A 56,302-nucleotide genomic window follows, 5' to 3' on the forward strand; every position below is an offset into this window, starting at 1 on the left:
TTATCGATACCCATGCAGGCATCGGCCTTTACGATCTGCGCGGCACCGAGGCAGGCAAAACCGGCGAATGGACCGGCGGTATCCGCCGCATTTTCGATGCAGTCGAAAAGGGTGAAATCCCGGATACTGCAATTGAACTGCTGCAGCCTTATCTCGATGTGGTTCGCACGGTGAATAAGGGTAAAGAGCTACGTCACTATCCCGGCTCGCCGCTTTTGACCCGTCATCTGTTACGTAAACAGGATCGCATGTCGGCGCTGGAGCTTCATCCGCAAGATGCCAAAAAGCTGGCGAAGCTGTTTGACGGTGATTATCAGGTGCGCGTCATAGAACTGGACGGCTGGCTTGCGCTCGGTGCGCACATGCCGCCGAAGGAGAAACGCGGACTGGTTCTGATCGATCCGCCATTTGAGATTGCAGGAGAATTCGACCGGTTGGTCGATGGTCTCGTGAAGGCACATAAGCGCTTTCCAGGGGGGACTTTTGCGCTCTGGTATCCCGTCAAGGATCGCAGGGAAACCGAGCGTTTTGCAAAATGTCTGCGTGAAACAGAAATTCCGAAGATCATGCGCATTGAACTTGCGATTCGTGCACCGTCTCTTGAGCCCAAGCTCGATGGAACAGGAATGATCATCGTCAATCCGCCCTATACACTCGAAAGTGAGATGCAAATCCTGCTTCCCTGCCTTACCAAGTTGCTTAGTGAAGAAAAGGGGAGCCATTTCAGCATCCAATGGATACGCAGTGAGACGGATCACACTTGACCGCTGTCCCTTGCTGAATGAAACTGCACTCAGCCAATTTAATGACGTGAGCTTCGTGCTCGAATTGTGAGACAGGATAGAGACATGCAACGCAAGTTGGATCGCATCGGACAGTTTTCTCGTGCAGCACTTCTGGCTGCATTAGCTCTTCCCCTGACGTTCACTGCCCTGCCAGCAAGCGCCGCTGATTATCTCAAATCAGCTCCAACTGCCATCGGCGACGCAGGTCTCTGCAATCAGCAAAGTGTTCTGCGCCGCGTGGTTTCTGATTTCGGATATCAAGTTCGTCATGTGCCGCACCTTCCGCAGGTCGGCATTTCAGCGATGAGCGATGTTCGCCTCACCCGTTATGAGCCCAAGAACAATCCAGCGCAGATCGAGCGCACCTACTGTCGGGCAACAGCTGTGCTCAGCAATGGGCAGTATCGCCCGGTCTGGTATATGGTTGAAGAAGGTCAAGGTTTCGCCGGCGTCGGCAGCAATGTCGAATTCTGCGTCGAAGGGTTCGACCGCTGGTATGTCTTTGACGCTAGCTGCCGCGTTCTGCGCTGATCGGACGGACAATGTTACGCAAACTGGCGGCGATTTCAGCAGCCCTTCTTGCAACTTCATTTGTAGCGCTACCCGCAACAGCGCAACACCGGGGCAGCGACCGCCCCGGTGTTTTTGATTTTTACGTGCTCTCGCTTTCATGGTCACCAAGTTACTGCGCCTTGGAAGGGCCCAGAGCAAACAGGCAACAATGCGGGACCAACCGACCTTTTGGGTTTGTCGTTCATGGCCTTTGGCCGCAGAATGAATGGGGCTATCCGGCGAATTGTCAGTTCGATGATACGCGCAGCCGTGGCAGTTTCGTGGCGCGGCAGATTGTGTCCAGCGTATCCGACATCATGCCTTCCACGGGTCTTGTCGCCCATCAATGGCGCAAGCATGGAAGCTGCTCAGGCCTTTCTCAAAGCGAATATTTCAACACAATCCGCCAAGCTTATGAGCATGTGAACATTCCGCCAAGCCTTCGCAGTCTGGCTGGAAACCGTCGTGTTGATCCGGCATTGGTGGAAAAAGCCTTTATTGCCGCCAATCCGGGGATGAAACTTGATGGAATCTCCATTTCCTGCAATCGCAATTACATGCAGGAGGTTCGTATATGCATGACGAAAGATCTAAAATTTCGACCCTGCGAACAGGTTAATAATAACGCATGCCGCAGCCACTCAGTTATGATGCCTGCGACGAGATAGTCCTAAACATCAGGAATAATCATGACTCAGATTCTTTACTCGCCCGCCTCGCCCTATAGTGCGAAGGTGCGTATGGCAGCGACCTATGCTGAAATTCCGTTCGAAAGCGTAACCGTTACCACCTCTGCTGAGCCCGAGAACCTGATCAATGCCAATCCTTTGGGAAAAATTCCGACACTGATAACTGATGATGGCAAGTCAGTGTTTGATAGCCGTGCAATCATGCAATACCTCAACCGCGTATCGGGGAATAAAGTTTTTCCACGGAATGCCGAAAAGCGTACCGATGCAGAGCGTTATGAAGCAATCGCTGACGGTCTAGCCGATGTTCTGCTTGCGCATGTTTACGAGCGTCGCACACGGCCCGAAGAAAAAATATATCAACCATGGCTGGATCTGCAATGGCGCAAGGCGGAACGGGCGCTTGACCTGTTGAATGAAGCTCCACCTCGTCTTGCCGCCAAGCTGCATGGTGGTCATATCGCTATTGCTGCAACGCTGGGTTATCTAGCCTTACGCTTTGAAGGCCAGTGGGAACGTGGCCGACCAAAGCTCAAAAAATGGATGAAGCGTTTCGAAGAGCTACATCCAGAGCTTTCAAAGCTTCTGCCACACGTTTAAAATAAAAAAACCGGGCAGAGTTTTCTGCCCGGTTTTCCTGTTCGATTACAACGTAATTAGAACTTGTAGCCAAGACCAACGCGGATGTCCTGCGTGTCCAGCTTATCACGAACAGTCGTGCCGCCGAGATCGTAGTTCTTGTTACCGAACTGAGTGTAGCGATATTCGACGCGACCAAGAATGTTCTCGGTCAGCTTAGCTTCCATACCAACGCCTGCAGTCCAGCCAACGCGGAACTTGCTTTCATCGTCGTTGTTACCCGAAAGCTTAACCTGCGAACCAGCAACACCGCCAGTGATATATGGCATAACTGGGTTCAGGTCGTAACCCAGACGGCCACGCAGCGATCCTTCAAAGCCCTGCTTAACCTGAAGACCATCACGGGACTTCTTGGCAGCCGAATAGCCAGCGTCGCCTTCAACACCATAAACAAACTGGTCCTGCTGGAAATTCCAGCCAGCGTAAGCGCCGCCCTTCCAGTCGTCAGGCTTCACAGTGATGTTGCCACCAGGAAGTTCGTTCTTCGACTTGTTCCAACCGTAGCCGAGGTAAAGACCAGTGTAACCACCAGCCCAGCTGTACTGTGGAGCCATTTCAACCGGAGCTGGAACAGGAGGCTGTTCCATGATTGCGTCAGCTGCGAAAGCGGTTGCAGAGAACGGCAGCAGCGCAGCCGAGGCGATTACGAGAGACTTAAGAGTGCGCATTGCATTCTCCTTCAATAAATTACCTTTAGCGCGGTCCCTTATCGGGTGGGCATCAATTTGGGACTGAGACGCCCATGCCGCGCTGACAGGGAAGACATATCGACGATAATTGCGGCACGATCTGCCCCCTCGTGTGGAGATAACCTGTCGAGAACATGGCAAAATTGCGATGTTGCATTCTGGCAACGCTTCGGCAGCAGCCCCATATAAGGTGCAGAGAATTGAGTCTTGAGAAAAGGAAACATGTCAGCCAAATAGAAACCACTGAATTTGCTAGCTTTTCGTCAGCATTGAATGCTTATCACTCTATTTTCTGCTGCATTTCTCCTGCAAGATGTCCTGAATCACGGCGATGAATAACGATAAGAAAGTGTTTACCCTGTTGGAAACAACACAAAACAGCCCGCTTGCTAATTGTCCCGTTCTGGTAACCGGCGGTGCACGGCGCATAGGAAAAGCGATCGTTCTCGATTTAGCGGCGCATGGCTTTCCGGTTGCTATTCACTGCAATCGCTCTGCCAAAGAAGGTGAGCAGCTCGCCGAAGAAATTAACGCTAACGGCGGAAAAGCCTGCATTGTTCAGGCTGACTTGGCTGATGAAAGTGACGTTCGTGGACTGCTGAAACAGGCTCAGGCTCAGCTTGGCCCGATCCGCCTACTTGTAAACAATGCATCGCTCTTTCAAGACGACCGTGTCGGAACCCTTGATATGCAACTCTGGGATCGCCACTTTGCTATCCATCTCAAGACACCTGTTATGCTCGCCGAAGAAATGGCCAAAGCTTTGCCCGATAATCTTGATGGGCTGGTGATCAACGTCATCGATCAGCGAGTCTGGAAGCTAAACCCGCAGTTCTTTTCTTATACGCTTTCAAAAACAGCGCTCTGGAATGCAACAAAAACCCTCGCACAGGCACTTGCGCCCCGGATTCGTGTGAATGCTATAGCACCAGGCCCGACCTTGCCGAGTGAACGGCAGAACCTGAATGACTTTGAACTACAGGTCAGCCGCCTGCCTTTACAAAGAGCTCCCGACCTAGCCGAATTTGGGCGCACTGTTCGTTATTTTTGGGAAAGCCGCTCTGTTACCGGTCAGATGATCGCTCTGGATGGCGGACAGCACATCGCATGGGAGACACCCGACATAGCAGGAATTAAAGAATGACCATGTCACGTAAATTCAATGATGATGTCTTTTCACACCTCCCATCCGATGTTGAGAGTGATGTGACAGATATTAGCATGGATGATGCGTATACGGACGACCATGATTCTATCGAACAAACGACAGCTGCCGCTTCTGTTGCTGATTCCATACAATGGGATTCTTCAGATGGCCTGCCGGATACCACAGGTCTGAGTGGCGCGGATATTATTAGTGCCTTTGTCAAACACTTGCCCAACAATCCAGGCGTCTACCGCATGTTCAACAGCGCGGGTGACGTTCTTTATGTCGGAAAAGCTCGCAGCCTGAAGAAGCGCGTCTCGAATTATGCACGTGGTATTGGTCATTCAAACCGTATCACCCGCATGATTGGCGAAACGGTTACAATGGAATTTGTTGTCACCCGCACCGAAACCGAAGCGCTGCTTTTGGAAGCGAATCTCATCAAGCGTTTAAGGCCACGCTTTAATGTTCTGCTCAGAGATGACAAATCATTCCCCTATATCCTGTTGACTGGTGACCACCGTGCACCGGGCATTTTTAAACACAGGGGCGCACGCACGCGCAAAGGCGAATTCTTCGGCCCGTTTGCGTCCGGCGGCGCGGTTACACGCACAATCAATGCACTTCAGCGCGCATTCTTGCTGCGCACTTGCACAGATTCTGTGTTCGAATCGCGTACGCGTCCCTGTTTGCTCTATCAAATCAAGCGTTGTTCCGGTCCTTGCACACACGAAGTCAGCGATCAGGATTACGCCGAATTAGTTAGCGAAGCGAAAGCCTTTCTTTCAGGGAAAAGCCAGAAGGTAAAAGATCATCTGTCAGCAGCCATGCAAGCCGCATCGGCCGATCTCGATTTTGAACACGCGGCTGTCTATCGCGACCGCCTTGCCGCACTTTCGCATGTTCAGTCACATCAAGGCATTAATCCTCAAACCGTTGAGGAAGCTGATGTATTCGCCATCCATCAGGATGGTGGCATGACATGTATTCAGGTCTTCTTCTTTCGTACAGGCCAGAACTGGGGCAATCGCGCCTATTTTCCGAAAGCAGACAGTTCCCTTGGCCCTGCTGAAGTTTTGGGAGCATTCCTGTCGCAATTCTATGATGACAAGCCCTGCCCCAAGCTCATTCTCCTTTCAGAAGGCATCGAGGATCAAGAACTGCTTGGAGATGCGCTTTCATCAAGAGCGGGACACCGCGTATATGTGAATGTGCCGCAACGCGGAGAAAAGAAAGAGCTGACTGATCATGCTTTGACCAATGCTCGTGAAGCTCTTGGACGCCGTCTGGCTGAAACATCTTCTCAAGCGCGGCTACTCAAGGGGCTAGCCGAAGCCTTTGAATTACCAACAATTCCGCGCCGTATCGAAGTGTATGACAATTCGCACATCATGGGCACAAATGCAGTGGGCGGGATGATCGTTGCGGGGCCGGAAGGCTTTGTGAAAAACCAGTATCGTAAGTTCAATATCAAATCGACGGATATCACACCCGGCGACGACTTTGGCATGATGCGCGAGGTGATCGAACGCCGCTTTTCAAGGCTTGTCAAAGAACATGGCGAACCTGAATCGACAAACGATGGTGATAACAACGATGCATTCCCCGCTTGGCCGGATCTTATTCTAATTGATGGGGGTCAGGGACAGGTTGGTGTGGTCCGGGAGATTCTGGCTGAACTGGGAATCGCTCACCTTGTAAGAGCAGTTGGCATCGCAAAAGGTGTTGATCGCGAAGCCGGTCGTGAACGTTTCTTTATAGAGGGCAAAGCACCTTTCACACTGCCGCCGCGCGACCCGGTTCTCTACTTCATTCAGCGCATGCGTGACGAGGCGCATCGATTCGCCATCGGTACACATCGTGCAAAACGAAAGAAAGATTTTGTGGCAAATCCACTTGATGAGATTTCAGGAATCGGCCCGTCGCGGAAACGTGCTTTGCTTCATCACTTTGGAACGGCGAAAGCAGTTTCCAAAGCAGCAATCGAAGACCTCATGCAAATCGAGGGCATTTCAGAAGCCATGGCAAAGACTATTCACGATCATTTTCATGACCGGTGACGCAATTTTGTCTAGGTTAGAGCTGCGAATCTTACATAGGCGTCATTACGCCCCGGTAGAACGTATCAGCAGGTGTTGATTTTCTTTGTCATCCCTGTTGATGTGCTCTCATAACGAATGCGGCGGTGCTATGCGAAAAAATCACACTCTCTCTTTGCCTAACATTCTGACTTACGGACGGATTATCGCCGTTCCGCTTGTCGTTTTGTGCTTCTTTGTAGAGGGTCGACTGCAATCCAGTGATACTTCTCGCTGGGCCGCGCTCATAATTTTTGCTATCGCCAGTATCACTGATTTCTTTGATGGTTACCTGGCTCGCATATGGCAACAGACATCGACAATCGGTCGCATGCTGGACCCGATTGCAGACAAGTTGTTGGTTTCGGCCTGCCTTCTCCTCCTTGCGGCCGATGGAACCATTGCAGGCTGGACGCTCTGGGCAGCAATTATCATTCTATGCCGCGAAATTCTGGTATCTGGGCTACGTGAATATCTTGCAGAGCTGAAGGTCAGCGTCCCGGTTTCTAGGCTGGCAAAATGGAAAACCACTGCACAGATGGTTGCATTGGCGTTCCTGCTTGCAGGCCCCGCCGGCGAAAAAGTCTTGCCCTATACGACGGAAATCGGCATCCTCCTGCTCTGGATATCTGCAATTCTTACTCTTTATACGGGTTGGGATTATTTCCGCGCCGGGCTCAAACACGTCATGGACTAAAACTATGCGCGTCAATCTTGTTTATTTCGCTTGGGTGCGTGAGAAGATTGGTAAGGGAGAAGAGACTATCGAACTTCCTTTCGAGACAATCAGTGTTGGGAAACTCATCTCTCACCTCAAAAGCCTTGGCGAAGAATACGACGCTGCTTTTGAGCATGAGACGGTTATTCGCGCGGCCATCAATCAGGAACATGCTCAACATGACGAGTTCGTCAGAGACGGTAACGAAGTAGCCCTTTTTCCACCCATGACCGGTGGTTGACATGTCTGCGCAAGCGATATGCCCGCTTTTCATAAGCGTGCGTCCCGACGATTTCGATATTGCTGAAGAAATCCGTAAGCTTGGCGAAGGGCGTAAAGATATTGGTGCAATCGTTACATTCACAGGCCTTTGCCGTGATGAAGGTGGCAAACTTTCCGCACTTGAGCTCGAACATTATCCTGGCATGGCGGAAGCAGAGATTCGTCGTATTGCAAATGAAGCAATCAGCCGATGGCCTTTATCCGGTATTTCCATTATCCATCGCTATGGTCTTGTTAAACCCGGTGCAAACATTGTTCTCGTCGTCACTGCATCAGCTCATCGAAAGGCTGCTTTTGAAGCCGCGTCATTCCTGATGGACTTCATGAAAACTGGTGCGCCATTCTGGAAACGAGAACATCTGATTGAGGGCCGTACCGGCGACTGGGTCGAATCAAAGGCTGAAGACGATCAAAGCCGCGAACGCTGGCTTAAACACTGAACGTCCTGTTGTTTTGGACAAGTTGTCGCAGATGAAGCTCTTTTGCATATGGAAAGAGTTTCGATCACGCTATTTAAGCGCGAATTAACTATTTAAGCTCCTAAAATATTGGGTATTTTGGATAGTGTGTTACCGCACCGCCACAATTTTCACATGAAGCCGGGTCTATTGTCTGCTTTATGAATATTGATGTTTGCGAGTACAGGAAGCTGAAGCAATCGCCAGATTGAAAGCCCTGCTCGAAGCAGATGGAAAGAAATGCGGGAGCGGAAGTTTCGGATTAGGCAATGCTAAAAGGACTGACGAAAACTCTTTCTATTGTGGCAGCGCTCACAGCGGGTATCGGTGTGCTTGGCGGTACAGCCATATTCTTCACGACTTCTATGCCGACGGCCAGCATTGCGGCGGACAAGACTATCAGCGGTAAGGTCGTTTATCGCGAGCGTATTGCGCTGCCGCCTGAAGCTCACCTTGTTGTTCAGCTAAATGATGTTTCTCTTGCCGATGCCCCGTCTAAGACCATCGGCGAGACACGTATAGAAGCACCTCAGGGCTCACCAATCCCTTTCGCGATCAATTTCGATATTGATAAAATCGAACCGCAACACACCTATGCTCTTCAGGCACGTATCGTTGCAGGTGACACGCTCTGGTTTGTAAGTGATGAGCGTTACGAAGTGGATCCGAAGAACCCGCGTGAACCAATCGAAATCAAGGTCGTGATGGTTCGTAAAAGCGCAGATGAATCGACAGCGATTGGTATCGAAGGCAAGGACTGGCTCGCGGAAGACATTCAGGGGGGTGGCGTGGTCGATACCGCTCAGACCACGCTTCTCGTCGGTTCTGATGGCTCTGTCAGCGGCTCGGGCGGCTGCAACCGTTTCATGAGCAAGGCTACAATCTCGGGCAGCAATATCTCATTCGCTGAAATTGGTTCTACCTATATGCAATGCCCGCCTGCGCTGATGAATCAGGAACGCAAATTCCTCGATGTGCTCGGCAAGACGCGTTCATACAAGATGGATTCCGGAAAGCTCGTCCTGATAGATGAAGGTGGCGACGAGTTGGCAAGGCTTGCACAAAGCCTTTGATCGCATCCATGCTTAAATAAAAAAGCCCGGTCAAAAAGACCGGGCTTTTTTCAATTCATCTATCAGCAATTAGCCAACGATTTCGGTGCCGGAGAACCAGTAGGCGATTTCTTCAGCAGCAGTTTCAGGAGCATCCGAACCGTGAACCGAATTTTCGCCGATCGACAGAGCGAATTCCTTGCGGATCGTACCAGCGTCTGCGTTTGCAGGGTTGGTTGCGCCCATAACTTCACGGTTCTTGGCAATTGCATTTTCGCCTTCGAGCACCTGAACGATGGTTGGGCCGGAAGACATGAATTCAGTCAGTTCGCCAAAGAAAGGGCGTTCCTTGTGAACAGCGTAGAAGCCTTCAGCTTCACGCAGGCTCATCCAGACGCGCTTGGAAGCAACAACGCGCAGACCAGCTTCTTCAAGCTTGGCGGTGATGGCACCGGTCAGGTTGCGGCGGGTCGCATCAGGCTTGATCATGGAGAAGGTACGTTCGATTGCCATTATGACACCTTGTTTGATGGAAAATTTGAAAAGTGAGGCTCTATAGCGTTGATAGCCTCAATTGCCAAGGGGTAGCCCCCTCGCCCACGCCTCTTATCGGCTTGAGACGGCAGAAAATTGACTGCATAGATGTGTAAATTCGATTCGCGTTCGGGGGGAAGATGGAACAGCACTTTCAAATGTTCGCCTATTATAATCGCTGGGCCAATGAACTGCTCTATTCCGCGGCGGCCGATCTGAGCGATGTGGACTATAGACTCGATCTCGGACTTTTCTTTGGCTCAATCCATCGCACTTTCAATCATCTTCTGGTTACAGATCGTATCTGGATGAAGCGCTTTACAGGTGAAGGTGATCACCCCAACCAGCTTGATGCCATCATCACCGACGACTTCATCAAGCTGCGGGATATGCGCAAGGCTGAAGACCAACGTATCTGCAACTATGTTGAAGGCATGAATAGTGAACAGCTTGCAGGACGCTTTACCTATATGACAGCAACCAATGTGCGCACGATCAGTCAGCGGGTCGCGCCGGCACTTGCGCACCTCTTCAACCATCAGACGCATCATCGCGGACAAATTCATTCAGCACTCACGCGTTTGAGCGCGGATGCGCCATCGCTCGATCTCATTCAGTTTCAACGCACTGAAACAGGCCGCCGCTTCGCCTGATATAGGTTCAGATGATACTTGCGGAAATTTCTCAAGCCGTGCAAAAGCCTTCTCATCATGCTTATTCTTGACGATATCTCTGTACGCATCGCCGGACGCCTTCTAATCGACCACGCCAGTGTCACACTGCCTGCGGGATCGAAAACAGGTTTTGTTGGCCGCAACGGCACTGGAAAATCGACGCTTTTCCGCGTGATTACCGGTGATCTAGCTTCTGAGACCGGTAGCATTTCTCTGCCGAAGAACACGCGCATCGGCCAGGTGGCGCAGGAAGCTCCGGGGACGGAAGATGCGCTGATTGAAATCGTCATGAAGGCGGACAAGGAACGCACAGCACTTCTCGAAGAGGCTGAGACTGCAACCGATCCGCATCGTATTGCCGAAATTCATACGCGTCTTGCCGACATCAATGCGCATTCGGCGGAATCACGCGCAGGCGCAATTCTGTCCGGTCTAGGGTTCAACACAGAAGCACAACGCCGCCCGGCCTCGGCCTTCTCCGGTGGCTGGCGTATGCGCGTGGCGCTTGCAGCAGTACTGTTTTCCGAGCCGGATTTGCTATTGCTGGACGAGCCGACCAACTATCTCGATCTTGAAGGTGTGTTGTGGCTTGTTGATTATGTGAAACGGTATCCGCACACCGTGATCATCATCAGCCATGATCGCGACTTGCTGAATTCTGCCACGTCGTCGATCATGCATCTTGATCAAAAGAAAATCAGCTTCTGGCGCGGCAATTACGATCAGTTCGAGCGGCAACGTCATGAAATGCTGGAGCTTCAGCAAAAAGCACATGTGAAACAGGAAGCACACCGTAAACATATGGAAGCTTTCGTGGAGCGCTTCCGTGCCAAGGCATCAAAGGCCAGACAGGCGCAGTCGCGTATGAAGGCTCTGGAAAAGCTCAAACCGATTGAGCTTTACGTTGAAAGCAATGTGCAACCGTTCCGCTTTCCCGATGCGGAAAAGAAAGCCGCCTCGCCGATCATTGCGCTTGACCATGCCGATGTCGGCTATGTGCCGGGCAAGCCTGTGTTGCGAAATGTCACGCTGCGCATCGACAATGATGATCGCATTGCGCTGCTCGGCTCCAACGGTAACGGCAAATCGACGCTGGCCAAGCTGATTGCCGGACGGCTGCAACCGGAAAAAGGCAATCTCACGCTTTCACCCAATCTGAAGGTAGCATTCTTCGCCCAGCATCAGATGGATGATCTGGTCCCCGAGGATAATGCGATCGAGCATGTGCGCAAGCTGATGCCGCTTGAAGCGGAGGCCAAAGTTCGCGCACGCGTTGCCCAGATGGGGCTTTCGACGGAGAAAATGCTGACACCTGCAAAGGACCTCTCCGGCGGGGAAAAGGCACGTCTTCTGATGGGGCTTGCTACTTTCCATGGCCCAAATCTGCTGATCCTCGACGAACCGACCAACCATCTTGATATTGATAGCCGAGAGGAACTGGTTCACGCGCTCAATGCTTTCAACGGCGCCGTTATTCTGATTGCGCATGATCGTCACCTTATCGAAGCGACGATGGAACGGCTGTGGCTGGTGCGTGCGGGTGGCGTGAACGCCTTTGATGGCGACCTTGATGAGTATCGCCAGATTGTTCTCGCTGATGCAAAGGGTGAGCAGGTATCAGACCGTGAAGAAGGCCCGAAGGTCAACAAAGCGGAACAGCGTAAACTTGCCGCCCAGAAGCGCGAAACTTTGGCTCCTCTGCTCAAAAAGATCAAGGAAACCGAGAGCTTGATGCAGAAACTGCAGAAACAGATTCAGGGTTTCACATCTCAGCTCGAGGACCCCGCTCTTTACGAGAAGGAGCCGCAGAAAGCGATCCGCATCAACAAAGAGATGAGCGATGCAAAAACGGCACTCGCTGATGCGGAAGACAAATGGCTGGAAATGTCTACCGAATATGAAGACGCAATGGCCGATTAGAGCGCGTTTCGATCTGATTGAATCGAATCCTCGCTTTAAATCATTGTTTTAATGCGCATCTTTATCTGATCCTAGCGGGACCATAATTCGTTCGCGTAAGCGTTTCACACTTTTCCGTGCGCGCTCTAAATTTGCGGGCGGCGAATGCGTGTCCGCATCAGCGCATAAACTCCGATAACGCCGAGGATGAGGCCAATTGTCGTGTAGGTCTCATCGGCTTCTTCAGCCCCTCGCCTCAATACGAGTTCGACCTTGGAGAGCTGCAGGCCATCCGTATTGCCCTGCACGGCGCGGAATGCATAGGTGCCAGACAGAACCGGATCAATATCGCCTGCGCTCTGACGTAACACACTGCCATCCTGCGGACGATCCGTATTGACTGAGCTGCTGCTTGGAGCAAAATCCATTCCCTGTGAGAGAACAGGAAACCCATTGCGGCTCACAGCAAGGGTAACGGCTGAACGACGTTCAGCTGGCACATAGCCTGGCAGAGGTGTCGCATCAAGAAAGATGCGAATAGGCGCATCGCTCGCGTCGAGCTTTATTTCTTGCGTGATGAAACCAGCCTGACGGCTTTCAAGGATTGGCCAGCGCCCGAGCTCATCACCCGTAAAATGGCGCATGTACCAAGGATAGCCCAAAGCAACACTGAAGCCAGTGATAATCATTGCGACGAAAAGGGCACGCATCAGGCTTTGCGCTCCCAACGACGATCGGGCGTCTGCTGCCAATAGGTCAATTCGTGGTTCTCCGTTTTGAAGGTTTTCCACTGGGCGCGAGCATGTTCGAGCTGATCCTGATCATGCCCGTCAAACATGACAACCAGTCTTTCGTAATCCGCCGCATGTTCGAGCGCCGCACCTTCAACGAGAAAACGAACCGTTGCTCCGTTGAGATTGGCTTCCGAGGTCGTCAGCAGGACTGGCTGATGTTCGGGATGGGGTTCCTTATCAGTGCCATGGGCCACGAAGGAGGTATCCGAAAAAGTCCAGAGCAGATTATCGAGTGCATCACGTCTTTCATCGCTCACCGCCTGAATCGTCACACGCCAACCACGCCCAAGGGAACGTTCTACAAGCCCCGGCAGAGCTTCATCCAGTGTCGATTCTGTCAGATGATAAAAGAGAATTTCAGCCATAGGTTCTTTTTAGGTTATTGGTTGAGGCGAAGAAAGTGATTCAATTCCCCGCCCCAACATATTGCTCCTGAATCTGATTCAGCTTTCGAAATTGTCACGGACGAGACGGTCGAGAAGGCGAACACCATAACCCGAAGCCCAAGATTGGCTATATTCGTTGGTTGGTGACCCCATAGCTGTACCGGCAACATCAAGATGCGCCCAAGGCGTATCACCCACAAAACGCTTGAGGAACTGTGCCGCGGTAATGGAGCCTGCGTAGCGGCCTGAACTGTTCTTCATATCCGCAAATTTGGAATCGATCATCTTGTCGTATTCCTTGCCAAGCGGCATACGCCACAGTTTTTCACCCGTCGCCTGACCCGCTTCATAAAGCTGATCAGCAAGCTCGTCATCGTTCGAGAATAGACCTGCATGATGCGTGCCGAGGGCCACCATGATCGCACCGGTCAGCGTCGCGAGATTGATCATGAATTTCGGCTTGAAACGATCATTGGTATAATAGAGTGCATCTGCCAGCACGAGGCGGCCTTCAGCGTCTGTGTTGATCACTTCAATGGTCTGGCCAGACATCGATGTAACGATATCGCCCGGACGCTGAGCATTGCCATCCGGCATGTTTTCAACAAGGCCGATCACGCCGATTGCGTTGACCTTTGCCTTGCGACCAGCAAGAGCGCGCATCAAACCGACAACGGCTGCAGCCCCCCCCATGTCGCCTTTCATTTCCTCCATGCCCGCTGCGGGCTTGATTGAGATGCCGCCGGTATCGAACACAACGCCCTTACCCACGAAAGCAACCGGCTTTTCCTTGGACTTGGCACCCTGCCATTCCATGATAACCAGACGCGGCGGACGAACCGAGCCCTGAGCAACGCCTAAAAGCGAGCCCATGCCCAGCTTTTTCATTTCTTTTTCGCCAAGAACTTCAACTTTTACACCAAGTTTTTCGAGCTTTTCAGCTTCTTCAGCAAATTCCACTGGGCCGAGAATATTCGCTGGTTCGTTGACAAGATCGCGCGCCTTGATCACACCGTCTGCAACAGCTTCCGCCACTTCGAGGGCTTTTTTAGCACTATGAATATCCGCGGTCTGAATATGAATTTTTGCCGCGTTTTTCGGCTCGCCGTTCTCTTCACTCTTCCGCGTTTTATAGCGATTAAAGTCATAAGAACGCAGAATCATCCCAAGGGCTACATCGCCAGCCTCATCAGCAGCAATTGTGGTTTCAGGCAAGGCAAGCGTTAACGTCGCACGGTCAGACTTGCCGATTTGTGAAAAAGCTGCGCCCCCGATCTTGATCCAGTCGTCATTACCAAGCTCACCCGGTTCACCAACGCCAACCAGAACAATCTTGTCGATACCGCCTTGAGAGGTTTCGATAGCTTCGGCAGTTTTAGCCAGGGCTCCTGAAAAGCCCGAAACCTCAATGATCTTCGCTATTTTCTCTGCACCACCAACTGCCTGTCCCGCCTCTTCCGAAAAGCTTCCGCCTTTGGCCACCAAAACAATGCTTACGCCTTTTTGTGGCGCGGAAAATTCACTGAAGCTAATTGCAGGACGTTTCGACATAACAACTCCAAACAAGTCTGATTACGGGATGACACGATTGTGTCGCGACTTTTCCTTACTCATGTGAGACGAATATGGCGAAACAGCAAGTCTATTGCGTCTTCAAAATCGGTTTTACGTTAACTCTGGTGAAAACTTGTATATCACGATTATGGAACCATCTGTCTCATGGTCAAACGACTGCGCGTCAATTATTGCATCCATAAATGAGGCTGGTGGTGGTATGCCTCAGAAATTTTTAGTAATCTGTTAACCAGATTTGTTCGGCTAATTTTAGCCAAGTGCAATTAGGCTAGATTTTAATCACGAGCATTGTTTCTGTCGGGACAGCTGCTTCAACAAAACCGGGATGTAGACTCCGCCTATGAAATTGATTGAGTTGTACATCCTTCGCCGTGTGGCGGTTATGTTTTTTGCGGTGCTTGGCGCCGCTGTAGGAATCACATGGACTGTGCAAGTACTTCAGCGCGTTGACTTTCTAACGACAAGCGGCCAGTCCATTCAAACAATCATTCAGTTCAGTTCGCTTCTTATTCCTTCGGCGATCCCATTGGTCATGCCTTTTGCCCTGATCATCGCCATTACTCAGACACTTTCTACGATGAATCAGGATTCTGAGCTCGTCGTTATCAATGCATCGGGTGCACCGCGTAGTGCTGTGATGCGTCCGATACTCATGCTCGCAGCGATTATCTCGGTCATTTCCTTTCTTGTCGCAAATTATGTCGATCCGTATGCGCGCATGAACATGCGCGCAATGATTGCAAATGCGAGCGCAGATGTGCTCAATGTGCTGATACAGGAAGGTAGCTTTCGCAAGCTTTCCGATAATCTTTATGTGCAGATTGCAGAGCAGCGGGCAGATGGTAGCATCGGGGGACTGTTCATCGCCGATTCTCGTGACCCTACGCTCGATCTGATTTACTACGCTTCAGATGGCAATGTTGCCACTACCCCTTCTGGGCCGATGCTGCTTATGAAAAATGGTGAAGTCCAGCGTCGCGACGTATCTGATGGCACAGTCTCAATCATCAAGTTCAATTCTTATGCTTTTGATCTAAGCCAGTTCACATCCTCAGGTGAAGAATTCATCATTTACGCGAAAGATCGCCCACTCACCTACCTGCTCAACCCCGATCCAAACGATCCGATCTTGCAAACACGACCGTTGCGCTACAAGGCAGAACTACACCGTCGCTTGACAGAATGGCTGTATCCGGTCGTTTTTGCGATGATCGCTTTGGCGTTTGCCGGTGATTCTCGTTCTCACCGTGAAGCGCGTGTTTCAGCTTCCTTCTCGGCAATCAGCACAGCGTTACTTATATATTGGGCTGGCTACTTCGCTGCTGACCGCGCTGACAAAGATGAGACCTATATGGTCATAATGTATTTGGTTCCGATCGGCGTTATACTGGTAGCGAGCTATACTCTGGGCACAGGCCGTCGTATTGGCCTTCCCGACAAGTGGACCGACCGTATTCTTGATAACTTCGACCACTTCAGACGCGGTCTCTCGGTATTTACAAGTCGTCTTTTGGGGCGGTCCCGCAAAAATACGGGAGGACGCGCATGATTGGCTGGACTCTCGGACGTTATTTTTTCATGCGATATGTGCAGATCACATTCTATTTTCTGCTTGGAATCTTCGCGCTCGCACTGCTTCTCGACTTCACCGAAAATGCAAGTAAGCTTGCCAATCTCCCCGGATATTCGGTTTGGGCTGCTCTTGGAATTTCAGCTATGCGCGTTCCCTTCATCATGCAGCAGATGATCCCGTTTGTGGCCTTGTTTTCTGCTATGGCAACGCTCATTTCGCTCAATCGGAAATATGAACTCGTGGTTGCGCGCTCGGTCGGTGTCTCTGCTTGGCAATTTCTGCTTCCTGCATGCTTTGGCGCCTTGCTTTTTGGCTTGGCAACAATCTTCATACTCAATCCTTTTGCAGCCTACGGTTTCTCAAAAGCTGAAGAGATCGCCTCTGTTTGGAAAAATGGAAAAACAACAGATGTCTCTGCGTTGCGTGATCCGTGGTTACGTCAAAAAACCGATGAAGGTGAAACCATCATTGGTGCAAAAAGCATTCTGGATAAGGGCACAACGCTTTCAGACGCGACATTTATCCAGTTTGACGATAAGAAAAATATCAGCACACGCTATGATGCGCGCATCGCCAAACTGACAAACGGCTATTGGGAACTCACAGACGCAACCAAGTTTGCCCGCGGCGAAAAGCCAACAAAGCTGGACACATTCAAGATACCAACGCAGTTACGACCGGAATATGTGGAAGAAAAACTGGCGTCACCAGATACAATCCCTTTTACACAGTTACGTAAAAAAGTGGAAGTGGCACGGTCGTTCGGCTATTCGGCAAACGCATTTGACATGCAATACCAGTCACTTCTGGCGCTGCCTGCACTTCTCATGGCAATGACACTTATTGCGGCAACCGTGTCATTAAAATTTGTGCGCTTTGGTCAGTCTGGAGCGATGATTCTGGGTGGCGTTGTTGCTGGCTTCATGCTTTATGTCGTTTCGGTCTTGGTAAAGGCATTCGGCAATGCTGGATTCGTTCCACCATTCGTTGCGGCCTGGGTTCCAGTTGTTATTGCAACATTTTTCGGTATCTCCTTTTTGTTGCATAAGGAGGATGGTTAGTGGGTTTGAGTAACGCCCGCATGGTTCTGCCCCATTTGTTCACGCGTCTTGCACGCGGGACAGCGTTGGTGTGCGCCCTTGCTATACCTTTTAGTTCAGTTGTAATTCTTCCTTCACAAGTTCAGGCGCAGGATGCTCTTGGTGCAAACTACCAAAGTGATCCAAACGCGCGCATGCTTTTGCAGGCGGATGAGCTTGTCTATGATCGTGATGTGAACGTCGTTACCGCTCAAGGCAAAGTCCGCATTGAGTACGATGGCAATCGTCTTGTCGCAGATAAGGTGACCTATAACCAGCAAACCCGCCGCATGACTGCGACTGGAAATGTCGAGATCCTAGAACGCGACGGCAACAGAATTTACTCGGATCATCTGGATGTCACAGATAGTTTCCGTGACGGCTTCGTCAATGGCCTGCGCGTCGAGACGACAGATAACACACGCTTTGCGGCGGAAAGCGCCGAGCGCAGCAATGGTGAAATTACTACATTCAACAATGGCGTTTACACCGCATGCCAAGCTTGTGAAAAAGACCCAGACAAGCCTGTTCTCTGGCAGATCAAAGCGCGTAAAATAATTTGGAATAGCGCGACGAAAACCGTGCGTTTCGAACGCGGTAGGTTTGAGCTATTCGGAATGCCTCTGGCATATTTCCCATCTTTTGAGATGGCAGACCCAACAGTTAAACGCAAAAGCGGCTTTCTCTTTCCGGGTTTTTCGAAGAAAGATGATCTAGGATTTGGCATCAAGAATTCGTATTTCTGGGCGCTTGCACCAAATTACGATCTGACGCTCTCGACCACAGCCTATACAAAGCAGGGCTTTCTGACACAGGCTGAATGGCGTCATCGTCTCGAAAACGGAACGTATAACCTCCAAATCGCCGGCATTCATCAAATGCAGCCGGGCGAGTTTGATGTAAATACTATCGACCGTGAAGAACGAAACCGTGGTATGGTCGCATCCAAAGGCGAATTCGACATTAATTCGCGCTGGAAATTGGGCTGGGATGTGATGGCACAGACCGACCGCAATTTCAGTCGTACTTATAGCTTAGAAGGTTATTCAGGTCAGACGCAGACTTCGAAGATTTATCTTCGTGGTGTAAAAGAGCGCAACTATTTTGATCTGAATTTTTACCGCTTTAACGTTCAGGAATCATATCTTCCGGATAATCCGAATGAAATGAATTCCAAGCAGCCTTGGGTTTTCCCGAGCTTGGATTACTCCTATACGCTTCCAGAGTCTGTTTATGGCGGTGAACTTAAGTTCGATGTTAATTCGCAGGTTCTTTATCGTAAGAATGCAAATCATACCGCTGCCCAAGTTTATGATAGTGTTCTCAAAAAGATGGTGGATCAACCATACCCGCGTATTCCTGGCTTTAGCGGAACAAATGCTCGCTTAACGACTGAGGCGGAATGGAAGCGTACCTTCATCACACCGTCAGGCCTGGTGATTACGCCACTGCTTGCTCTGCGTGCTGACGCTATTAACGTAAACACTAATTTTGACCCGGCGGTTGCGGGTTTCACGGACGCGGTTGTTAAATCGGAAGCGCTTCGGGCAATGGCAACAGCAGGACTTGAGCTGCGCTGGCCAATTCTGTTTTCAACCACAAGCTCTACCCACATTTTAGAGCCGATTGCTCAGATCTATATGCGTAATAACGAGCGGTATGCTGGACAACTTCCGAATGAAGACGCTCAGAGCTTTGTTTTCGATGCAACGAATCTGTTTTCGCGTGACAAGTTCTCTGGTTATGATCGCGTCGAAGGCGGTTCGCGTGCCAATTTTGGATTGCGTTACTCTGGAAGCTTCGACAACAGCGACTGGAACCTCTATGCTCTCGGTGGGCAATCAATTCAACTCGGCGGCGTCAACTCTTTCGGGACACGTGACTTCGTCAACGTTGGAGCAGATTCCGGGCTCGAAGATGCACGTTCTGATTATGTCGCAATGATCGGCACGTCAAATTCGACAGGTCTTGCCCTTGCAGCACGAGGCCGCTTCGACAAGGATGATCTGAATATTAAACGTGGCGAGCTGGAAATTCAGAAGAACTGGTCACGCTTAAACGTCTCAGCCCGCTATGCCTACATAGCGCCACAACCGGCATATGGTTATTCTGATTTGCGTCAAGAAGTTGGCGGATCAGCCACCGTGAAGGTAAATGCGAACTGGCGTGTATTCGGTTCCGGCACCTATGACCTTGTGTCAGACACATTGGTTCGTGCATCGTCTGGTCTCGCTTATGACGACGAGTGCTTTACCTATTCAATGGCCGTTGTTCAGACCCGCAATCCCGGCGAAGGTAAGTCGTCCCGGGGGGTTAGCTTCAACATATCATTCCGTACACTCGGTGACATCGGAAGCGGTAATCAAACTTTCTAAATAACTATAAACCGGGAGCTATAAATTGCTTCCGGTTTTATTGTTTTTAGGCCGCCCTCCAGATATCATTTTCCTATTTCTACCCATTTATAGCTAAATCGCGACCAGCTTCATCTCTAAATTGCTCCAAGGTCATTGTTTCGCCGCACTGGCTCATCTATACAATAGTCGATAATTTTAGTTTTAGACGACTTCGGCCACATTGCGGCCAAACGAACTGGAACTAATCGAGTTGGACGCCTCCGGCAAAACCATGATTTGCCGACCTGAAAGAAATCGGGAAAGATCGATGATGTTTGCAAGACCTTTTTTCGCCTCCATGATGGGTGCTGTAGTATGTTTGACAGCGCTCGGAACGGTCGCGAGTCTGAGTCCAGCACTCGCTGCGTCAAATTCAGCCGAAGCGAAAATCATTGTCTCGGGTAATGCGATTACTAACGGCGATATTCAGCGCCGTGCAAATTTCTTGAAATTGCAGCGCAAAGGTGGAAACCTCAACCAGACAGCCCGTCAGGAACTGACGGACGAGATGCTGAAGCGCATAGAGATGAAGACTCGCGGCATCAATATTTCTGATAAAGAGGTTGATGAAGCGTATGCAGGCTTTGCAACGCGTAATAATATGAGCGTCGCCCAGCTTAATCAGATTATGAACCAGGCTGGCATTACCCCGGATCATTTCAAGAAATATATCATGGTTCAGATGGGCTGGGGGCGTCTCGTTAGTGCACGTTTCCGTGCAACTGGCATGGTTAGCGAACAAGATGCCGTTCAGCGCATGTTGAAAGACGGCGGCAAGAAACCCGTTGCCACTGAATATCAACTTCAACAAGTCATTTTCGTTGTGCCGAATGCCAAGCGCTCGCCTGCCCTGCTGGCAAAGCGCCGTCAAGAAGCAAACGCTCTGCGCGGGCGTATCCAAAGCTGCGACACCACCCGCCAGCTGACCAAAGGTATGATCGATGTAACGGTTCGCGACTTGGGCCGTATTATTGAACAACAGCTACCGGGCGAATGGGCAAAGGACGTAAAATCTACCAGCGTCAATCGCGCCACGGCTCCACGTGACACGGAAAAAGGCGTCGAAATCCTTACCGTTTGCGGCACGCGGAAAGTCTCGGATGACCGTGTTGCGCAGCTGGTCTTTTCCATGGAGGGCGCCGACTCGCCCGCTGGACAGGAAAAGAAAGCAGATGAGCTGAATAAAAAATATCTCGGAGAATTGCGCGAAAAAGCGACGATTGTAAATCGCTAGGTTAGTTAGTAGAGATTTACGAGATCAAATCTTACAGTTTGATACAAGGGGGCTTTTGCCCCCTTCGTGTTATTCAGGAAAACATCTATGCTTTCGCAAAATACCCCTCCGCTGGCTGTAAGCATTGGCGATCCTTCAGGCATTGGAGCTGATGTTGCTCTTACCGCATGGTTGCAACGCAAAGAGCTTTCTCTCCCACCGTTTTTGCTCATTGCCGATCCGGCTCAGCTTTCGGCCCGCGCTCGGCATCTCAGTCTGAATGTGCCAATCGTCACCCTAAAGACCCCTGCCGAAGCTTTCGATTTCTTTGATGCAAAACTGCCCGTTTTGCCGTTGAAAAACACGCATAAAGAAAGCCCCGGCAAACCTCTGCCGGAAAACGCAGCAGGTGTTATCGAAGCAATAGAACGCGCGGTCGCGCTGACATTGAGTGGCGAAACATCAGCCGTAGTCACCTGCCCGATTGCCAAGAAGCCACTCTACGATGCGGGCTTCAAACATCCCGGCCATACGGAATTTCTCGCAGAACTTGGCAGCAAACATCTCGGGCGTGCAGTCATTCCAGTTATGATGCTGGCTGGCCCTGAACTACGCGCGGTGCCTGTCACAATTCACATCCCTCTCGCCGATGTGCCACGTTTGCTAACCAAGGATGATATTCTGGAGGTGGCTTACATCACAGCGCAGGAGCTGACTGATCGTTTCGGAATAGCGGCGCCTCGAATTGCGATTTCCGGCCTTAACCCTCATGCGGGTGAAGGTGGTGCATTGGGCAAGGAAGATGACGCGATTATTCGTCCAGCGGTCGAGGAGTTGCAGCGCGAAGGCATCAATGCCTGGGGACCATTGCCTGCTGACACCATGTTCCATGCTACCGCACGCGTGACTTATGACGTCGCGATTTGCATGTATCACGATCAGGCGCTTATTCCGGCGAAGGCTCTCGCTTTCGACGAGACGGTCAATGTTACACTCGGGCTTCCATTTATCCGGACATCCCCCGATCATGGAACAGCCTTCGACATTGCAGGAAAAGGCATAGCGCGCCCTGATAGTCTCATCGCATCCATAAGGCTGGCGCAGGAACTCGCCGAAAACGAAGCGAGGCGGAAACCATGAGCATCGACAATCTGCCGCCACTGCGTGAGGTCATCGAACGGCATGACCTGATGCCTAAAAAGTCGCTTGGACAGAACTTTCTGTTCGACCTAAACCTGACATCGAAGATCGCTCGACAGGCAGGCAATCTGCAAGATCAGCCGGTTATCGAGGTCGGTCCCGGCCCAGGTGGCCTCACACGTGCTCTGCTTGCTCAAGGCGCCTATGTCACTGCAATCGAGCGCGATGAACGCTGTCTTGGTGCTCTTGCAGAAATCGAAGCGCATTATCCGGGACGTTTGCGTATTATTTCCGGTGATGCGTTGGAGCAGGATTTCAAAGCTCTGTTTCCCGATGGCCCAAAGCCGCGCATCGTGGCTAATCTGCCGTATAATGTGGGAACACAATTGCTGCTCAACTGGCTTCTGACAGAGCCTTGGCCACCCTTCTATTCCTCAATGACCCTCATGTTCCAACGCGAAGTTGGCGAGCGCATTGTAGCCGCACCGGATACGGATCACTATGGACGCCTCGGCGTTCTCGCAGGTTGGCGCACGCATTCGAGAATTGCTTTCGATGTGCCCCCACAGGCGTTTACGCCACCGCCGAAAGTCATGTCGTCGGTCGTCCATATCACGCCGCGTGAAGAGCCACTCCCATGTCGTGCGGATGCGTTGGGCCAGATTACGCAAGCAGCCTTCGGTCAGCGCCGCAAAATGCTGCGTCAGAGCCTCAAGCCCGTCGGCGGCGCAGAACTGCTGGAAAAAACCGGAATTGACGGTACTCGGCGCGCTGAGACGCTCAGCGTCGAAGAATTTATTGCACTGGCCAACGCCTATCGGCCAGTATGATTCAATTCTTCTTTGGCGTCATTTGTCAGTGGCGCCAAGTTCATCTGCTTAAAAACCTTGTCGACGTGGTCCATTTCCGAGCGGAAGCTCGACATAGATGAACCTGTCAGCTTTTCACCAGCATTGAGCTGTGCTTTGAGCGGGTCGACATAATGATCACCGACTTTAAGTTCGTAATATAAATGCGGTCCGGTCGAATAGCCGGTTGATCCCACATAAGCGATTACTTCACCCTGCTTCACATGCTGGCCGACTTTCAGCCCCTTCGCTTCGCCGGAGAGGTGAGCATAGGTGGTGCTATAGCCGCCCTGATGGCGGATACGCACATATTTGCCATAGCCCTTTTGCGACGAAATCAGCTCAACCGTTCCGTCCCCCGCAGCGAAAATCGGCGAGCCGATCGGCGCATCGTAATCCACGCCGTTATGATGTTTGCGAACGTGCAAAACCGGGTGCACCCGCCAGCCAAAACCATCATTCAGGCGACCATTTGGTAGCGGTTTGTGCATGAGATATTTGGTCATTGAGGAACCGTCTTCGTTGAAGTAGTCCGCGTTTCCCTCGACTTCATGTCTGTAAAGGCGCTTGGCTTGCCCGTTTGTGGTAAATTCCACAAAGACCAGTTCAGGATCGGCATCCACACTCTCACGGAACAGGAGGTCAATTTTATCGACCCGGTTGGCCCCCTTCTGCAGAGATACATTGTTCTCAGCTGCGAGCTTCTTTACATCATCCGCGACTTCGCGCGGTGCGCCCGCTGCAATAAGCCGGGATTGAACGGATCCATCAGTTCGCATTCTTGTAGGCTGACGCGATGCCGACAGCATAGCATCATGGGAAAGACGAGCAAAAAGCCTTTGATTATCATTAGCGCGGAAAACACCATCGTCTGTCCGTCCATAAACGGAATCTAATGCATCACCATGTCTGAACCGTGCCATGGTTATATGCGCTGGCTTGCCCGGCGACTGATCGAGAAGCAGAGCCAAATTATCACCGGGAACAAGGTCTTTTCGACCAAGTGCCTGTTCCAGATTCGCTGCATCTTCAGCGGAAACATCGGCGGCCTGCATGAGTACGCCAACCTTCTCGCGCGATTGTGGAGCGAGAACAATTTCGTGCGCCTTTTTATGAGGCGTATCCGCTGGCTTGGCAAAGCTTACATTCAGTGGCACACCTTTTTGATTGGCGAGTGCTGATATTTCATCTGGCTGATTAGAGGTATTTTTCCCTGTCCCTTTACCTCGTACCGATACCAGATCGAGTAGACCCTGCCCGCTTCCTTCATTCTTCAAATCAAGGATCACATGCTGATAGGTAAACAGCGTGGCTTCTCCATCGTTGGTGCCTTCTGCTATATCAATGCGCTTGGCGATACGTCGATTCTCGTCAACTTCGTTCTGAGGAACGAGCCTACCTTCTTTCTTGGCCGCATGACTATGAACTAGCGTGGTAGGATCAACCATCACAGGCTGCGAAGCATGTCCATGTCGAACCAAATTTCCCGTTACCAAAGCCATTGCACCACCCGCCAGAAGCGTGGCTGAGACCAGCGCAATACAGGCACGCCGATGTGTATGAATGGAAAAGCGTACACGTTGTAATGGCTTGAGAGCACGCTGCGAAAGCGGAGGCATTTTCTTATGCTCGGCCAAAACAGCCATATGCGCGACATCAGACCGGAGCATAAAATCCGGTGATACGACAACATGAATCTGTTTAGCCCTGCGGGCAGCACGAAACAGCATGCAGTGAGCGACTCCAAATCTCATCTGAAATGACAAATGGAACAGAAGGCCAGAGCACGGCTAAATTATGACTCCAGTGGCGACAATCCACCGGAGATACAAGGCGAATGCTCAAGGTAAATTCATCAGGCGCTGGCACGTGCCTTGCGATGCGCTGACAAAGACGACCATGTGTAAATGATCAGGCCCGTCCAGATCAGAACAAAAGCCACGAGCTGGGCATGGGAAAATGGCTCATGAAAAATGAAGATTGCGAAGATAAAAAGCAACGTCGGCGTCAGATACTGCATAAGCCCCAGCGTCGTATATCGCAGCAACTTTGCTCCACCAGCATAGAGGATCAATGGAATTGCCGTGAACGGGCCTGCAAGCAGCAACAGCGAAACATCTGACGCTGTACCGGAGAAGAAGTGATCCTGACCATTGGCCAACAGCCAGATGATGTAGCCGATAGCCGGGACAGAAAGAATAACAACTTCAAGCGTAAAACCTTGCAATGGCGGCATTGGCAGCGACTTGCGGAAGAACCCATAAAGTCCGAATGTCACCGGCAGAACCAGCGAAATCCATGGAAGACCACCCGCATTGAATGTGAGTACGAGAACCGCCGTAAATGCGAACCCGACAGCAATATATTGAACTCTCGTCAGGCGCTCACCGAGGAAAAGTCCACCCAGCACCACATTGAACAGGGGATTAATGTAATAGCCGAGAGCTGCACCTATGATCTGATCGTGAGCAACCGCCCAAACATAAACCGACCAATTGATCGTAATGAGTGCCGCAGTCAGTGCCGCCATTGCCAGCATGCGCGGCGTGCGCAATGCCTCAAGGATTGTGCGGAACTGTCCGATGAAAACCAGCAGAATAGCCGCCACAGGCACTGACCATATCACGCGATGCGCAACAATTTCGAGAGCAGGGAGATGCGATAAAGCCTTGAGATAGAACGGCAAAACAGCCCAAAGACCATAAGCCCCCAAAGCCATCATGAAGCCACGACTTCCGTCTGAAAGCTGGCCTCCGGATAAGGTCTGCTCGGTCATTTTTATCTCCGAATTGAATTTAGTCTCGAAAAAGCAGTCAGCTATTTCAAGCCAGCCAGTTTGCTATGCGCCCATCAATCCATAAAATCTATTCAATTAAACTGATCAAAGCATCAATCTTCGTGAAAGAAGCGGCTCATTCAGCCGCCACCATACCAGCCAAAGAACGGTTCTTCATCAACTTGTAATTGACCGAATCCATCAATGCCTGAAACGATGCATCTATGATATTGTCGGAAACGCCGACTGTACGCCAACGAGCACCCGTTCCATCACCGGATTCAATCAAAACGCGGGTGATAGCTGCTGTGCCGCCATTAAGGATACGCACCTTGAAATCCACCAGTTCCAGATCTTCAATCTCATCCTGATAGCGACCAAGATCCTTGCGCAACGCAATATCAAGAGCATTAACCGGGCCATGACCTTCGGCAACCGACATATGCATCTCGCCATCAACTTCGACTTTCACCACGGCTTCCGAAACAGTTTTCAATGAACCATTGGCATCAAATCGCCGTTCAACAAGACAGCGGAAGGAATCGACCTTAAAGAATTCCGGCTGCGGGTTGAGCATGGCTCTCGCCAAAAGCTCGAAACTCGCATCGGCGCCTTCATAGGCATAGCCCTCTGCCTCTCGTTCTTTGACCAGTGCAATCAGCGAATCTAGCCGTACATCGTCCTTGGCAACGCGAATGCCACGGCGTTCCAACTCAGCGATAAAGTTTGACTTGCCCCCCTGATCCGAAACCATGACGCGTCGGCGATTTCCAACGGTTTCGGGCGGAACGTGCTCGTAAGTCTGTGGGTCTTTGAGTAGCGCAGAGGCATGAATGCCGGCCTTTGTCGCAAAGGCCGACGTGCCTGTGTAAGGCGCCTGTTCTATTGGCGCACGATTCAGAATATCATCAAAGGCGCGTGAAATGCGGGTGATGGCTTTCAGCGCATCAGGCTTGACACCAAGCTCAAAGCGATCTGACCAGTAAGGTTTTAACGCCAGTGTCGGTATCAGGGAGATAAGATTGGCATTGCCGCAACGCTCGCCAATCCCATTCAGGGTTCCCTGCACATGACGTACACCTGCATCAATGGCGGCAAGCGAAACGGCAACAGCCTGCTCGGTATCGTTGTGTGCATGAATACCAAGGCTTTCACCCGGAACAACACTCTTCACCGCATTGATGATTTCAGCCACTTCCGACGGCTGTGTTCCGCCATTAGTGTCGCAAAGCACAACCCAACGTGCACCTGCCTCATAGGCAGCTTTCGCACAACACAATGCATAGTCCGGGTTGGCCTTGTAACCGTCGAAAAAATGCTCGCAATCAACCAGCGCTTCACGGCCCGCCATACGAACAGCAGTCACCGAGGCGGTAATCGATTCCAGATTTTCTTCATTGGTGCAGCCGAGCGCAACCCGCACATGATAATCCCAGCTTTTGGCAACAAAACAGACCGCATCGCTTGAAGCCTGCAGAAGTGCTGTCAGCCCCGGATCATTTGACGCAGAGACGCCGGCACGTTTGGTCATACCGAAAGCTGCAAACTTGGCATTTGAGGTCTGCCGTTTTTTGAAGAAAGTCGTATCCGTGGGATTGGCCCCAGGATAGCCGCCTTCCACATAATCAACTCCCAGTTCTTCAAGCAGAGTGACAATCGCTTTTTTGTCTTCGACAGAGAAATCAACGCCGGGAGTCTGCTGTCCGTCCCGCAAGGTCGTGTCGTAGATATAGATGCGTTCGCGTGCCATTTTGCCTGCCTGTCGGTGGGTATATGCCGTTATAACTTATGGCTTTTCAGTTTTCAGTGTCATGATCTGGGTGCTGGTAAGACACCATGGTTCTTACAAACTCGATACTTTCCGGATCTCGCTCGGTTTCGAAACCAGGTAGTTTTGCGAGGTCATCAACATAAGGAAGCCTTACCTCGACGCCCCATTGCACTGTCGGCTCAATCTCTTCCGGTGCATCGAATGCACCTATAGAAAGCGCCACACCATCCGGTGCTTCATAGGTAAGCGGGGTTCCGCATTGAGGACAGAACCCACGCTTGACGTGATTGGATGATTGAAAGCGCTTTGGCTCGTCACGGGTCCAGATGAGCTTTGCTTCCCCCACAGAAACCAGTGGTGCATAGAAATTGCCAAACGCCTTCTGGCACATGCGGCAATGACAGATCGAGGCGGAGCCGAGTGCGCCTTCAACCCGAAAGCGCACTGCCCCACACTGGCATCCCCCGCTATAGAGCGGCTTGTTATCAAGCGTCATGGTGTCCTCCCCCATTCCACAAACCGATTAGTTTACCACATCCCAAGTCGTGATGCGTTCGCCGGTGACAGGATCTTTGCCATCCTTCAATTGCACGCCCTCAGCCAAGAGTTCATCACGGATGCGATCAGCTTCCGCCCAGTTCTTGTCGGCAATCACCCGCAGCCGCTCGGCAATGCGTGCTTCGATTTGAGCCGTATCAACATCGGTTTTGGCAAAAACCGGCACTTCGCTTGTCACCACAAAATAAGGGTCGAACAGTCCAAGCAGTGCCATGCCCTCACCCAAAGCCGAAACGTCTTTGGCCTTGAACGCCTTGCGCAATACAGTGATCGCAATCCATGTATTGAGATCATCCGACAGTGCTTCCACCGCTTCAGATGCATTCAAAAGCGAGGAAGATGGTGCAAAATCTGCAACGCGTAACAAATCATACCAGCGATGCAGTTCTTCAGCAGATTCTGTCAGACGCTGAGCTGTCCAGTTGATCGGCTCACGGTAATGCGTTTGCAACATCGAAAGACGAGCGGCCAGACCGACCCAGCGATCGCGAGCATCCTTGTTATCCCAGACACCAAGCTGCGGTAGACCATTATTCAGCACATCGCGAATGGTTATGAAATTGCCAAGCGACTTCGACATCTTCTGCCCTTCGACCTGAAGAAAGCCGTTATGCATCCAGATATTTGCCATGCGCTCAGTACCGAAAGCGCAGCATGACTGTGCAAGTTCGTTTTCATGATGCGGGAACACCAGATCAATGCCGCCGCCATGAATATCGAACTTGTTTTTGTACGGGTCATCGCACTTTAAACCACCACCAAAGGGTGCGAGCAGCTTGGCCATGGACATGGCCGAGCATTCGATATGCCAGCCTGGTCGTCCAAGCGTTTGAATACCCGCAGGTGAAGGCCAGCCCGGTTCACCGTTACGCGACGGTTTCCAGAGAACAAAATCCATTTCGTCGCGCTTGTAAGAGGCGACATCAACACGCGCACCGGCCAGCATTTCATCGAATGGACGATGGGAGAGTGCACCGTATCGTGCGCCACCCAGAGCATTCATTGCAGATGGCGAGAACAGCACATGTTCATCTGCAACATAGGCAACACCGCGTTCGATCAGCTTTTCAATAATATTACGCATGTCGTCGAGATGCTCGGTCGCACGCGGCTGGCTCGATGGTTCCAGATTTGCCAATGCTTTGATATCAGCCTGAAACTGGTTGTTTGTGCCTTCAGTGACACGACGGATTGCGTCATTGAGCGGCAGTTCAGGATATTCACTCGCGGCACGCGCGTTGATCTTATCGTCAACGTCGGTAATATTGCGCGCATAGGTTACTTTTTCCGCGCCATAGACATGACGCAGAAGGCGAAACAGCACATCAAACACGATGACCGGACGTGCATTGCCGATATGGGCAAAGTCATAAACAGTCGGTCCGCAGACATACATGCGCACATTATTCGCATCAAGGGGCGTAAAAAACTCCTTTGTACGAGTGGCGGTATTGTATAGGCGTAGTTGCGGCGCATCAGCCATTTTGTTTCCCCAAAAGACCTGAAAATACGGGTACGAAGGACCGCAGCCGTCTGGCCGGGGCGTTATCATCCTGTTTTATGTTAGGGGAGACGAAAACGGCCGGGCCAGCAAGCTGCTAGCCAATAATAATCGAGCCAGTACAAATGAGCGTGGTCGGCGTTTTCATGGCGCTACTTATCCTCATCACAGCCACGGCCGTCAAGAGGATAACACCAAAAACACTGTGACATTTCAGCAACCAAATGAAAGACTAATACACGTTAACCGGAATTCCCTAAAACCGGCTCTAATCAGCCTTCATTCCGTCCCAATCAATCACAAAATAGTGAATGTAATTTGGAAGAGGATGGACCAATGTCTAAAATTGAACTGCAACCACGACAAGATAAGCTCATTGACCAGTACCGTGAAATCGGACCGGCCGTGCTGGTTGCAGCATTGATGAACAAAAATGTTCGCAGCGGCGAAACGAGACAGTCAAGCAATAGCAACTCCATATTAGCCATTAAGAAATCTGGCTAGCAGGCTCAGCCCGATCAGTGTCATTACAACGCATATGATACAATCCAACACGCGCCAAGCGGCCGGTTTTGCAAAAATTGGCTGCAACAGGCGTGCGCCATATCCGAGTGAAAAAAACCAGGTAAACGACGCGATGACGGCACCAACGCCGTAAGCAGCGCGTGCTTGATCATGGTATCGAGCCGATAAACTTCCTAGCAAAACGACCGTATCGAGATACACATGCGGATTAAGGAATGTGAGAGCAAGGCAGGTGGCGACAGCAGCCTTGATGCTTACGCTCTGTGTTGATTTCACCTGTATCGCCTCGGGATGAAAGGCACGGCGAAAAGCAACGAACGCATACCAGAACAGAAATGCCGCGCCAGCAATCGTTACGAACGAAATCAGCTTCGGCGACTGGGCAATCAGCGTTCCAAGCCCCGCAACACCAGCCGCAATCAAAATAGCATCCGACAGAGCACAAATCAGGCAAAGGATAAATACATGCTGTCGCAGCAGTCCTTGTCGCAGAATGAATGCGTTTTGCGCGCCTATCGCAATGATTAGTGAGGCACCGAGGAAAAAGCCTGAGAAAGCTGCTGATATCACTGAATTTCCCTGAAGATAGAATCAAAACATGGATAGCTGATCACCTGATTCATCAACCGGCTCAGTTTTCTTGCTTTTTCTGGGAGGCATTGCAACGTCCAAAGCTTCTTGAACGGGTGTCTGTATGTCAGGCGAGGTATTGGCGACTTTGTTCACCTTGTCCGACACTGGAATGACTTCAAAAAAGTCATCCTGAATCGGCCGCATGATATCGGCCACCTCTCTTGGGAGCAGGGTCTTGCAGTTAAGCCAGCGTGCATAATCTTCTGGCTTCACCACCACAGGCATACGCTCGTGGATGGGACGGAGAAATCCGTTTGCGCCTGTTGTCAAAATACCAGCTGTATCGATTTGCGAACCGTCTGCGCTGCTCCATGTTTCAACCAGCGCACCAAAGGCCACAATGCCCCCCTTTCGAGGTCTGATCCAATAGGCTTGCGCCTTGTTCTTTCCCTCCCGTCGCCATTCGTAAAAGCCGGAAGCGGGAATCAGTGCACGCCGATGATTGAGTGCCGCGCGGAAAGAATTCTTCTCGGCTGCTGTTTCAGAACGAATGTTGAAGACAAGATTCCAGTCATTGGGATCCTTGACCCATGACGGCACAAATCCCCAGCGGACCAACATGCCGATACGATCGGGCCTGTTGCTTCCCGAGGGCGGTGTTTCGCCTGCCAGAATAGAGAGTATCGGTTGCGTTGGTGCAATGTTGTAGCGTGGGGGGAAATCCTCCTCGATCATTGCACCGAGCAGGGCTTCAACTTCTTCGCGGCTGGCAGTCAGAGAAAAACGTCCACACATGACGGCCATGTTCAGACTTTTGCATCAATCGTCAAGCTGCCTTTACTGTTGCCAAAAGCGGTTTACCGGATCATAGCTTGTACATGGTTACAGTTCCTGTCATCCCTCCCCCTGTTCAGATACACGGTGTTTCTCTCATTTGCCGCCGCAATGGCCGCTTTCTGTTGGTTGAACGGGGCAAGGAGCCCTGGAAGGGTTGGCTGGCGTTTCCGGGCGGCAGTATCGAAGCGGGCGAAACGCCGAAAGAAGCTGCTATTCGCGAACTGAAAGAAGAAACCGCACTGGATGCGGGCTCTCTCCGCCATGTCATCACTGTTGACCTGGCGCTTGAAGGCAAAGCCTATTCAAAGAGCTATTTTCTGTCAGTCTATCGTGCATTTGATGTTTCAGGTGAGGAAGAGGCCGGTGACGACGCAGCCGCAATACACTGGCTGAGCATCGAAGAAATGGCAAATGCCAATGTAACGGACAGTACATTCGATGTGGCGCGCTCGGTCGCTGATATCGAGGACGCTTCGGGTGAGCAATCCATATCGCCTTGAAGTGGCCCCGTTTCTCATTCAGGAATGTGTTTCATTCATAGGGGGCGTATATTGCTGGTTAAGCGGCTTTCCATATTGGTGATAGCATTCTGGCTGGGCATTCTGTCTCCGTCCCTTTCTGCTCAGGATGCCCCCTATGAGGGAAAAATGCTCAGAATTGCGGAAGTGCTTGGCTCACTTCACTATCTGCGCAACCTCTGCGGCGAAACCAGCAACGAATGGCGTGAGCGCATGGATGCCATCATTGCTGCTGAAAAGCCCGATGAAGCAGAACGCGTGCGTCTTGTTTCAAGCTTCAACCACGGTTATCGCGTTTTCAGCGACAATTATGTTCGTTGCACACCCTCAGCACTTGCGGCGATTGATCGCTACATGAAAGAGGGAGAAAGCTTGTCGAACGAGCTTATCTCGCGCTATGGGAATTAACCAATTATTCAGTCTTGTGCGGATGGGAAGAAATTGCCTCATTCAAATCCGCTTTAATCTGTTAACACTGTCTTAAACGTGACAGTCAGCCTGCAGGTGATTGTGCTCCCGATGGTGAGAAATCAGCTAATACGGCAAGAAGGGCGCAAGCCGGGATGAAGTCTATGGAATACATGCCAGCCGATCTGGACGAGATGATCGCCCGTGAAAAGAAGCTTGTGGCGATTGAATACCAGAACGAAGCCTGGGCAGACGGCATTTCCGAAGGCATTGAGCCGGAAATTCTGGCAGAAGCTGCGTTTACGACGGCCCTGACAGAACTTATGCGTTCGACAGGCGAAGACAGCGCGCTCGAACTTATCGAAAAAATGCGAGAGCAAATTATTGCAGGAACCTTCCTACAGGATCGAATTCTTCAGTAGGTAGAGTTGTTTGCCGTAAATCCCCGCATGTGACTGGGCGGAGTGTCGTATATCCGCTCCCAAACTCTGCGGAACTGTCTTGCTGATGCGAACCCTGCCCGCTCTGCAATATTCTCCATATCGAGAGTTGAATTCAGCAGCATTTCGCGAGCAAGGCTTATTTTCAGCCGATTGGCATAATCTGTGACGCTCATGCCTGCATGTTCATTAAACAGACGTGAAAGATTACGAGGGCTTGCTCCGCTGGCCTCTGCGAGTTTCTCAACGGACCAATGTTCAGCAGGATTTGCAGCCACAGCGTCCTGCGCACGATGGACCACAGGATGCATGTGATTGCGACCTTCAAGCCAAGGCGAAAGCTGCGGATCGCCACCGCTACGCCGCAGATAAACCACAAGATAACGCGCCACTGACAAAGCCAATGCATGCCCTGCCATCTCGGCCAGAATATGCAGCATCAAATCAATGCCAGCAGTAATACCCGCACTGGTCAGCCTGTCGCGATCCTCAACAAACAAACGGTTTTGCAAAACACGCGCCGTGGGTGCGAGCCGGTGCAGCTCATCAATCGCCATATGATGCGTGGTGCAGTCATACCCTTCAAGCAAACCCGCGCGTGCTGCAAGAAGTGCACCAGAGCAGATTGAAACCAACTTGATACCGGGACGGATGATTCGACGCATCCAGCTCACGATTTTTGCTTCAAGGGCTGTATCTTCGTCGCGACTAAGGACAGCGGACCCAAGCGGGATGTCAGCCGAGCCGGATATGATCACAAGCGCATCATCTGGCAGGTAATCGGGTAGAGGCTCAATATTGGCAAGCGTGAGACCGATGGAGCTGAGCGCCGTTTCAAAAGGCCCGATAAACGTCACTTCAAACTGCACCTTGCTTTGCTCCAGATTGGCCTTGCGCAAAACCTCCATCGGCCCCGCTACGTCAAGCAAAAGCGTGCGCGGCGGGACGACGACAAAGACCCGGACAGTTTTGTGGCTGTCGGCTGCTTGGTTCATGCAGTCTTCCGTTCTGCGCTGCCTGCAAGAGCCTGTTCGACAGTTGCTATCCTTGCAAAACGATCCGCAAGTACCAGCGTAGTGCGCGCGCGAATTTCTGCAGCACTCCACACATGACCACTTACGTCAGTCATGGGGAAAGTCAGCGTGGCTTCGGCGACATAATCGACATCGAAGCCAAGGTCGGACGCATGACGTGTGGTGGTCTCGCAGCACTGCTCGGTGCGGATACCTGAAACGATAACGCGTTTGATGTTGTTGGAAATCAGCCAGACATCGAGACCTGACCCCACCAATGCGCTATGGCGACGCTTACGGAAAACGGCATCCGGCTCAATTCTGATCGGTGCAAGCGGTTTCACAAGACCTGATGCCTCCGAAAACGCTCCCTCATTCTCAATATGAAAGATTTGCACGACCGGAATGCCTTTTCGCTTGGCACCGTCAATCAAAGCCTGCTGCCGCTCAATGTAAGCGGCAACTTCTTCTTCTCGATAATAAGGTCGATGCCGAAAGGATTCCTGAACATCGATGACCAGCAAAGCGGTGTCATTGGCGGACATTTTGTGCTCCTTGCAAATTTATACAAGGAGACAATACTCCCGGCAATCCAGGCCGAAAGATTAATTCCGGACAAAGACGGGACAGATCGCGCCAATCAATGAGTTGTTAGCGACGAGGCAAAGCTTCCAAAAACTCGACTGGTTCGCCCTTGCTCGGGTTAATGATTTCCGCTTCCCACATGACCTTGATACCGCGCACGAAAGTACCAACAGGCCAGCCTGTTACAGTCTTGCCATGATAAGGTGTCCAGCCAGCTTTTGAGCCAGCCTGTTCATGCGTGATAGTTTCGCGGCGCTTCATGTCGACGATGGTGAGATCGGCATCATAGCCAACAGCAATACGGCCTTTGCGCGCCATGCCGAAAATGCGGTTCGGGCCGTGGCTCGACAGATCGACAAAGCGTTCCAGCGAAAGCTTACCCGCATTAACGTGATCGAGCATGATCGGCACCAGTGTCTGAACGCCGGTCATGCCAGAAGGCGACGCCGGATAAGGCTTCTGCTTTTCTTCCAGCGTATGCGGCGCATGGTCGGAGCCGAGTACATCAATGATTCCCTGATCAACGCCCTTCCAGATGCCATCGCGATGACGCTTGTCACGCACAGGCGGGTTCATCTGGATAAGATTGCCGAGCGTTGCATATTCATCCGCCGACAATGTGAGGTGATGCGGCGTGGCTTCACAGGTCGCCACATCCTTGTGGCGCTGAAGGAAATCGATTTCTTCCGCAGTCGAAATATGAAGAACGTGAATACGCGCGCCGGTGTCGCGTGCGATACGCACAAGACGTTCTGTGCATTGCAGGGCGGCAATTTCATCTCTCCAGACAGGGTGGCTCGATGGATCGCCTTCAACCCGCAGATTTTCGCGATCCTTCAAACGGAATTCATCTTCCGAATGGAAGGCCGCGCGGCGGCGCGTATTTTTCAGGATCGAGCGAACGCCTTCATCATCCTCAACCAAGAGGTTACCAGTCGAAGATCCCATGAACACCTTGATGCCAGCCGCACCCGGCAGACGTTCGAGCTCGGCAACGTCCTTTGCATTGTCACGTGTTCCGCCGACCCAAAACGCGAAATCGCAATGCATACGATGACGGCCACGCCGAATTTTGTCTTCGAGTGTTTCAGCAGAAGTTGTCAGTGGCTTGGTGTTCGGCATTTCGAAAACCGATGTCACGCCGCCCAGAACCGCAGCAAGCGAACCCGTTTCGAGATCTTCCTTGTGCTCCAGCCCCGGCTCACGGAAATGCACCTGACTGTCGACGACGCCGGGCAGAATATGCAGGCCTGTGCAATCGATGACTTCACCGGCAGAACCTGCTGCAAGCGAACCAATCGCCTCGATGCGTCCATTACGAATACCAATGTCCCGCTGACCTATACCGTCGTGATTGACGATGGTTGCACCTTTCAGGATTGTGTCGAACGTTTGGGCCATTGTTGTCTCCTGCTGGCTGAATGGGACTTGCGAGCCTTTTCAATGCGGCTTACGTAACGATGGTTATAAAGGCAAGGAAGAAGCGATGGCGACGGTAGCGGAAACGATCAATCTTTCCAACAGAGCACTGGTTCATATTGCGGGCGAAGACGCGGAAAAATTTGTGCAGGCCGTTATTACAACCAATCTCGACAAGCTTGGCGCCGATGAGCTGAAACCCGGCGCGTTGTTAGCACCGCAGGGCAAGATCATGTTCGACTTCCTTGTGTCGCGCATTGAAGACGGGCTGCGATTCGACATGCCTGCTGGCATTGCAGCTGATTTTGCCAAGCGGATGACACTCTATCGTCTGCGCGCCAAAGCAGAAATTGTCCAATTGTCAGAATCACTTGTGAGCGTTTTCTGGCAGAACGATTCCGCTTCCTCAGAAAGCGATTCAATTAAGCACGATACCCGGTTCCCTGAAGAGTTGAATGTTATTCGTATTTACGGACAGGCCGGTGAAATCAGCGATGAAAGTGCATGGACAGCTCTTCGTGCCGAATATGGCATTGCCGAAGGTGAAGCCGACTTCGCCTATAATGATGTGTTTCCGCACGACATTAATTTCGATCAGACCGGTGGCGTGACTTTCCCGAAAGGCTGTTTCATCGGGCAGGAAGTCGTCTCGCGCATGCATCACCGCGGCACCCCGCGTCGACGCGTCCTTGTCGCAAAATCCGACATTCCTCTGCCTGCAATGGGCACGTCAATTACCGTCGATGGACGTGATATTGGAACCCTCGGTAGTTCGTCCGGCAAACTTGGTCTGGCACTTGTGCGCATTGACCGGGTAAAGGATGCGCTCGATTCGGGCACGCCAATTCTGGCTGGTGAGGCCGAGATTACGCTCGCCCTCCCCCCGCATGTACGCTTTTCATTTCCAACTGCCGACGCGGACAAAGCCTAATGGCAGCCGCGGACCGGTCATCGGGCAAGAACCGCGCCTGGCAGCGTATGTTGTCAGGCCGCAGACTTGACCTTCTTGATCCCTCACCGCTCGATGTCGAGATTGAAGACATTGCGCATGGTCTTGCGCGTGTCGCCCGCTGGAATGGACAGACCATCGGCGAGCACGCCTATTCCGTTGCCCAGCACTCGTTGCTGGTCGAACAGATTTTCAACCGGCTTGTGCCTGATGCAAGCATCGAGCAGCAGATGCTCACCCTTCTGCACGATGCACCTGAATATGTTATCGGCGACATGATTTCGCCCTTCAAAGCCGTGATGGGCGGGAATTATAAACTGATCGAAGCACGTCTTGAAAGTGCAGTTCATGTTCGGTTTTCGCTGCCAGCTTCAGTTTCCGTGTCTCTCAAAAAACTGATCAAGCGTGCCGATCAGGTTGCAGCTTTTTTTGAGGCAACACGCCTTGCCGGTTTCAGCGAAACGGAAGCGACCAAATATTTTGGCCGTCCGCGCGGCTTCGATCCAGAAGGGCTGGACCTGACACCGCGTCCGACCCAAAGCGTGCAAAATGATTTTTTGGCACGCTTTGCAACATTGGAACAGGCGCGAAAGAAATAAGCCATGACGCATATTGTGGTCAGCCCGCTTTCGAGGCTTGAAGCCCAAATAGCTCTGCATCAGCCTAGTCATATCTTGTCCTTGAGCAGCAGCGATCTTCCGTTGACGCCGGGCCCCGTCACGCGGCTTAGCCTCACTTTCAACGATATCGTTGAGCCGCGCGCAGGGTTGATCATGCCTGACGAAAGTCATGTCCGCCAAATACTGGCCTTTGCAGAGGATTGGGATTGCTCCAAGCCAATGCTCATTCACTGCTATGCGGGTGTATCGCGCTCTACTGCAAGCGCTTACATTATGGCGCTTGCGCTCAATCCAGCCTTGGATGAAGGAGTTCTCGCACAAAAGCTGCGGCAGCTTTCACCATCAGCAACCCCCAATACCCGACTTATCGCGCTTGCAGATCAAATACTGGCAAGAAACGGTCGTATGGTGGATGCGATCAAAACAATCGGACGCGGACGAGATACATTTGAGGGCGAAGTCTTCAGTCTGCCTGTTGCAGATTGATGCTTCGCGACACGGCATTCAGAAAGCCTCCGCGTGCATCTGGAGGCGTTTGCGCACGCGGTTCCCATACATGCCGCAGGAAGAAAAAGCCCGTCATTCTGAATGCATCATTAAGTTCGTCATAGCAGGACGGACGCACTGAAGTGCTGTTGACGAATGCAGGTAACGGCAACATCTTATCGGCCCAGGGAGCACCAGCATCACCACAGACGGCTCGACCTGACTTTGGTGAGACATAAATCAGGTTTTCGCGAACACCTGTTGCAGCGCATTCTTTAAGGTCCAGTCCGAAGCCCAGTTCCTCAAGCATCATCACTTCAAAACGCAACAGCAGTTCACCTGAAGCAAGCGGATCGTCAAAATGTTCAATAATAAGGCGGAGCGTTTCGTATAAGCCCCGATGAGAATCCCGCTCAGGCAACAAACGCAGATGGGCAGCAGCAAGCTGAATACCGTAGAGCGCCACTGGTGTTTCGATAAGCCGCGCCGCCGCAAAGCCAAGCGGCTCAATGGTAAAGCTGCCCATATGCTCATCAAGCCGTGCCCACCATGTCAGATCGACATGGTTACCCGGCTGAAGCAGCGGCTGCATGCGGCGGGAGCGCCCGCCGCGTACCATGCCCATATGACGACCATGTTCTCGAGTCATCACCTCAACAATGGCGCTTGTTTCGCCATGCCGTCTCGTGCCGAGAACTATGCCTTCATCGCGCCATTCCATGGTGATTCAGATATGCCTTAAGTCGGGAAATCCAGACCCATTTCACGATAACGTTCAGGGTCATTACCCCAGTTTTCGCGAACCTTAACAAACAGGAAAAGGTGCGCGTTCTGTTCAAGAATTTCACTGATCTCTTTGCGTGCGGCCTGGCCGATAGCCTTAATAGTTTCGCCCTTATGGCCAAGAACAATCTTCTTCTGGCTTTCGCGCTCGACGAAGATGACTTGTTCGATACGCACCGACCCGTCCTTGCGCTCTTCCCAGCGCTCGGTCTCGACTGTCGAAGAGTAAGGGAGTTCTTCGTGAAGGCGGAGATAAAGCTTTTCGCGGGTGATTTCCGCTGCTAGCTGGCGCATGGGCATGTCGGAAATCTGATCTTCCGGATAATACCAAGGGCCATTGGGAACGGTTTCCGCCAAGAACTTTGCGAGATCCTTGCAGCCCGAACCGTTGAGCGCAGAGATCATAAAAGTCTGATCGAAGGTGACAAGCTCATTGGCTTTCTTTGCCAGATCCAGCAGAACCGGCGGATCAACGCGATCAACCTTATTAAGCACCAGAACCTTCTTCTGGCGCACGTTTTTCATGCTTTCCAGAAGCGCTTCGGCATTCTCGTTGAGGCCGCCCTGCGCATCCAGAAGAACGAGGATGATGTCGGCATCCTTCGCGCCGCCCCACGCGGTCGTGACCATCGCGCGATCCAATCGGCGCTTTGGACGGAAGATACCAGGCGTATCAACGAGCACAATCTGCGCCTGATCGTGAATGAAAATACCACGAACCAACGCGCGTGTGGTCTGCACCTTATGTGTGACGATTGAAACCTTGGTGCCTACCAACTGGTTGACCAGCGTGGACTTGCCAGCATTTGGTGCTCCAATCAGCGCCACAAAGCCAGAACGTGTCTGCCCGGTTTCAGTTTCGCCGGAAGTCGGCGTCGTCGAATTATTCATTGCTTATCCTTTTAAGTGCATTCCCATCTACAATAAATGGAAAACACTCCAATTTTGTTTTGCGCAATTCCCAACGCGGTCCCGTCCCCACTTTCGCTGGAATTGCTCGATTTCAAGTTGATGGCAGAGGCTGGTTTTTCGCCCAAACCCAGCCAGCCAATCCGACAAGCCCACCATTGTCGCCGTTAATCCGATTATAGCCGAATTTTGCTTAAAAGAATGCAGATTTACATATTAGCCGGACGTATCACGTTTCCAGACAGATTCCCTATAAAGCATCGCTTCTGCAGCGCTTTGCTCGGCAATTCGCTTTGATCTACCTTCACCCGTTTCGGGCGCAAATCCCTCCACTTTCACTTCAACGGTGAAAAGCGGGTCGTGATCTGGTCCACTGCGGCTCAAAATGCTGTAAGATGGATGGACGTTACCCTGCTGATGCGCCCATTCCTGCAACTCCGTCTTCGCATCGCGCCGAGCGGCACCAGTTTCAAGCGAGCGTTTCTGCCAATAGCGTTTGATAAAGCTGCGTGCAGCCTCCAACCCACCGTCGAGATACATCGTGGCAATCAACGCTTCCACAACATCAGCCCGTACATTGAGCAATCGTTTGTCATTGAGCGATTTAATATCGGAGCCCGTATGAATAAGTTCTGCTAACTTGATTTCATCAGCGATTGCCGCACATGTCTCTGCATTGACCAGTGCATTGAGGCGCACAGACAATTCCCCTTCGGGCGCGTCGGGAAATGCTTCGAAAAGCATTTCCGCAACCACTAGTCCCAGCACGCGATCACCGAGAAACTCGAGCCGCTCATAGTTGGCACGCGATGGTGCCTGAACACTTGAATGGGTGAGCGCACGCTCAAGCCGTTTCAGGTTGCGAAAACGGTGTCCTGTACGCTCTTCGAGAATTAATGCTGCTTTGTCTGCGGAAGCCATCTCAGTTTCCGGTTACGGCAGTATGCGGCTCACCACTCACCCAGGTGAAAAGACGGCTAAAGCGGACATCAGATGGCCATTTCCAGATTTCAAGCGGACTTGCCTTATCGGCAATCGAGAAGAAAATGATGTTGGCACGACCGACCAGATTTTCATAAGGCACATAGCCAACGCCGAAACGACTATCGAGGGAGTTATCTCGGTTATCACCCATCATGAAGTAATGACCGGCAGGAACTTCGAATACACGTGTATCATCACCGATGGAATTTGGCGCAAGATCAAGTGTATCGTACGTCACGCCATTTGGCAGCGTTTCGCGATAGACTTCAACTGGACGATTAACTTCCGTCACATCGGGATTATCAATCGTTCCAATACGTTCGCGCTTGACCGCGACGTCATTGATATAAAGCACACCGCCGCGCACCTGAACCCGATCACCCGGAAGACCGATCACACGTTTGATATAATCGACATTGGTGTCACTTGGCAGTTTGAAGACAACAACGTCTCCGCGTTTGGGTTCTGCACCCCAGATACGACCGTTAAACAAATCGAGGCCAAAAGGCAGCGAATACCGCGAATAGCCATAGGCATATTTCGATACAAACAGATAATCGCCTTCAAGAAGCGTTGGGCGCATGGAGCCTGACGGAATGCTAAATGGTTGGAAAAGCAGGCTACGGATAATTAGCGCCAAGAGCAGCGCTTGTACGATAACACTGATGGTTTCGCCAATGCCACCCGATTTTTTTGATTCACTTTTGCTTGACACGCTCATTGTATCTCCGCTTGCCGATGTGCGATCTAATAACGGCTAAGATTGCACGACGCAATCCAGTCACCTCTAAGTCGCACGATTATGAGCAGGAGTTTACCTGTCACAATAGCAATTGTTTTGCTGTATGCCGCTATTACGCAACATGTATTCGACGACATTTAGATTTGACTTTATCAAATCGGACTCTCATGTTCTTTCTCGCATTTTGTCCGAAACACATTTCCCACTTCCGGGGATACGTCTTATTCAGTTTCTGGCAGAGCTTCGATAATCACGAAGGCCTGGGCGAGAGGAAAATCATCGGTAATTGTCAGATGTATGGCAGCGCGCTTGCCTTTCGGCAACATGCGCTTCAATTGCTCGGCAGCACCGCCCGTTAATTTCATGGTTGGCTTGCCAGAAGGCGTATTCACCACGCCCATGTCACGCCAGAAAACACCATTTGAAAGGCCCGTACCAAGTGCTTTTGAGCAGGCCTCTTTTGCCGCAAACCGCTTTGCATATGATGCTGCACGTTGCTTGCGGCCTTCCGATTTGGCTTGCTCGACCTCTGTAAAAACACGCTGAATAAAACGTTCACCATGTTTTTCGAGAGTTTTCTCAATGCGGCGAATGTCAATCAGATCACTGCCTATGCCTATAATCATATCCTGTGAGGCTCCTGCACGCGGTTTCTGCCGTGTTTTTCTGCCAACCGCTCAAGCCTGCGGCGACGAAATGCAGTCACTGCAAATCGCGTCACGAAATATGCAATCACAGCAAACACACCACCCATGATCGTTGAACCGAGTAACATCGGCTTGAGAAGAGGTGTCCAGACTTCGTTGAATTTCAGTGTCTGCAATGCATGTCCGAGATGTAAAGGGGGCGCAGCTTCAAGATCACCGCTGATAATCAGGCGACCTAATTCATAGGTACTTCCCCATATAAATGGTAGGGTCAGAGGATTGGCAAACGTTGTACCGAGCGCAGCAGCAGCAATATTACCGGCCAGAAAATAGGCCAGCACGATCGCTATAATCAGATGAAAACCAAAAAACGGCGTAAAAGCTGAGAAGACACCCACGGCAAGTCCGGCCGCAACAGCATGCGGCGATGCAGTAATGCGTAAGACCCGCTTGCCACCATATTTAAACGAGCGTGCAAATGAACGGCGCGGCCAGACAAGCGTTCTGATACGCTCTGTACGGGTTGGGGGATTTCGGCGTTGAAACAACATGGCTTCTCATACTGCTCTCGATGCATCGAGACAATTGTTATTATTCAATCGTCCCGGAAGAGAGTTTATCACGATCTTCAGGAGACGCCGCATGCATACGCGGTAAATAGAACTTAGGAGATACTCCCAGCATACGGCGAAACATTGTCGTAAATGCAGACACGCTGTCATAACCGAGATCAAGCGCAATACTCGTAACGGCTTCTCCTTCCGCCAACCGCGGAACGGCTGCAAAAAGGCACGCCTGTTGGCGCCATACAGAAAGACTGACACCTGTCTGTCGTTGAAAATGACGTGTGAAGGAACGCCTGCTCATCGCCATTCTGTCTGCCCAGTCGTCTATTGTCGCACGTGCTGAGGGCACTTTCACAAACTGACGGCAAAGATTTTGCAACCTAACGTCCGCCGGAAAAGGCAGGCCCAGGGGCCTTTGGGGCAATTTGTGTAAATCTCTGAGAATGAGTTCAATCACCAGCGCATCTCTGCTTCCCTGCTCGGGAATACTATCAACCGAGGTTGCATCAATGATGAGACAGCGCATCAGATCCGTCAGACCAACCACATGCAGGTGATCCGGCACGCCTGAAATAGCATCAACCGCGATATAAATTGAGCGCATCAGGACATCGCCAATAATTTCTACGGAATGCTTTATCCCCGCAGGAATCCACATGGCATGGTCGGACGGTATCATCCACCGACCGGCATCGGTGGTGACAAGAACGACACCTTGCGAGGCACACAGCAGCTGTGCGCGGCTATGGCTATGTTGCGGTACGAAATAGCCATCCGGGTATTTGGTCGGAAGGGCAATGACCGGTCCATCAAGGTTTTCCAGCATCAGAATGCGTTGCTCGTGGAACTTTTGCAGATCCTCGTTTCCCACCAACAAGGAGTGCGTTCTTGATTTTTGCTTCATATGCTTTGGCCCACTCTCGAAGGTAATGGACCAAATCACGAAAGCAGGCGCGAAACAATATGATTATGAATTGGTCAGCTTAGAAATATTCGAAAAGATACGAATTGGTTTTCAGAACCAACCTCACCAGTATGCGGGAATTTCCCGTTCCAGATTACACTTGGAGTAGGACTATGAGCACGAGTGCTGCCGAGCAGCCAATAAGCAGTAGCGCAAACAATACTGTTCTCGCCATTATTCTGGCCACAAGCATGGGCCACTTCCTCAACGATATGATGCAATCGTTGCTACCAGCGATCTATCCAATGTTGAAGGATAATTATAGCCTGTCCTTCTGGCAGATTGGATTGCTCACATTTACCTTCCAGGTGACTGCTTCGATCCTGCAGCCTATCGTTGGAATTTATACTGATCGTCGTTCGATGCCCTACTCATTGCCATTCGGCATGGGATGCACATTGATCGGCCTGATCCTGCTGGCGACAGCGCATCATTATCCAATATTGTTGCTGGGAGCAGCTTTCATTGGCTTTGGTTCTTCAGTGTTTCACCCGGAGGCCGCACGTGTAGCCCGCCTTGCTTCCGGTGGCCGCCACGGCTTTGCCCAGTCCATGTTTCAGGTTGGCGGTAATTTCGGGTCAGCTGTTGGGCCGCTGCTCGCAGCCTTCATTGTCCTTCCCTTTGGCCAGTCCAGTGTATCTTGGTTCTCGATTGCTGCGCTGGTCGGCATGGCACTGCTTTGGTATGTCGGCAGCTGGTACAACCAGCATCATCTGGCTAACAAAAACAAACCTAAAGCTGACAAAACCCTGCCGCTGCCGCGCAAGACAGTTATTATCTCGATATCCGTTCTCGCGATGCTGATTTTCACCAAGTATGTCTACATGGCGAGCCTAACCAGCTACTACACCTTCTATACGATCAGCCATTTTGGCGTGACCGTGCAAGCATCGCAGTTATTGCTGTTTGTGTTTCTTGGTGCTGTGGCAGCTGGAACAATTGTCGGCGGCCCAATCGGCGATAAAATCGGTACACGCACCGTTATTTGGGTTTCGATCCTCGGCATTGTCCCCTTCACTCTGGCATTACCTTATGCCAACCTCGAAGTCACAGCCGTTCTCACTGTTATTATCGGCTTTGTACTTGCATCCGCCTTCCCTGCAATCATTGTGTTTGCACAAGAATTGTTGCCCGGACGCGTAGGCATGGTATCAGGATTGTTTTTCGGTCTGGCATTTGGTGTCGCGGGTATCGCAGCCGCACTCCTGGGGATTGTTGCAGATCGCACAAGCATCGAGTTCGTATATAAAATCTGCTCGTATCTCCCGCTGCTCGGCCTGTTAACAATCTTCCTGCCGAAAATGCAAAAGACAAAATAAAAAAAGTGGAGCACCGCTCATCCCCCAACGAACGGTGCTCCTAAGCCACTGACCTTTTGACGGCCCGGTGCAGCGGCAGCTCTGAAATAGAGAAAATCAGCTCTATTTCTTTTTTCTCGCGCATATTGCGATTTTTATTCGCTATATGCATGAATCCTTAGTCAGACGGCAAAGCTGAAGCCGTGCATACTTTCCCTGCGAAACTCATCAAATGTTGCGGCCACCAAACGGATCAGCGGCTTTCCATCTTCCGTTGCGGTAATCACACCGTTCTGCACTTCAACCAAGCCATCGGCCACCAGTGGTCGTAGCAAAGCCAATTCATCAGAGAATTCAACACCTGGCGCCGCCGTATTAAGATCGACGCGGAAATTACACATGAGTGCCGTGATAATTCCGGCGCGCTGGCGATCACTGTCACGCATTGTGTAACCGCGTACCGTAGCGAAGTCCCCTGCCCCAACACGTTTACAATATTGCCCCACATCAGAAATATTCTGAGTATACCCCGCAGGATATTGCGAAATAGAAGACGGTCCCAAACCAATCAGCGTGTTACAGCGGTCCGTCGTGTAGCCTTGGAAGTTCCGATGCAATGTGCCATTTTCAGCAGCGATCGCCAGCGCGTCATCCGGCAATGCGAAGTGATCAATGCCAACAGGCTGATAACCATATTGAATAAAGCTCTCGGCCACTGCGCTTGCCTGCGCAAAGCGCTCATCCGCATCCGGCAGGATACTCTCATCGATCAGTCGCTGATTAGCACGACGTTGCGGCAAGTGTGCATAGCCGAAGCAAGCGATTCGATCCGGCTTCATCTCTGCGACCCGATCGCAGGTCTCACGTAGACTAGCCACGCTCTGAAGCGGCAGACCGTAAATCAGATCGAAATTCAGCCCGTTGATACCTACCTCGCGCAAGAGTGCTGCTGCTGTGGCAACAGTTTCAATAGGCTGCACACGACCGATGGCCTTCTGCACATCCGCGTTAATGTCCTGTACGCCAAGACTCGCGCGGTTTACCCCCATTAATGACAACGTGTTTGCCAGAGCTGGATTAACCGTACGAGGATCAAGCTCAATCGCGTGCTCCATATCCGGGTGGAAATCAAACACCAGCGCAAGAGCCGACATAATACGGTTGAACTGCGTTGCCTGCAGGATCGAAGGAGTGCCCCCACCCCAATGTAAATGCACAACTTGCGGACGAGCCGTCAAACTTGCACCTACTGTCTCGATTTCACTCATAAGAGCGATAACGAAATTCTCAATAACATCGTCGCGGATGGCCATTTTGGAATGACAGCCACAATAGTGGCAAATCTCTTTGCAGTATGGCACATGGATATAAAGCGAAACTGCTTCTTCCGGGCCAATCTGACGCAACCAACGCTTTGTATTATCAGCAGTGACAGCCGTAAAATCGGCCGCAGTCGGAAATGAGGTATAACGGGGAACGGCCAGTGCCGCATAACGCCTTATCGTGTCTTCATGCATGATGACTGGTCTCCCCGCTCCTGACGATCTGGCGAGAGCTTCTCACCTTTACGCACACTGGACGAAGACGGGCATTCCGCTGGACAAGCAGACATGATGCGGCAAGGAAGCCCACATGCATGACAGCCGATACTGTAATTGCCAGCCACAATGACACCTGCTCACCTCGTTATCATCGGGCAGCTTTTAATTAAGCTACCTCAACTTCTACGATCAGATGTAAATGGCATCAGGCCAACATTCATTGATTTAAATCAACGGAACTAAACAAACAAATCGGATCAAATATTTTCCGGATCCATACCTGCAACAGACGCCAATGAACGGCGCGAAAGTATTTCTACCGTATTTGCATCGAGCAACTGAATGAGGCCCTGCGTTTTAAGCTTGGTAAAGCTGCGGCTTACAGTTTCAATCGTGAGGCCGAGATAATCCGCAATATCGGTACGGTTCATCAGCAAATGCACCAGATTGGCCTTACCGCCACGTTTCTCTGTTCTCGCTGCCAAAACAAGCAGGAAGCTTGCAAGCTTCTCTACCGGCGCGAGGCGGCCCAAAACAAGCTGATTGTCACGGGCCGTACGCAATGCTTCCCGTGTCATCTGATAGAGACGCTCTTTCAATTTTGGGAATTTTTCCATCAGGTCGTCCATTTCCCGGGTGGAAAATGCACAAAGAACGGATGGAGTAACAGCTTCAGCAGATTGCGAATAAACATCGTCATCCGCCAGGCCAAGATAATCTCCGGGTACTAGAAATCCGGCAATCTGGCGACGACCGTCCGGCAAAGACGTGTAAATACGGAGCATACCCGACGTTAAGCTAAAGACACGACGTTTCTGATCGCCTTCTTCAACCAGCATCTCGTTGGCATCCAGTTTTTTGGATGTCATGATGGCTTCAAGCGCACCCAGATCGCGGTCATCCAACGCTGAGCAAACGGCCATGCGACGCACATCGCAGTCAACGCAAACGCCACACGGAGCCCTGAACGGGGACTTTGGATCAAAAACGAGAGGGGCGACAGCCACAACAGCTTCCTAAAAAGGGGGATGAGCATTCATATGCTCTTCCCCCTTAATTAAGGGGGACAAACAAATACCGCAAAGCGCAATTTCGACGCAGGGGGAAAAAGAACATCAATGCAAAGAAAAATTGATGAAGAAGACCCTTTAATTATTCCGGCTGCCGGGCTTAACTGCGGGGATTGCGGCCAATTCCTCTGGTAGATTGTCAGGCGAATATGCTGGAACTTCATATTCCGCGAGTGCAATAAGTTTCGTGCCGACATCAGCCTTACCTGCTGAACGATCAACGATACAGGCAGCAGCGACCACTTCGATGCCGATATCTTTCATGCAGTCGATAGTTTCGCGAATCGACAAGCCAGTTGTGACAATGTCCTCAACAATTACGACGCGTGAACCTTTTGGCACATCAAAGCGGCGAAGACGAAACACACCATTCTCACGCTCGACCCACACAGAAGGCACGCCGAGATGTCTTGAAGTCTCGTATGATGGAATGAGGCCGCCAATCGCCGGACCGACGACATAGTCGATTTTGCCCAGATCAGCGGCTTCGATCTTCTCTGCCAGTGCCTTGCAGAGTTTTTCAGTTTTATCAGCGTGCATGAAAACACGCGCCTTCTGCAAGAAGATCGGGCTGCGCAGGCCAGAAGTCAGAATAAAATGGCCTTCAAGGATCGCTCCCGCTTCGCGGAAGACCGTAAGGACGTCTTCGGTTTTCATATTGCCTTATCCGTTCACGCGCGTTGCGCCACTGACGCTTGCGCTTTCCTTCAACTGAGAAATAATACGATTGAGGTGTTTAAGGTCCCACACTTCAACGTCAATAATCATCTCGGTAAAATCTGGTGCGGTACGCACCATTGAGAGATTATGAATATTGGCATCATTGGCAGCGACGATCTGCGCGATTTCAGCCAGCGAACCCGGTGAATTAATCGCGGAGACACTGACGCGCGCAGGGAAACGCTCATGCATACCCTCGTCAATATCCCAGCGTACGTCGATCCAGCGCTCAGGCTGATCATCATAAGCAGTGAGCGCTGGCGACTGAATCGGATAGATCGTGATTCCGGCACCTGGCTGCATGATACCGACGATACGATCACCCGGCACCGCACCTTCCGGTGCAAAACGAACCGGAAGATCAGAATTCGTACCGCGGATCGGGACAGCCTTGCGCTTAGGCTTGTCGTCCGCCACTGACTCCTCTTCCGCAGCTTCAGAACCTTCAGGCACCTTGAAGATCATCCCGGTGGCGTTCTGAATGTTGAACCAGCCCTTCTCACCAGTCTTAGCCGGGCTGTTCTGCGAGGTGACACGTGTATCCTGATAATCAGGATAAACCGCCTTAACAACGTCCGTAGATGGCAGTTCTCCCCGTCCCACCGCTGCGAGAACATCTTCCACCTCCTTGCGCGCCAGACGTGGCAAGCTCGGCTTTAGAATGTCCTTACTAAACTGTTTGCCGGCACGCTCGAAAGCACGCTCCAGAATGCGCATTCCGAGCCCGGAATATTGTTTGCGCACTGCTGAGCGTGTCGCACGACGGATCGCGGCACGTGCCTTACCGGTCGCAACGAGTGATTCCCAAGCCGCAGGCGGTACCTGTGCCTTGGAACGGATAATATCGACCTCATCACCGTTTTTAAGTTCTGTCATCAATGGCATGATGCGGCCATTGACCTTCGCACCAACACAGCTGTCACCGATGTCGGTATGCACTGCATAGGCGAAATCAATGGGTGTCGCACCACGTGGTAAAGCGATAAGCCTGCCCTTGGGTGTGAAACAAAACACCTGATCCTGAAACAGTTCAAGCTTGGTATGCTCGAGAAACTCTTCTGGATTATCGCCCTCGGAAAGTTGCTCGATTGTCTGGCGCAACCAAGCATAAGCATTCGTTTCAGTGGATATCTGATGTGGATTGCTCGCACTTCCGCGATCTTTATAAATCGAATGGGCCGCGACGCCGAATTCAGCGATCTCGTCCATCACGCGCGTGCGGATTTGCAGCTCAATACGCTGACGCGACGGGCCAATGATTGTCGTATGCAGCGAACGATAATCGTTCTGCTTTGGCGTCGATATATAGTCCTTGAATCGTCCTGGAACCATAGACCAAGTGGTATGAATCAGACCCAAGGCACGATAACAATCCTGTGTGGACTCAACCATAACACGGAAGCCAAAAATATCGGAAAGCTGCTCAAAAGACAGTCCCTTGGTTTCCATCTTACGAAAAACCGACCATGGTTTCTTCTGACGGCTTTTCACTGTCGCCTTAATACCGTTCTTCTGAAAGATTTCAGACAGATCTTCTTCAATTTTCTGCAGAAGCCCACGGTTCTTTTCCAGAAGTTCAGCAAGCCTGTCAGTTACAGCACGCCATGCATCCGGGTTGATGTAACGGAATGCAAGTTCTTCGAGTTCTTCGCGGGTGTCCTGCATACCCATGCGGCCAGCGAGCGGCGCATAAATATCCATCGTTTCTTCGGCGATACGCAGCCGCTTGTCTTCACGCATCACGCCAAGTGTGCGCATGTTATGCAAACGATCCGCGAGTTTCACGAGAAGGACACGTACGTCTTCTGAGATCGCGAGCAGCAACTTACGCAAGTTCTCGGCCTGAACAGCCTTCTTTGAAACAAGATCAAGCTTTTTGAGCTTGGTCAGTCCGTCAACAAGCTTACCAATTTCAGGCCCGAAAAGCTGGTCTATTTCCTGACGAGTTGCGGTCGTATCTTCAATAGTGTCATGCAGAAGAGCAATCGCAATGGTTGCTTCATCCAAATGCATGTCCGTGAGAATTGCGGCAACTTCAAGCGGATGAGAAAAATATGGATCACCAGATGCACGTTTCTGACTGCCATGCTTCTGCATAGCATAGACATACGCCTTGTTAAGAAGCGCCTCATTCACGTCAGGCTTGTAACGCTGCACACGCTCTACAAGCTCATATTGGCGCATCATTTACAGCAACTCCTCACATCGCACACATCAACAGCTATCATTCTGACAAGAATTCGCTAAAAAATAGAATATTTTGCGGCTTTCTAAACCCGCTTTCTGGAAATAAGCTTAATTTGGCGATCAATTGGCCTTACAAAGAGTGGAACTGTTGTTCAAAAAGCTCACACTCCCGCCATTCGAGCACATAAAAACATGCGCTGCAGCCTTATCAAGCTACAGCGCATGAAAATAGTATATTGAGAAAAGGCGATTAAAAGTCGTCGTTCTTCTCAGGAGCGACAAGACCTTCGATACCAGCGAGAAGTTCTTCTTCAGACATACGGTCGAACGTGACGATATCGTCTTCACCAGCCTCGGCAATACCTTCTGCCAATGCATCCGATGCATCCGCCAGCAGAGCAGGTGCAGCAGCTTCCGGCTCATCAACTTCAACATGCTTCTGAAGCGAATGGATCAGATCTTCCTTAAGATCATCCGGCGAAAGCGTTTCGTCAGCGATTTCGCGCAGAGCAACAACAGGGTTTTTGTCATTATCACGATCAATCGTGATCTGGGCTCCCTGGGAAATCTGACGCGCACGGTGACCAGCCAGAAGAACCAATTCAAAGCGGTTCTCGACCTTATCTACGCAGTCCTCAACGGTGACGCGGGCCATGGGCGGTCCCTTTCATCTCTTAAAACTATAACGGAATTTTTCTCCGACATAACGCCTGTGCATCGAAATTACAAGCAAAAGCGAACGGGAGCAACTTTTGCCCTCACAACTCATAATTTAAAAGCGTTTCGACCATATCTGTCTGACAAATACCTTCCATGGACCAAATCGGAACAATAAAATTGACAACGTTATCCATCCCAACAGAAAAACATTTCTTGAAAGCAATTAGGTTTTACTAAAAAACAACCCTAGGTTGCTTGTTTTTCTAGAATAACTCCTTAGAACGCAATAAACGTCATTGGTAATAAAAAATGCCCCCCGTCGTTTAAAAAAATAAATCTAAATTAAGCGGTCGCGGGCCCACTCCTTACCGGCCGTAGAGTGGATATATTACACGATGTTCGATTCTCGTGAAAAGATTGCGCTTTTTATTGATGGCGCTAATTTATATGCAGCCTCAAAAACCCTTGGTTTCGACATTGATTACCGCAAACTTTTGAAGGCATTTCAAAAGCGTGGATATTTGCTGCGCGCATATTATTACACTGCTTTGGTTGAAGATCAGGAATATTCATCCATTCGCCCGCTTATCGACTGGCTTGACTATAATGGCTACAAAGTCGTTACAAAGGCAGCAAAGGAATTCACTGATTCCGCCGGTCGTCGCAAAGTAAAAGGCAACATGGATATCGAGTTAACTGTCGATGCCATGCAGCTCACAGACACTGTTGATCACTTTGTCATCTTCTCGGGCGATGGAGATTTCCGTTCGCTTGCTGAAGCTCTTCAGCGTAAGGGACGCAAGGTTTCGGTCGTATCCACACTCACAACGCAGCCAGCAATGATTTCTGATGAGCTGCGACGTCAGGCTGATCATTTCATCGATCTCGTTTCACTGAAATCTGAAATTGGTCGCGACCCATCGGAGCGCCCTCAGCAGGCCCAGCGCCGTTCAGATGACGACCTTGATGACGATTATTGATTGAAATCAGATTATTTAAACTAAAAAGAGCGCTTTAAGCGCTCTTTTTTATTAAAGCCTAACCACGATCACGAAGCAAACGTGATTTTTCGCGATTCCAGTCACGCTGCTTTTCAGTTTCACGTTTGTCGTGATTCTTTTTACCGCGCGCTACACCGATTTCCAATTTCGCACGACCCCGATCATTGAAGTAGAGCTTCAATGGAACGACTGTCATTCCTTCACGCGAAACAGACTGGAAAATCCGAGCCATCTCACGCTTGCTGATCAATAGCTTTCGCAACCGGCGCGGCTCGTGATTAAAGCGATTACCTTGCGTATATTCCGGAATATAGGAATTAATTAGCCAAAATTCCCCATTCTCAAAGCTTGCATAGCTTTCAGCGATATTGGCCTGATTAGCACGCAAAGACTTAACTTCCGTTCCCGTGAGAACCAGTCCAGTCTCAAGCGTATCGGTTATCTCGAAATTATAGCGCGCTTTACGGTTCTCAGCGACCATTTTGCGTGCAGGAGAATTTTTCGGCTTGTTCATAACGGAACCATATAATGCTCATTGCCTGAAATGAAAACGCTCTCGCTTGCGCGAGAGCGTAAAAATCAACTAACCAGGCAAATTTATCAGTCTCAATTCACAAGGCCTGCGTGTTTCATAGCCTGAACGATCTTTTCGGCAGTGGCTGCTTCGATTGTTACCATTGGCGAACGCAATACATTTTCTACGCGCCCCAGTAGAGACAAAGCATATTTAGGGCCGGACGGATTAGGCTCGATGAACAAAGCCTTATGCAATGGCATCAAACGATCCTGCAACTCCAATGCCTTCGTATAGTCGCCAGCCTGACAAGCATTCTGGAACTCAGCACAAAGCCGAGGAGCAATGTTCGAAGTTACCGAAATACAGCCAACACCGCCATGAGCATTAAAGCCGAGAGCCGTTGCATCTTCACCTGAAAGTTGAATGAACTCTTTTCCGCACGTTGCGCGTTGTTCAGAAACGCGCTCAATCTTACCGGTCGCATCCTTCACACCAATGATATTCTTGTGATCACGTACCAGTGCCCCCATGGTTTCCGGCGTCATATCAACAATCGAACGACCCGGAATATTGTAGATCACAAGCGGGATCGAGATTGAGCGGGCAACCCGTGAAAAATGCTCATAAAGCCCGCGCTGGCTCGGTTTGTTATAGTAAGGTGTCACGACCAAAACGGCATCCGCCCCTGCCTTTTCGGCGTGCTGTGCAAGCTCGATGGCTTCGACCGTGTTGTTGGAACCAGCACCTGCAATGACAGGGACACGACCCGCAGCTACTTCAATGCAAACCTCGATAACGCGCTTGTGCTCGTCATGGGAAAGGGTTGGCGTTTCGCCCGTGGTACCAACCGGGACAAGGCCTTTGGTACCTTCTTCGATCTGCCAGTTCACGAAGTCACGAAAGGCTTTCTCGTCGAACGCTCCTTCATTATCGAATGGCGTGACAAGTGCAGTGATCGAGCCTTTCAGCATCTGTGAACTCCTGAAAATAGAGACAATTCTTACAGGACACCCTGACAGAAAACAAACCAGAGTAACCGTAAGGCGATGCACCATAGTCTCGGAGTTGAAATCCGGCAAGCGGGGGAACCAACCGAATCTTCTTTCAAATAACAGTTTTAAGAAAAAAATCACGAATTCATCTTGCGTGGCTTTCGTGATGTAACCGCGCCTCAATACGAATAAAGATAAATGCGTAGCGCGTTATCGAAATGAAAACATAACTCTTTATTAACCATTGCTTCACGCATGTGCATCATACTTTGGAACATACGAGCCAGTCGACAGATCAGGCTTATAAAAGCCTGATTTGAAAAATAATTTGCTGGCAATCCTGCGGGTTATTATCCTTGGATCCTGTGTAAGAAGAATACAGACATGTCTTTAAAGCAAAGATTATTTTCGGGCGGATTAATTATTACTGCTTCGTTTATTACGGGGCAGACGGGTGCGTCCTATGCTCAGTCAACTTTGCCGAATGATGTGCCGACTCCGCTTGCGCGTCCATTCGCCCCTGCAGCAAAGCATGAATCCCCAATCAATCTGGTCACACCTAAAGCACGGCCTGCCGCCCCGGATCCCCTTATCACCTCATCATTTAGCCGTGTTGAAAATCCGGCCGCGATCAGTGGCACACTAAAAAGTGGTCTGGATGCGCTGTATTCCCGCGATGTTGTCGGTGCAATCGCCTATCGCAACGGCATGACGAAAGGTTCGCTCGACCGCCAGATTTTGACATGGGCGATCGCAACCTCGGGCTTGGACGGCGTTTCAAGTGCAGAGATTGCTGCAGCGACCTTGGAGCTGCCGGGCTGGCCTGGCATGAGTGCGCTGCGCCGCAATTCAGAGCGCGCGCTTTCTAGAGAAAATGCTACTGCTTCAACCGTCATTGCTACTTTTGGAAATACGAAACCACAAACAACGGACGGTATGATGGCGCTTGCCCGCGCCTATGTAGAGACAGGCAACAAGGTTAAAGCGCATCAGCTTCTGGCGCCATGGTGGGCCAAAGAGCGTCTTTCTGCCGAAGATGAGGGAAAGGTTCTTAAGGAGTTTTCAAACATCCTGACCCGGGAAGATCACCAGCGTCGTCTTTTGCGTTCTCTTTATAATGACCGTTTACAATCTGCAAAATTGTTGTCAGGTCCGGCGCAGGCACAGTCTCTTTATAAGGCCTTTGCCGCACTGGCAGCGAAATCGCCGAATACGGCAAAATCTATCGCTGATGTAGATCGGTCATGGCATTCCAATGCGATCTACACATTCCTGCAGATACGCTATCTTCGCCGTGCAGAGCGCTTTGATGAAGCCACTGCTCTCATGTTAAAGGCACCCAAAGATGCTGCGTCTTTGGGTGATCCCGATGCCTGGTGGGTCGAGCGGCGCATTCTGTCGCGCGAACTCTTGGATATAAATAAACCGCAACTCGCCTACAAGCTTGTGACGGCTCATGCGGCAGAATCCCCAACAATGGCCGCAGAAGCAGAGTTTCATGCAGGTTGGTATGCATTGCGCGCACTCAAGCAGCCAAAGCTTGCAGCACCTCACTTTGCAAAGATTGCAGAGATTTCCTCACGACCAGTTTCTGCGTCCCGCGCCTATTACTGGCTGGGACGAGCGGCTGACGCCGGTAGCGGTGGTGATGCAGTAAACTATTATCGCCGTTCAGCACATTTCGGAACGACCTTTTATGGTCAGCTATCTGCTGCCCGCCTTCAAGAAAAAGCACCTGAACTCGCATACCCCAAACCCTCCGACGCAGAGCGCGTACGCTTTTCGGGTCGGCCTGCCGTGCATGCCATCAGACGTCTTGAACAAATCGGCTATGGGAACCGTGCTACGACACTTTACACACAGCTTTCGCAAGAGTTGAACAGTGTTGGTGAACTCGCACTTCTTGCTGTGATGGCAGAGAAGAATGAGAATCATTATCTTGCTCTCCGCGTCGGCAAGAATGCCGCATTCCGTGGGCTTGACGTCGGTGCGCTATCGCATCCCATTGGGGCTATTCCCGCGCATGCCAATATCAGCGGTTCCGGCAAGGCGCTTGCATATGCAATTGCGCGTCAAGAAAGCGAATTCAATATCGGGGCTGTTTCCAAAGCTGGTGCACGCGGGTTGCTACAACTGATGCCCACAACCGCAAAAAGTGTTGCCACGCGGAATGGAATGCCGTTCTCCGAGCAAAAGCTAACCAATGACGCCGCCTATAATGCGACACTTGGGGCACATTTCCTTGGCGAGCAACTCGACCGTTTCAACGGATCTTATGTGCTGACCTTTGCCGGTTACAATGCTGGTCCGCGCCGTGCATCGGATTGGGTGGAGAAATATGGCGATCCACGTGGCAAATCTATCGAGGACGTTGTCGACTGGATCGAACGTATCCCCTATTCAGAAACAAGAAATTACGTCCAGCGTGTCATGGAAAACTACGAAGTTTATAAGGCCCGCCTCACAGGTAGTGCAGATATTCGATCCGACCTCATCTATGGCAGACGATAAGTCTGGGTCCCTAAGCAGGTGTTCAAATCTT

General features: G+C 51.1%; 57 protein-coding genes (1 of these 57 only partly in view). 28 read left to right on the top strand and 29 right to left on the bottom strand.

Annotated elements, in window-relative coordinates:
- The 4 genes from H5024_RS08990 to H5024_RS09005 form a co-directional block, all read left to right on the top strand.
- On the top strand, positions 1 to 764 hold the 3' portion of the coding sequence (locus H5024_RS08990) for a 23S rRNA (adenine(2030)-N(6))-methyltransferase RlmJ (protein WP_187545573.1). Its footprint begins 109 nt before the window's first position; the window shows 764 of its 873 coding nt (coding positions 110-873); its start codon lies beyond the left edge, outside the window; its stop codon occupies positions 762 to 764.
- An 84-nt stretch (positions 765 to 848) separates the two neighbouring features.
- Positions 849 to 1,316, top strand: coding sequence for a phage portal protein (locus tag H5024_RS08995; RefSeq protein ID WP_187545575.1), 468 nt, complete (start codon positions 849 to 851; stop codon positions 1,314 to 1,316).
- An 11-nt stretch (positions 1,317 to 1,327) separates the two neighbouring features.
- Positions 1,328 to 2,005, top strand: a complete 678-nt coding sequence (locus tag H5024_RS09000) for a ribonuclease T (RefSeq protein ID WP_187545577.1) — start codon at positions 1,328 to 1,330, stop codon at positions 2,003 to 2,005.
- 21 nt (positions 2,006 to 2,026) lie between these two features.
- Positions 2,027 to 2,626 (top strand): glutathione S-transferase, encoded by a 600-nt coding sequence (locus H5024_RS09005; RefSeq protein WP_187545580.1) that lies wholly within the window; start codon positions 2,027 to 2,029, stop codon positions 2,624 to 2,626.
- Between the two features lie 56 nt (positions 2,627 to 2,682).
- Here H5024_RS09005 and omp25 read toward each other — a convergent pair whose 3' ends face one another.
- Positions 2,683 to 3,333: an outer membrane protein Omp25 gene (gene omp25 / locus H5024_RS09010; protein WP_187545582.1), complete on the bottom strand. Its 651-nt coding sequence runs from the start codon at positions 3,331 to 3,333 to the stop codon at positions 2,683 to 2,685.
- A gap of 352 nt (positions 3,334 to 3,685) precedes the next feature.
- Between omp25 and H5024_RS09015 the strand changes: the two genes are divergently transcribed.
- The 6 genes from H5024_RS09015 to H5024_RS09040 all read left to right on the top strand — a co-directional run bounded on the left by H5024_RS09015 (position 3,686) and on the right by H5024_RS09040 (position 9,110).
- A complete protein-coding gene (locus tag H5024_RS09015) occupies positions 3,686 to 4,498 on the top strand; it encodes an SDR family oxidoreductase (protein WP_187545584.1) in 813 nt (270 codons plus the stop codon).
- Positions 4,499 to 4,575: 77 nt separating this feature from the next.
- On the top strand, positions 4,576 to 6,561 hold the full coding sequence (uvrC, locus tag H5024_RS09020; protein WP_247875263.1) for an excinuclease ABC subunit UvrC: 1,986 nt from the start codon (positions 4,576 to 4,578) through the stop codon (positions 6,559 to 6,561).
- A 130-nt stretch (positions 6,562 to 6,691) separates the two neighbouring features.
- Positions 6,692 to 7,276 (top strand): CDP-diacylglycerol--glycerol-3-phosphate 3-phosphatidyltransferase, encoded by a 585-nt coding sequence (pgsA, locus tag H5024_RS09025; RefSeq protein WP_187545589.1) that lies wholly within the window; start codon positions 6,692 to 6,694, stop codon positions 7,274 to 7,276.
- A gap of 4 nt (positions 7,277 to 7,280) precedes the next feature.
- Entirely contained in the window at positions 7,281 to 7,538 is a 258-nt protein-coding gene (gene moaD, locus H5024_RS09030; RefSeq protein ID WP_187545592.1) for a molybdopterin converting factor subunit 1, read from the top strand.
- Position 7,539: 1 nt separating this feature from the next.
- The gene (locus H5024_RS09035; protein WP_187545594.1) at positions 7,540 to 8,019 is read left to right on the top strand and encodes a molybdenum cofactor biosynthesis protein MoaE; all 480 of its coding nucleotides are present in this window, start codon (positions 7,540 to 7,542) and stop codon (positions 8,017 to 8,019) included.
- A 287-nt stretch (positions 8,020 to 8,306) separates the two neighbouring features.
- Entirely contained in the window at positions 8,307 to 9,110 is an 804-nt protein-coding gene (locus H5024_RS09040) for an META domain-containing protein (RefSeq protein WP_187545596.1), read from the top strand.
- Positions 9,111 to 9,179: 69 nt separating this feature from the next.
- Here the strand turns inward: H5024_RS09040 and ndk are convergent, their stop codons facing one another.
- Positions 9,180 to 9,602, bottom strand: a complete 423-nt coding sequence (gene ndk / locus H5024_RS09045; RefSeq protein WP_007874342.1) for a nucleoside-diphosphate kinase — start codon at positions 9,600 to 9,602, stop codon at positions 9,180 to 9,182.
- A gap of 161 nt (positions 9,603 to 9,763) precedes the next feature.
- Here ndk and H5024_RS09050 point away from each other — a divergent pair, with 161 nt between their 5' ends.
- Positions 9,764 to 10,276 carry a DinB family protein gene (locus H5024_RS09050; protein WP_187545598.1) on the top strand — a complete coding sequence of 171 codons (513 nt, stop codon included), beginning with the start codon at positions 9,764 to 9,766 and terminating at the stop codon, positions 10,274 to 10,276.
- 57 nt (positions 10,277 to 10,333) lie between these two features.
- Positions 10,334 to 12,217 (top strand): ABC-F family ATP-binding cassette domain-containing protein, encoded by a 1,884-nt coding sequence (locus tag H5024_RS09055; protein ID WP_187545600.1) that lies wholly within the window; start codon positions 10,334 to 10,336, stop codon positions 12,215 to 12,217.
- Positions 12,218 to 12,342: 125 nt separating this feature from the next.
- Here the strand turns inward: H5024_RS09055 and H5024_RS09060 are convergent, their stop codons facing one another.
- The 3 genes from H5024_RS09060 to H5024_RS09070 all read right to left on the bottom strand — a co-directional run bounded on the left by H5024_RS09060 (position 12,343) and on the right by H5024_RS09070 (position 14,927).
- Positions 12,343 to 12,906 (bottom strand): hypothetical protein, encoded by a 564-nt coding sequence (locus H5024_RS09060; protein ID WP_187545602.1) that lies wholly within the window; start codon positions 12,904 to 12,906, stop codon positions 12,343 to 12,345.
- Positions 12,906 to 13,355: a DNA polymerase III subunit chi gene (locus H5024_RS09065; RefSeq protein ID WP_187545604.1), complete on the bottom strand. Its 450-nt coding sequence runs from the start codon at positions 13,353 to 13,355 to the stop codon at positions 12,906 to 12,908. The genes H5024_RS09060 and H5024_RS09065 overlap by 1 nt, the downstream gene beginning before the upstream one ends.
- 78 nt (positions 13,356 to 13,433) lie before the next feature.
- The gene (locus tag H5024_RS09070) at positions 13,434 to 14,927 is read right to left on the bottom strand and encodes a leucyl aminopeptidase (protein ID WP_187545606.1); all 1,494 of its coding nucleotides are present in this window, start codon (positions 14,925 to 14,927) and stop codon (positions 13,434 to 13,436) included.
- A gap of 364 nt (positions 14,928 to 15,291) precedes the next feature.
- On the opposite strand from H5024_RS09070, the gene lptF reads away from it, so the two are divergent.
- From lptF to rsmA, 6 genes are all read left to right on the top strand, one after another.
- Positions 15,292 to 16,500 (top strand): LPS export ABC transporter permease LptF, encoded by a 1,209-nt coding sequence (lptF, locus tag H5024_RS09075; protein WP_187545609.1) that lies wholly within the window; start codon positions 15,292 to 15,294, stop codon positions 16,498 to 16,500.
- The gene (gene lptG, locus H5024_RS09080) at positions 16,497 to 17,585 is read left to right on the top strand and encodes an LPS export ABC transporter permease LptG (RefSeq protein WP_187545611.1); all 1,089 of its coding nucleotides are present in this window, start codon (positions 16,497 to 16,499) and stop codon (positions 17,583 to 17,585) included. The genes lptF and lptG overlap by 4 nt, the downstream gene beginning before the upstream one ends.
- A 20-nt stretch (positions 17,586 to 17,605) precedes the next feature.
- The gene (locus H5024_RS09085) at positions 17,606 to 19,978 is read left to right on the top strand and encodes an LPS-assembly protein LptD (RefSeq protein ID WP_187546733.1); all 2,373 of its coding nucleotides are present in this window, start codon (positions 17,606 to 17,608) and stop codon (positions 19,976 to 19,978) included.
- 289 nt (positions 19,979 to 20,267) lie between these two features.
- Complete coding sequence (locus H5024_RS09090) at positions 20,268 to 21,233, top strand: peptidylprolyl isomerase (RefSeq protein ID WP_187545613.1); 966 nt, start codon at positions 20,268 to 20,270, stop codon at positions 21,231 to 21,233.
- 87 nt (positions 21,234 to 21,320) lie between these two features.
- On the top strand, positions 21,321 to 22,352 hold the full coding sequence (pdxA, locus tag H5024_RS09095; protein ID WP_187545615.1) for a 4-hydroxythreonine-4-phosphate dehydrogenase PdxA: 1,032 nt from the start codon (positions 21,321 to 21,323) through the stop codon (positions 22,350 to 22,352).
- A complete protein-coding gene (rsmA, locus tag H5024_RS09100; RefSeq protein WP_187545617.1) occupies positions 22,349 to 23,182 on the top strand; it encodes a 16S rRNA (adenine(1518)-N(6)/adenine(1519)-N(6))-dimethyltransferase RsmA in 834 nt (277 codons plus the stop codon). Before pdxA ends, rsmA begins: the two co-directional genes overlap by 4 nt.
- On the opposite strand, the gene H5024_RS09105 is transcribed toward rsmA, so the two are convergent.
- From H5024_RS09105 to cysS, 5 genes are all read right to left on the bottom strand, one after another.
- Complete coding sequence (locus H5024_RS09105; RefSeq protein WP_187545619.1) at positions 23,167 to 24,930, bottom strand: peptidoglycan DD-metalloendopeptidase family protein; 1,764 nt, start codon at positions 24,928 to 24,930, stop codon at positions 23,167 to 23,169. The two genes, rsmA and H5024_RS09105, sit on opposite strands and share 16 nt — an antisense overlap.
- Before the next feature lie 125 nt (positions 24,931 to 25,055).
- The gene (rarD, locus tag H5024_RS09110) at positions 25,056 to 25,976 is read right to left on the bottom strand and encodes an EamA family transporter RarD (protein WP_187545621.1); all 921 of its coding nucleotides are present in this window, start codon (positions 25,974 to 25,976) and stop codon (positions 25,056 to 25,058) included.
- A gap of 136 nt (positions 25,977 to 26,112) precedes the next feature.
- The gene (cimA, locus tag H5024_RS09115; protein WP_187545624.1) at positions 26,113 to 27,726 is read right to left on the bottom strand and encodes a citramalate synthase; all 1,614 of its coding nucleotides are present in this window, start codon (positions 27,724 to 27,726) and stop codon (positions 26,113 to 26,115) included.
- 46 nt (positions 27,727 to 27,772) lie between these two features.
- On the bottom strand, positions 27,773 to 28,243 hold the full coding sequence (locus H5024_RS09120) for a GFA family protein (protein ID WP_187545626.1): 471 nt from the start codon (positions 28,241 to 28,243) through the stop codon (positions 27,773 to 27,775).
- 27 nt (positions 28,244 to 28,270) lie between these two features.
- The gene (cysS, locus tag H5024_RS09125; protein ID WP_187545628.1) at positions 28,271 to 29,788 is read right to left on the bottom strand and encodes a cysteine--tRNA ligase; all 1,518 of its coding nucleotides are present in this window, start codon (positions 29,786 to 29,788) and stop codon (positions 28,271 to 28,273) included.
- Between the two features lie 354 nt (positions 29,789 to 30,142).
- Here cysS and H5024_RS21610 point away from each other — a divergent pair, with 354 nt between their 5' ends.
- Positions 30,143 to 30,310: a hydrolase gene (locus H5024_RS21610; protein ID WP_187545630.1), complete on the top strand. Its 168-nt coding sequence runs from the start codon at positions 30,143 to 30,145 to the stop codon at positions 30,308 to 30,310.
- On the opposite strand, the gene H5024_RS09135 is transcribed toward H5024_RS21610, so the two are convergent.
- Together H5024_RS09135 and H5024_RS09140 are read right to left on the bottom strand one after the other, a co-directional pair.
- Positions 30,287 to 30,901 carry a LysE/ArgO family amino acid transporter gene (locus H5024_RS09135; RefSeq protein ID WP_187545632.1) on the bottom strand — a complete coding sequence of 205 codons (615 nt, stop codon included), beginning with the start codon at positions 30,899 to 30,901 and terminating at the stop codon, positions 30,287 to 30,289. The two genes, H5024_RS21610 and H5024_RS09135, sit on opposite strands and share 24 nt — an antisense overlap.
- 21 nt (positions 30,902 to 30,922) lie before the next feature.
- The gene (locus H5024_RS09140) at positions 30,923 to 31,699 is read right to left on the bottom strand and encodes an SOS response-associated peptidase (RefSeq protein ID WP_187545634.1); all 777 of its coding nucleotides are present in this window, start codon (positions 31,697 to 31,699) and stop codon (positions 30,923 to 30,925) included.
- A gap of 83 nt (positions 31,700 to 31,782) precedes the next feature.
- Between H5024_RS09140 and H5024_RS09145 the strand changes: the two genes are divergently transcribed.
- From H5024_RS09145 to H5024_RS09155, 3 genes are all read left to right on the top strand, one after another.
- Complete coding sequence (locus tag H5024_RS09145; protein ID WP_187545637.1) at positions 31,783 to 32,241, top strand: NUDIX domain-containing protein; 459 nt, start codon at positions 31,783 to 31,785, stop codon at positions 32,239 to 32,241.
- Between the two features lie 147 nt (positions 32,242 to 32,388).
- Positions 32,389 to 32,667: a TIGR02301 family protein gene (locus tag H5024_RS09150; protein ID WP_039859622.1), complete on the top strand. Its 279-nt coding sequence runs from the start codon at positions 32,389 to 32,391 to the stop codon at positions 32,665 to 32,667.
- Positions 32,668 to 32,831: 164 nt separating this feature from the next.
- Positions 32,832 to 33,089, top strand: coding sequence for a hypothetical protein (locus H5024_RS09155; RefSeq protein WP_187545642.1), 258 nt, complete (start codon positions 32,832 to 32,834; stop codon positions 33,087 to 33,089).
- Here H5024_RS09155 and H5024_RS09160 read toward each other — a convergent pair.
- The 3 genes from H5024_RS09160 to H5024_RS09170 form a co-directional block, all read right to left on the bottom strand.
- The gene (locus H5024_RS09160; RefSeq protein WP_187545645.1) at positions 33,083 to 34,102 is read right to left on the bottom strand and encodes a helix-turn-helix domain-containing protein; all 1,020 of its coding nucleotides are present in this window, start codon (positions 34,100 to 34,102) and stop codon (positions 33,083 to 33,085) included. The two genes, H5024_RS09155 and H5024_RS09160, sit on opposite strands and share 7 nt — an antisense overlap.
- Positions 34,099 to 34,665 (bottom strand): isochorismatase family protein, encoded by a 567-nt coding sequence (locus H5024_RS09165; RefSeq protein WP_187545647.1) that lies wholly within the window; start codon positions 34,663 to 34,665, stop codon positions 34,099 to 34,101. The genes H5024_RS09160 and H5024_RS09165 overlap by 4 nt, the downstream gene beginning before the upstream one ends.
- A gap of 106 nt (positions 34,666 to 34,771) precedes the next feature.
- Positions 34,772 to 36,106 carry a dihydroorotase gene (locus H5024_RS09170; protein WP_187545650.1) on the bottom strand — a complete coding sequence of 445 codons (1,335 nt, stop codon included), beginning with the start codon at positions 36,104 to 36,106 and terminating at the stop codon, positions 34,772 to 34,774.
- An 85-nt stretch (positions 36,107 to 36,191) separates the two neighbouring features.
- On the opposite strand from H5024_RS09170, the gene H5024_RS09175 reads away from it, so the two are divergent.
- The 3 genes from H5024_RS09175 to H5024_RS09185 are packed head-to-tail and all read left to right on the top strand — an operon-like array spanning position 36,192 to position 38,179.
- Positions 36,192 to 37,055, top strand: coding sequence for a folate-binding protein YgfZ (locus tag H5024_RS09175; RefSeq protein ID WP_187545652.1), 864 nt, complete (start codon positions 36,192 to 36,194; stop codon positions 37,053 to 37,055).
- The gene (locus H5024_RS09180) at positions 37,055 to 37,672 is read left to right on the top strand and encodes an HD family hydrolase (RefSeq protein WP_187545655.1); all 618 of its coding nucleotides are present in this window, start codon (positions 37,055 to 37,057) and stop codon (positions 37,670 to 37,672) included. The genes H5024_RS09175 and H5024_RS09180 overlap by 1 nt, the downstream gene beginning before the upstream one ends.
- 3 nt (positions 37,673 to 37,675) lie before the next feature.
- Positions 37,676 to 38,179, top strand: coding sequence for a tyrosine protein phosphatase (locus H5024_RS09185; RefSeq protein ID WP_187545657.1), 504 nt, complete (start codon positions 37,676 to 37,678; stop codon positions 38,177 to 38,179).
- On the opposite strand, the gene recO is transcribed toward H5024_RS09185, so the two are convergent.
- The 7 genes from recO to H5024_RS09220 all read right to left on the bottom strand — a co-directional run bounded on the left by recO (position 38,157) and on the right by H5024_RS09220 (position 43,684).
- Entirely contained in the window at positions 38,157 to 38,900 is a 744-nt protein-coding gene (gene recO, locus H5024_RS09190; protein ID WP_187545660.1) for a DNA repair protein RecO, read from the bottom strand. The genes H5024_RS09185 and recO overlap by 23 nt on opposite strands.
- 17 nt (positions 38,901 to 38,917) lie before the next feature.
- The gene (era, locus tag H5024_RS09195; protein ID WP_187545662.1) at positions 38,918 to 39,853 is read right to left on the bottom strand and encodes a GTPase Era; all 936 of its coding nucleotides are present in this window, start codon (positions 39,851 to 39,853) and stop codon (positions 38,918 to 38,920) included.
- Between the two features lie 234 nt (positions 39,854 to 40,087).
- Positions 40,088 to 40,792: a ribonuclease III gene (rnc, locus tag H5024_RS09200; RefSeq protein WP_187545665.1), complete on the bottom strand. Its 705-nt coding sequence runs from the start codon at positions 40,790 to 40,792 to the stop codon at positions 40,088 to 40,090.
- Position 40,793: 1 nt separating this feature from the next.
- Positions 40,794 to 41,576, bottom strand: a complete 783-nt coding sequence (lepB, locus tag H5024_RS09205; RefSeq protein ID WP_187545668.1) for a signal peptidase I — start codon at positions 41,574 to 41,576, stop codon at positions 40,794 to 40,796.
- Positions 41,577 to 41,818: 242 nt separating this feature from the next.
- Positions 41,819 to 42,223, bottom strand: coding sequence for a holo-ACP synthase (gene acpS / locus H5024_RS09210; protein ID WP_187545670.1), 405 nt, complete (start codon positions 42,221 to 42,223; stop codon positions 41,819 to 41,821).
- Positions 42,220 to 42,795 carry a DUF2062 domain-containing protein gene (locus H5024_RS09215; protein ID WP_187545672.1) on the bottom strand — a complete coding sequence of 192 codons (576 nt, stop codon included), beginning with the start codon at positions 42,793 to 42,795 and terminating at the stop codon, positions 42,220 to 42,222. Before H5024_RS09215 ends, acpS begins: the two co-directional genes overlap by 4 nt.
- Positions 42,796 to 42,835: 40 nt before the next feature.
- Positions 42,836 to 43,684 carry a helix-turn-helix transcriptional regulator gene (locus H5024_RS09220; protein ID WP_187546735.1) on the bottom strand — a complete coding sequence of 283 codons (849 nt, stop codon included), beginning with the start codon at positions 43,682 to 43,684 and terminating at the stop codon, positions 42,836 to 42,838.
- A gap of 203 nt (positions 43,685 to 43,887) precedes the next feature.
- On the opposite strand from H5024_RS09220, the gene H5024_RS09225 reads away from it, so the two are divergent.
- Positions 43,888 to 45,093, top strand: coding sequence for an MFS transporter (locus H5024_RS09225; protein WP_187545675.1), 1,206 nt, complete (start codon positions 43,888 to 43,890; stop codon positions 45,091 to 45,093).
- 161 nt (positions 45,094 to 45,254) lie between these two features.
- Here H5024_RS09225 and hemN read toward each other — a convergent pair whose 3' ends face one another.
- The 5 genes from hemN to rpoZ form a co-directional block, all read right to left on the bottom strand.
- Positions 45,255 to 46,589 (bottom strand): oxygen-independent coproporphyrinogen III oxidase, encoded by a 1,335-nt coding sequence (hemN, locus tag H5024_RS09230; RefSeq protein WP_187545678.1) that lies wholly within the window; start codon positions 46,587 to 46,589, stop codon positions 45,255 to 45,257.
- Positions 46,590 to 46,870: 281 nt separating this feature from the next.
- Positions 46,871 to 47,536 carry a cyclic nucleotide-binding domain-containing protein gene (locus H5024_RS09235; protein ID WP_210309672.1) on the bottom strand — a complete coding sequence of 222 codons (666 nt, stop codon included), beginning with the start codon at positions 47,534 to 47,536 and terminating at the stop codon, positions 46,871 to 46,873.
- 225 nt (positions 47,537 to 47,761) lie between these two features.
- Positions 47,762 to 48,340 carry an orotate phosphoribosyltransferase gene (pyrE, locus tag H5024_RS09240; RefSeq protein ID WP_187545682.1) on the bottom strand — a complete coding sequence of 193 codons (579 nt, stop codon included), beginning with the start codon at positions 48,338 to 48,340 and terminating at the stop codon, positions 47,762 to 47,764.
- Between the two features lie 6 nt (positions 48,341 to 48,346).
- Positions 48,347 to 50,590, bottom strand: a complete 2,244-nt coding sequence (locus H5024_RS09245) for a bifunctional (p)ppGpp synthetase/guanosine-3',5'-bis(diphosphate) 3'-pyrophosphohydrolase (RefSeq protein ID WP_187545685.1) — start codon at positions 50,588 to 50,590, stop codon at positions 48,347 to 48,349.
- Between the two features lie 250 nt (positions 50,591 to 50,840).
- Entirely contained in the window at positions 50,841 to 51,245 is a 405-nt protein-coding gene (gene rpoZ, locus H5024_RS09250; RefSeq protein ID WP_187545687.1) for a DNA-directed RNA polymerase subunit omega, read from the bottom strand.
- 400 nt (positions 51,246 to 51,645) lie between these two features.
- On the opposite strand from rpoZ, the gene H5024_RS09255 reads away from it, so the two are divergent.
- Positions 51,646 to 52,230, top strand: coding sequence for an NYN domain-containing protein (locus tag H5024_RS09255; RefSeq protein WP_187545691.1), 585 nt, complete (start codon positions 51,646 to 51,648; stop codon positions 52,228 to 52,230).
- A 58-nt stretch (positions 52,231 to 52,288) separates the two neighbouring features.
- Here H5024_RS09255 and smpB read toward each other — a convergent pair whose 3' ends face one another.
- Positions 52,289 to 52,765, bottom strand: coding sequence for an SsrA-binding protein SmpB (gene smpB, locus H5024_RS09260; RefSeq protein ID WP_187545692.1), 477 nt, complete (start codon positions 52,763 to 52,765; stop codon positions 52,289 to 52,291).
- A 92-nt stretch (positions 52,766 to 52,857) separates the two neighbouring features.
- Entirely contained in the window at positions 52,858 to 53,739 is an 882-nt protein-coding gene (gene dapA / locus H5024_RS09265; protein ID WP_187545693.1) for a 4-hydroxy-tetrahydrodipicolinate synthase, read from the bottom strand.
- A gap of 405 nt (positions 53,740 to 54,144) precedes the next feature.
- Here dapA and H5024_RS09270 point away from each other — a divergent pair, with 405 nt between their 5' ends.
- Positions 54,145 to 56,271 (top strand): lytic transglycosylase domain-containing protein, encoded by a 2,127-nt coding sequence (locus tag H5024_RS09270; protein WP_187545694.1) that lies wholly within the window; start codon positions 54,145 to 54,147, stop codon positions 56,269 to 56,271.
- Positions 56,272 to 56,302 lie beyond the last annotated feature (31 nt).

Source organism: Ochrobactrum sp. Marseille-Q0166 (assembly GCF_014397025.1).
Classification (GTDB): domain Bacteria; phylum Pseudomonadota; class Alphaproteobacteria; order Rhizobiales; family Rhizobiaceae; genus Brucella.

Excerpts from the sequence above, each read along its gene's own strand:
- H5024_RS09140 (WP_187545634.1), bottom strand. The coding sequence starts at position 31,699 with ATGTGTGGACGTTTTTCTCTGACTGCCAGCCGCGAAGAAGTTGAAGCC.
- H5024_RS09105 (WP_187545619.1), bottom strand. The coding sequence starts at position 24,930 with ATGCTGTTTCGTGCTGCCCGCAGGGCTAAACAGATTCATGTTGTCGTA.
- H5024_RS09040 (WP_187545596.1), top strand. The coding sequence starts at position 8,307 with ATGCTAAAAGGACTGACGAAAACTCTTTCTATTGTGGCAGCGCTCACA.
- pgsA (WP_187545589.1), top strand. The coding sequence starts at position 6,692 with ATGCGAAAAAATCACACTCTCTCTTTGCCTAACATTCTGACTTACGGA.
- omp25 (WP_187545582.1), bottom strand. The coding sequence starts at position 3,333 with ATGCGCACTCTTAAGTCTCTCGTAATCGCCTCGGCTGCGCTGCTGCCG.
- cysS (WP_187545628.1), bottom strand. The coding sequence starts at position 29,788 with ATGGCTGATGCGCCGCAACTACGCCTATACAATACCGCCACTCGTACA.
- lptG (WP_187545611.1), top strand. The coding sequence starts at position 16,497 with ATGATTGGCTGGACTCTCGGACGTTATTTTTTCATGCGATATGTGCAG.
- recO (WP_187545660.1), bottom strand. The coding sequence starts at position 38,900 with ATGGAATGGCGCGATGAAGGCATAGTTCTCGGCACGAGACGGCATGGC.
- pdxA (WP_187545615.1), top strand. The coding sequence starts at position 21,321 with ATGCTTTCGCAAAATACCCCTCCGCTGGCTGTAAGCATTGGCGATCCT.
- uvrC (WP_247875263.1), top strand. The coding sequence starts at position 4,576 with ATGGATGATGCGTATACGGACGACCATGATTCTATCGAACAAACGACA.
- ndk (WP_007874342.1), bottom strand. The coding sequence starts at position 9,602 with ATGGCAATCGAACGTACCTTCTCCATGATCAAGCCTGATGCGACCCGC.
- H5024_RS09170 (WP_187545650.1), bottom strand. The coding sequence starts at position 36,106 with ATGGCCCAAACGTTCGACACAATCCTGAAAGGTGCAACCATCGTCAAT.
- H5024_RS08995 (WP_187545575.1), top strand. The coding sequence starts at position 849 with ATGCAACGCAAGTTGGATCGCATCGGACAGTTTTCTCGTGCAGCACTT.
- H5024_RS09065 (WP_187545604.1), bottom strand. The coding sequence starts at position 13,355 with ATGGCTGAAATTCTCTTTTATCATCTGACAGAATCGACACTGGATGAA.
- pyrE (WP_187545682.1), bottom strand. The coding sequence starts at position 48,340 with ATGAAAACCGAAGACGTCCTTACGGTCTTCCGCGAAGCGGGAGCGATC.
- H5024_RS09150 (WP_039859622.1), top strand. The coding sequence starts at position 32,389 with ATGCTCAGAATTGCGGAAGTGCTTGGCTCACTTCACTATCTGCGCAAC.
- H5024_RS09270 (WP_187545694.1), top strand. The coding sequence starts at position 54,145 with ATGTCTTTAAAGCAAAGATTATTTTCGGGCGGATTAATTATTACTGCT.
- H5024_RS09070 (WP_187545606.1), bottom strand. The coding sequence starts at position 14,927 with ATGTCGAAACGTCCTGCAATTAGCTTCAGTGAATTTTCCGCGCCACAA.
- H5024_RS09015 (WP_187545584.1), top strand. The coding sequence starts at position 3,686 with ATGAATAACGATAAGAAAGTGTTTACCCTGTTGGAAACAACACAAAAC.
- H5024_RS09035 (WP_187545594.1), top strand. The coding sequence starts at position 7,540 with ATGTCTGCGCAAGCGATATGCCCGCTTTTCATAAGCGTGCGTCCCGAC.
- moaD (WP_187545592.1), top strand. The coding sequence starts at position 7,281 with ATGCGCGTCAATCTTGTTTATTTCGCTTGGGTGCGTGAGAAGATTGGT.
- H5024_RS09185 (WP_187545657.1), top strand. The coding sequence starts at position 37,676 with ATGACGCATATTGTGGTCAGCCCGCTTTCGAGGCTTGAAGCCCAAATA.
- H5024_RS09155 (WP_187545642.1), top strand. The coding sequence starts at position 32,832 with ATGGAATACATGCCAGCCGATCTGGACGAGATGATCGCCCGTGAAAAG.
- rpoZ (WP_187545687.1), bottom strand. The coding sequence starts at position 51,245 with ATGGCCCGCGTCACCGTTGAGGACTGCGTAGATAAGGTCGAGAACCGC.
- H5024_RS09090 (WP_187545613.1), top strand. The coding sequence starts at position 20,268 with ATGATGTTTGCAAGACCTTTTTTCGCCTCCATGATGGGTGCTGTAGTA.
- H5024_RS21610 (WP_187545630.1), top strand. The coding sequence starts at position 30,143 with ATGTCTAAAATTGAACTGCAACCACGACAAGATAAGCTCATTGACCAG.
- era (WP_187545662.1), bottom strand. The coding sequence starts at position 39,853 with ATGAATAATTCGACGACGCCGACTTCCGGCGAAACTGAAACCGGGCAG.
- lepB (WP_187545668.1), bottom strand. The coding sequence starts at position 41,576 with ATGAGCGTGTCAAGCAAAAGTGAATCAAAAAAATCGGGTGGCATTGGC.
- smpB (WP_187545692.1), bottom strand. The coding sequence starts at position 52,765 with ATGAACAAGCCGAAAAATTCTCCTGCACGCAAAATGGTCGCTGAGAAC.
- H5024_RS09225 (WP_187545675.1), top strand. The coding sequence starts at position 43,888 with ATGAGCACGAGTGCTGCCGAGCAGCCAATAAGCAGTAGCGCAAACAAT.
- H5024_RS09000 (WP_187545577.1), top strand. The coding sequence starts at position 1,328 with ATGTTACGCAAACTGGCGGCGATTTCAGCAGCCCTTCTTGCAACTTCA.
- H5024_RS09180 (WP_187545655.1), top strand. The coding sequence starts at position 37,055 with ATGGCAGCCGCGGACCGGTCATCGGGCAAGAACCGCGCCTGGCAGCGT.
- dapA (WP_187545693.1), bottom strand. The coding sequence starts at position 53,739 with ATGCTGAAAGGCTCGATCACTGCACTTGTCACGCCATTCGATAATGAA.
- H5024_RS09005 (WP_187545580.1), top strand. The coding sequence starts at position 2,027 with ATGACTCAGATTCTTTACTCGCCCGCCTCGCCCTATAGTGCGAAGGTG.
- rsmA (WP_187545617.1), top strand. The coding sequence starts at position 22,349 with ATGAGCATCGACAATCTGCCGCCACTGCGTGAGGTCATCGAACGGCAT.
- H5024_RS09055 (WP_187545600.1), top strand. The coding sequence starts at position 10,334 with ATGCTTATTCTTGACGATATCTCTGTACGCATCGCCGGACGCCTTCTA.
- H5024_RS09120 (WP_187545626.1), bottom strand. The coding sequence starts at position 28,243 with ATGACGCTTGATAACAAGCCGCTCTATAGCGGGGGATGCCAGTGTGGG.
- rarD (WP_187545621.1), bottom strand. The coding sequence starts at position 25,976 with ATGACCGAGCAGACCTTATCCGGAGGCCAGCTTTCAGACGGAAGTCGT.
- H5024_RS09175 (WP_187545652.1), top strand. The coding sequence starts at position 36,192 with ATGGCGACGGTAGCGGAAACGATCAATCTTTCCAACAGAGCACTGGTT.
- H5024_RS09160 (WP_187545645.1), bottom strand. The coding sequence starts at position 34,102 with ATGAACCAAGCAGCCGACAGCCACAAAACTGTCCGGGTCTTTGTCGTC.
- hemN (WP_187545678.1), bottom strand. The coding sequence starts at position 46,589 with ATGCATGAAGACACGATAAGGCGTTATGCGGCACTGGCCGTTCCCCGT.
- H5024_RS09085 (WP_187546733.1), top strand. The coding sequence starts at position 17,606 with ATGGTTCTGCCCCATTTGTTCACGCGTCTTGCACGCGGGACAGCGTTG.
- acpS (WP_187545670.1), bottom strand. The coding sequence starts at position 42,223 with ATGATTATAGGCATAGGCAGTGATCTGATTGACATTCGCCGCATTGAG.
- H5024_RS09235 (WP_210309672.1), bottom strand. The coding sequence starts at position 47,536 with ATGGCCGTTTGCTCAGCGTTGGATGACCGCGATCTGGGTGCGCTTGAA.
- cimA (WP_187545624.1), bottom strand. The coding sequence starts at position 27,726 with ATGGCACGCGAACGCATCTATATCTACGACACGACCTTGCGGGACGGA.
- H5024_RS09050 (WP_187545598.1), top strand. The coding sequence starts at position 9,764 with ATGGAACAGCACTTTCAAATGTTCGCCTATTATAATCGCTGGGCCAAT.
- H5024_RS09245 (WP_187545685.1), bottom strand. The coding sequence starts at position 50,590 with ATGATGCGCCAATATGAGCTTGTAGAGCGTGTGCAGCGTTACAAGCCT.
- H5024_RS09255 (WP_187545691.1), top strand. The coding sequence starts at position 51,646 with ATGTTCGATTCTCGTGAAAAGATTGCGCTTTTTATTGATGGCGCTAAT.
- H5024_RS09145 (WP_187545637.1), top strand. The coding sequence starts at position 31,783 with ATGGTTACAGTTCCTGTCATCCCTCCCCCTGTTCAGATACACGGTGTT.
- rnc (WP_187545665.1), bottom strand. The coding sequence starts at position 40,792 with ATGGCTTCCGCAGACAAAGCAGCATTAATTCTCGAAGAGCGTACAGGA.
- H5024_RS09215 (WP_187545672.1), bottom strand. The coding sequence starts at position 42,795 with ATGTTGTTTCAACGCCGAAATCCCCCAACCCGTACAGAGCGTATCAGA.
- lptF (WP_187545609.1), top strand. The coding sequence starts at position 15,292 with ATGAAATTGATTGAGTTGTACATCCTTCGCCGTGTGGCGGTTATGTTT.
- H5024_RS09165 (WP_187545647.1), bottom strand. The coding sequence starts at position 34,665 with ATGTCCGCCAATGACACCGCTTTGCTGGTCATCGATGTTCAGGAATCC.
- H5024_RS09060 (WP_187545602.1), bottom strand. The coding sequence starts at position 12,906 with ATGCGTGCCCTTTTCGTCGCAATGATTATCACTGGCTTCAGTGTTGCT.